This window comes from Brachybacterium tyrofermentans (assembly GCF_014897585.1).
Taxonomy (GTDB): Bacteria; Actinomycetota; Actinomycetes; order Actinomycetales; family Dermabacteraceae; genus Brachybacterium; species Brachybacterium tyrofermentans.
This window is the reverse complement of the sequence record NZ_JABUXW010000005.1, coordinates 1-55,064: the sequence shown is the minus strand read 5'-3', so window position 1 is coordinate 55,064 and position 55,064 is coordinate 1. Positions and strand designations below refer to the sequence as shown.

The window sequence follows — 55,064 nt, the reverse complement described above, 5'->3', positions numbered from 1 at the left end:
CTGCCGACGCTGCCTGCGCGGGAACCAGCACGTGTGCGAGGAGCGCCAGGAGGTGGGGATCCGCGGCCATCGTCACGGGGCCCTCGCCGAGCAGCTCACCGTGCCCGCCACCTCGCTGCACGCTCTGCCCGACGCCATCGACCCTGCTGCCGGTGCGATGGTGGAGCCGGGAGGAAACGCCCTGCGCGCCGTGCAGGGGGCGGACCTCTCCCCCGGCGACCGCGTGCTGATCATGGGCCCGGGCACGATCGGCCTGCTGTGCGCACTCTTCGCCCGCGCCGCCGGCGCCGAGGTGCATGTGCTGGGCCTGCCCGGACCGGATCTGGAGTTCGCCCGCAGCCTGGGCCTGGCGAATGCCTGGACCCAGGACACTCTTCCGGATCTGCCCCTGGATGCGGTCATCGACGCCGCGATCTCCTCGGAGCTGCCCGCCTGGGCCCTGTCCCGGGTGGAGCCGGGAGGTCGCGTGGTCTTCATCGGGATCGCCGGGGAGCCGAGCCGCCTGGACAGCCGCGACCTCGTGCTCGGGGACGTCACGGCGGTCGGCGTGCTGAGCGCCTCCCCGGCCCTCGGGGAGACCATCGCGCTCTACGCCGCCGGCACCGTGGATCCGCGCCCGCTGATCGCCGCGACGATCTCGCTCGACGGGGTGGCGGGCGTGCTCGCCGGGAACCGCCCGAAGAGAGCGGGCACGAGCACCGAATCCTGGACGGCCGCGAGTGGCGGCGGCGCTGGCGTCGGCCCGAAGATCCACATCGACCCGCGGCTGCGTGGCGACCTGGGCTGAGGCGAGCGCGGGCCCGGCGCCCCGGCCTACGGGCCCCGCGTCCCGATCTCCAAGCCCACGGCCGTCCAGGGTCGCCGATTACCCCGAAGTGCCTGCCCGGTTACCTGAAAGTGCCTACTTCCCCGCAGAGAGTGACTCTCCTACGGTGAGTGGGGAGCCGATCCCGGCCCCAGCCCACAGGAAGGCACCTCATGTCTCACATCACCGTCATCGGCGGCACCGGCTATGCCGGCTCGGCCATCGTCACCGAGGCCGCAGCACGCGGCCACCAGGTCACCGCTCTGAGCCGCTCGTTCCCTGAGCACCCCACCCCGCAGGTGACCTATGTCCAGGGCGACGCCGCCGCCGAGGCGACGCTGGCCTCCGCCATGGAGGGGCCGACGTGGTGGTCGACGCGCTCGCCCCGCGCGGCCAGCAGGCCGGCACCTGGCGCGCCGCCCACGGCACCATCGCGCGCGTGGCCGATGCCGCGGGCGTGCGCCTGGTCATCGTCGGCGGGGCCTCCTCGCTGCGTCCGGCGCGCGGGGCGGATCGCTTCGTCAGCGACCTCAGCGGCATCCCCGAGGAGCTCCATGACGAGATCCGGGACGGGGCGGCGTTCCTCCTCGAGGACCTCCCCGCCACCCCCGCGACGCTGGACTGGCTCTTCGTGAGCCCCGCGCTCCGCTTCGGGGCACGGATGCCCGGCGAGCAGCTGGGCCGTTATCGCCTCGGCGACGACGTCGCGGTCCAGAGCGACGGGGGCGCGATCTCCGCCGCGGACTACGCCCTCGGTCTCGTCGACCTCATCGAGTCCGGCGACCACCACCGGGAGCACGTCAACCTCGGCCACTGAGCACACGACCCGGCTCGGTGAGGAGGTCGCTCGGGCCGGGCACGGGGCTCGCACGGGCCGGGCACGGGGCGTGCTCAGCCCTTGCTGACCCCGAGCGAGATCGGCCGGCTGGACGGGTCGGCCTCGAGCCAGCGGGCGAGTTCCGGGGGATGCACCGTGTGCTCGCCGAGGCGGTCCAGCGGCAGCCACGCCGTGCCGGCCTGTCCCGGATCGGGCGCGGTGCCCTCCCCCGGCTCCTCGCCCTCGGCGAGTCCGCACCAGTAGGCGACGTTGACCTGGTGGAACGGCGGGATCGGGGCTCCATCGACCATGCGGTTCTCCGTCATGGTCTCGAACAGGCACGCCACCTGGTGCACCTCGACGAGCGCTCCGATCTCCTCACGGCACTCCCGGATCATCGCGGCCACCTGATCCTCGCCGTGCTCCTGGCCGCCACCGGGCAGCGCGAAGACGTGGCTGCCGTCGGGGTCGATGTAGCAGTTCATCAGCACATGTCCGTCGCGGACGATCAGTGCCTTCACTCCCAGTCGCGGTGACCTCATGCCTCGCGCTCCTTGCTGTCGTCGGTGGTGGTGTCGTCGGCCGCACCCACATCGGCCGCGTTCCCGTCGGCCGACTCGCCCGGGCCGACGGCACCCCCGGACAGGTGCGTCATGGTGCGCTCGCGCAGCTCGTCCTCGTCGGCCGCACCCAGCAGGTCCTGGACCGCCGCCTCGTCGCGCAGCAGCCCCATCAGGCTCTGGAGCGCCGCGAGGTGCGCGCGGGCATCGGTGAGCAGGGGCATCGCCACCAGGCGGGCGTCGACCGTGCCGCCGGTCCCGCCCATCTCCCCGAAGGCCACGGGGCGGGCGAGGGTCGCGATCGCCAGACCGGGCACGAGCACGTGCTCGGGATCGGCGTGCGGGATCGCGGTGGGGATCGGCGTGGGCAGACCCGTCGGGTACTGCTGCTCGCGGGTGCGCAGCGCCTCGGGGAAGTCCACGGTAACGGCGCCGGCATCGAGCAGGCGGCCAGCGAGCGAGCGCAGCACGTCCTCCGCGTCGGAGACGTCCAGCTGGGCCACGACCACCGTGAGCCCCAGGGGCACCGGTGGCTCGCCGTCCGCGCCGGGCGCGGCATCGTGCGGTCGTGGATCTGAGCTCATGCAGCCTCCCTCATCGGTGACCTGATTCTGGCACCTGTTCCACGGTGCCATGCGTACGCTGGTCATAGTCGTTCCCGGGAGCATCGTGCCACGACCTTGCCCCGCCCCGATCCGGCAGCATCCCTCCGGGTCCTGCCGGGCCCGCCCGGGTCCGCAGCGCAGGTCCGGATCGATGTCGGCCTGATCCCCCAGGAGGAGACCCCATGCCCGCACCTCGCGACACCTCCGTGATCGTGCGGGCCGCTCGGCTGTACTACGAGCAGGGCCGCTCGCAGACCGAGGTCGCCGCCGAGCTGGAGCTCTCCCGTTCCAACGTCTCCCGGATCCTCACCCAGGCCCGCGACCGCGGGATCGTCGAGATCACCATCCACGATCCCGACGGTCCGCCGCGCCGCGACGAGGCCCTCGAGGTCGCCCTGCGCTCGGCGTTCTCCCTGCGCGAGGTCCATGTGGTCTCCGCGCCGCGCACCCCGGGGATCGTCGCGGTGGCCCGCGAGGGCGCCGCCGTGATCAGCGAGCGGGCCGCGCAGGTGAGCAGCATCGGCATCTCCTGGGGCCAGACCGTCCAGAGCGTCGTCACCGAGCTGGAGGCCCAGCATCTGCGGCCGACGCCGCGCGTGCTCCCCCTGGTCGGCGGGCACAGCTCCCTGGACCAGTTCGACTCCGGCGAGTCCGTGGTGCGCGTGCTCGCCTCCCGGCTCGGAGCCCGCGCCGAGACGCTCTACGCACCTGCCGTGCTCGAATCGGCGACGACGGTGAGCACCCTGCGGGCCGAATCCAGCATCGGCTCGGTGCTCGAGGCCGCCGCCCAGGTGGAGCTCGCCGTGGTGGGCATCGGCTCGCTGGGGGTGCACTCCTCCCCGAAGGTGCTGGACCTGATGGCGCTCAGCGACGCCGAGCGCGCCGCCTTCGAGGCGCAGGACCCGGTGGGCGACGTGTGCGGGCGGTTCATCGACGCGCACGGGATCCCGCTCGGGGCGCCAACCGACCAGCGGGTGCTCGCGGTGACCTTCTCCGAGCTGCTGCGGATCCCCGAGGTGCTGGGCGTCGCCGCCGGCGTCGAGCGGGCGCCCGGCGTGCTCGGCGTGCTGCGCAGCGGCGTCATCGACACCGCCGTGTTCGACACCGACTTGGCCCGCGAGCTCCTCGCCCGCGCCTGAGCGCCAACCGGCCCGTGGACAGACGACAGAAAGCAGCGCGGATGACCCAGAACGCCAACGCAGCACGTTTGCCGGCCGACGTCCTCGACTGGGTCTCATCGCAGATGGGTGACGTCGTCGATGCCCTCGACACCTCGTGGCCACGAGAGACCTCGCGAGTTTGGTGTGTCACCTCGAGCACAGGGCGGGCGTACGTGAAGATCTCCCCCAGCGCTTCCGATTTCACGCAGGAAATCGGTGGCTATTCCTATGCAAAGCGTGCCCTGCCCGAGCCCGAGAGACCCCGGCTGCTCAGCACTCATGACGGCCTCAAGGCACTTCTCAGCTCGCTTCAGCCCGGAGTCGTCATGAGGGGGTTGCCCCTCGAACCAGCTGAGGAGCTGAGTGCCCACACGGAGGCGGGGCGCCTGCTTCGACGCTGGCACGACCATTCCGGCGCCGCACCCGTGGAAGATCGCGATGTCGCCCGCAAACGGGTCACGGAGCTGGCGGACGAGGCTCGGGCATGCCGGCCGAGCATGTCCGAACTCCTCGACCCGTTCCAAGTCAGCCTCCTCACGGCTGCGGCGAACGAACTGCCTGAACTGGCTGAGCGCAATGCCTCCGTCACCTGTCACGGAGACTTCTCCACCCGCAACTGGCTCTGGGACCGCTCCTCGATGCGTCTAGGAGTCATCGACTTCGAGAGAACTGGTCCCGGCTACATCGTCGAGGACATGGTGTGGCTGTACGGCGCCCTCTGGCTCACCCGACCGAGCCTTCGAAGGGCCTTCTTCGATGGATACGGCAGGGCACTGTCTGGGCACGAGGAACGGCTCCTCCAACTCCTCACGGTCCGGCTAGGGGTCTCGTACTGGCACACGGGGCTCACCACCGGCCGCGATGAATTGGTCGAACGTGGTCGCCTCGGCATGGATCTGTTGTCGAAGCACCTCGATCCGGAGGACCGAGTATGACGTCGCGAGTGCTGGTGATCAGCGGCGCGAGCGGCACCGGGAAGAGCACCCTGGCAGAGGCCCTGCTGGAGTTCACGACCGCAGGGTGGATCGGCGTCGAGGCCGACCTCTCTGCCCCTCAGGCCGCCACTTCCGTGGACTTCAGTGATCGCGAGGTGCAGCAACGTTATGCCGAAACGCTTCTGAACTCCGTGCTCGCCTGGCCGGCTGCGGGTTACGACACGATCATCGACGGGTTGCTCCCCTACCCCGTGAGCTCCCACCACCGGGACGTCCTCGATCGGTTGGGCAGCTACGACCTGAAGATTCTCGCCGTGACCGCCTCCGAAACAGCCATCCGGCACCGCATCGAACGACGTGGACGTGGCGACATCGAGTGGTCACTCCAACAGCTGAAGGACATCCATGACGGGGTGCGCGCAGACTTCACGCTCGACACGACGTCGATCAACCTTCACGACACCGCCCCCTTGCACGAGGTGCTCACCTGGATGAATTCACCCCACTCAAGCTCCTGACCCTCGGCTCTGAGGCCGCGCTTTCGCTGGCCGACGACTGTCCGGAAGCGGGACTGTGCGGGCTCCGGCGAGGACCGCCGACGATCAGACCCTGCCGGTGAGGATCGCTTCGAAGTGGGCGGTGAGCTCGGGGTCGACCGGCAGCTCGACGTCATCGAGATGGGTGATCGGGGCGGCGAGACGGGTCGAGGAGAGCAGCCAGGCACCGTCGGAGGTGGCGACGTCCTCGACGCTCATGAGCTGCTCGCGCGCCTCATGGCCCTCCTTCTGCAGCGCCTCGAACAGCGAGCCCACACAGGTTCCGGGGAGCACACCGGCGCTCACGGGAGTGGTGAGGTAGGCGTCGCCGCGTCGCACCAGCAGCGTGGACGTCGGCCCCTCGAGCACGTACCCGTCGGTCGCGACGAACAGGGCGTCCTGCGCCCCGCGGCTCTTCGCCTCGCGCACGGCCGCCATGTTCACCGCGTAGCTGAGGGTCTTCGCGCCCTGCAGCAGCCACGGGCTCTCCTCGAAGACGGTCGTCGCCAGGCCGCGGTCCAGGGTCGCCACGCGGATCCCGGCGCGGTACGGCGCCCAGTCGTCGGAGACATGGGCGTCGATCCAGCAGGTGGGGACGCCGTTGCCCTCGATGCCGCGGGTGTACATGACGCGGATGGTCAGCTCGGGGACGTCGGCGTGGGCCTCGATCGACGCGTCGACCGCGGCCGCGATGGCCTCCTGGTCCGGCGCGGGCAGCCCCAGCAGGGAGGCGCTGCGGGCCAGCCGCGCGAGGTGGGGGCCGACGTTGATCGGCGTGCCGTCGAAGGCACCGATGGTCTCGAAGATGCCGTCGCCGCGGGTGACCACCAGGTCGGTGATCGACAGCTGCGGCGCGGTGGCGTCGGCGATGTGGAACGGGGCGCTACCGTCGGCCGGAGCCCCTGCCGCGCCGGGGACGAGGACGAGAACCGGTGCGGGGGTGTCCGTGCTGGACGAGGTCATGGCGCTGCTCCTGGTCAGGGCGCCTCAGGATCGAGGCGGTCGGACTTCCAGGGTAGACCTGTCCGTGTCCTCCGCGAGGCCCCGTCCCGGAGCCTCTGCGGCGAACCGTCCATCGCGCACCCGGAGCATCTGGTCGTCGGCGAGCACCCAGGGCGCGCGCCGCCCCGACGGGCCGACGGGCGCCCGCCCTCTCGCCGCCCGTACAGTGTCCCCTCGTGACCGGAACCGCCCCGAACGCCTCCCCTTCGCCGCACGTCGACGCCTCCGGCGACAGCGCTCCTCGCGCCGTCCATCGGCCCGCTCCCCTGTGGGCCGTCCCCGCCGCTGTGGTCTGCGGGATGATGGGCGCGATCCAGTCCCGCATCAACTCCGACCTGGCCTCCGAGCTGGACGACGGGTTCGCCGCCGCCCTCATCTCCTTCGGCACCGGGCTCGTGATCCTGCTGCTGCTCCTCGCGGTCATGCCGTGGCTGCGCCGGACCACCGGCCGGTTCTGGCGGGAGCTGCGCAGCGGCGCCTTCCCCTGGTACCTCGCGATCGGCGGTCTCGGCGGCGCGGTCTACGTGCTGGGGCAGTCGTTCTCGGTCGCGCTGCTCGGGGTGGCGCTGTTCATCGTCTGCGTGGTCGCCGGGCAGACTGTCACCGGGCTGGTCGTGGATCGGGTGGGCCTCGGTCCCGGAGGCATCCGCCACCTGACCCCGCTGCGGGTGATCGGGGCGAGCCTCATGGTGGTCTCGGTGGTGCTCGCGATGTCCGGCGGGTTCAGCTCCCAGGCACCGTGGTTCCTGCTCGCGCTGCCGATGGTCGCCGGCGTGGCGATGGGGCTGCAGCAGGCGATCAACGGCCGCGTCACCCAGCACAGCGGCCATTTCCTGGTCGCCACGCTCGGCAACTTCGTGGTGGGCACTGCGGCGCTGGCCGTGGTGGCGCTCGTGCACCTGCTGATCGCAGGGCCGCCCGCGGCGCTGCCGACGAACCCGCTGCTCTACCTCGGCGGGCCGATCGGCATCGTGTTCATCGCGATGGCCGCCTATCTCGCGGGCCCGCTCGGGGTGCTGACCCTCGCGATGACGACCATCGCCGGCCAGATCGTGGGCTCGGTGGTGATCGACGCCGTCGCCGCACCCGGGCACCTCACCGTCACGACCGTCGCCGGCGCCGCTCTGACCCTGCTCGCCGCGCTGATCACGGCCTCCAGCCGCCGACGGGGCTGACGTTCCGGTCGGGGTCTGAAGCCCCGGCCTGGCAGCCAGGCTGTCACCGCCCGACGATCCGTGCGTTCCGTGCGTTTGCGACGCGGATAACGCAAGGAATGCACGGCTCGATGCCCAGCGGCAAGATCGGGTGAGGTCGGGAACTGGCCTCCAGCTCAGCTCGTCGGCGCAGGCCGTCGGGCACGCCGAGCGGCCATCACGTTCGACACCGTGATCAGGACGCCTGCGACGGCGAGTGCCCCGCCCAGCACAGGGCTCCGGGGGATGTGCACCGCACCGAGATCTACCTGGCCGAGGCTGAGCGCCAGCCCCGCCAGGCCGATCGCCAGCCCGATGATGATGCCCTGCACCGCGCGCCAGAGTCGTTGACGACGAGTCACCCAGGCCATGGTCGAACTCCTTCCTTCGTGTGGCCGATCCATCCGTGCGTTCCGTGCGTTTGCGACGCGGTTAACGCAAGGAATGCACGGCTCGATCGGGGCCCGACCGGAGCCGGAGTCAGATCGGGGGTCGGCCCGACGGGAGACAGGGTCAGCTGGTGTGGAGGGTGATGAGGCGGCCGTGCTCGCGCCAGGCGACGCGGAGGTCCAGCGGATCGCCGGGCACCTCCGCGTCGATTAGGTCCACATGGGCCCCCAGAGGGGCATCGCGCAGGTCGGCCACCAGGAGCGCACCCTCGGGCAGTCCGCTGATCTCGGAGGCAGCGGGATCCTGCAGGGGCACGGAGACACCCTCGCCGGTGACGTCCTTGACGGCAGGGCCCTCCGCCGCTGCGTGAGCCGTCCCGTCGGCCTCGTCCTCCTCCTCGTCCTCCCCGACGAGCGCGGTGAAGAGGTACAGGTCGATGAGCTCCTGGGCGGCCTCCGTGCGGGCCACGCCCTTGGGGTCGGACTCGTCGCCGCGCAGCGCCAGGGCGTTCAGCGTGGCGTCGAGGGCGTCGGCGAAGCGCTCCAGGTAGGCGATGAGATCGGGGGCGGCCAGGCGCAGGGCCAGGTCCTCCCCGATGCCGTAGACGACGCCCGGGGCACCGTCGTCGTCGATTGTGAGGACCACGGCCGCCTCGGGCGTCTCGTACAGCGGGTAGAAGGTGGTGGCCGCCCCCAGCAGCGTGTACGGGCCCACGTCGGTGCGGTCCTCGATCACCAGGTTCAGCACCGGGATGCCGCGCAGCTCGATGCCGCTGAGCTCGTCGAGGATCTGCTCGAGGGCGGGCGGCGGATCTGCGGCGATCTCCTCCTCGTTCACGGCGAGGCCCGGAACGAGGGTGACGTCCTGTTCATGGGTGCGGGCCAGCGAGGAGATCCGGTCCAGGACAGGGCGTGCCGTCAGCAGCGGAATCGCGGGGGCCTCGGTGGGCCAGGGCAGGGAGGAGGGCATCGGAGTACTCACCCCGTCATCGTGGCACAGCGCGCCGAGCGCGGACCCTCGTCGGGCGCCGATCCGCGCTGGGCGTACCTCCGACGGCCGGCAGCACACAGTCAGCCGCCGCCCCGCAGCAATGTTCCACGGCCGCCGACGGACGTGCTCAGCCGGCCAGACGTCGGGCCGCGCCGCCGGGTCTGGCCAGGGAGGTCGCGGCCCGGGCACGCTCGGGATGCTCCGCCCGGTAGGCGTCGAGCCAGCGGACGGCGAAGTCCTGCGCGTCGTTAGTCGGGACCAGCGCCCAGACGCTGCCCCCGAAGCCGGCTCCGAAGGCGCTCGCGGCCTGCGCTCCGAGCCCGCGGGCGAGGCGCTGCAGCGACACGGTCTCGGGAACCTGGTTGCGCAGTCCGTCCTCGGCGCCGGCCTGGGATTCGTCGACCAGGCGCCCGAACTCGGCGAGGTCGCCGTCCTCGAGCGCGACCGACGCGGCGGGGATGATCCGCTCGGACTCGGTGAGGAACTGTTCGAAGCGGCCGGCGAGGTAGTCGTCGTCGGCGACGAGTGCGCGCAGACGCTGCGCGGTGGCGGGCCCGCTGGCCACGGCGTCGGCGAGCGAGGCGTCGGCGCGGCCGGTGTCCTCACGCCAGCGGCGCAGGATCTCGGCGACGGCGAGGGAGACGCGGTTGTAGTGGTCCCGGGCGGAGCCGGTCTTCTCGGCCTCGACGCCGCTCACGGCGACCACGAAGGTCAGCTCGGGGCCGAGGTCGATGGTGCGTTCGTGGCGCACGGGGCAGAAGGAGTACTGGACCAGGGCGTCCCGCTGGCCGCACAGCATCGCGGTGTGGTCCCCGCTGCCACCGAAGGTGCCGACGCCGCGGTCGCCGGCGAGGGTGCCGAAGCTCTGCCCGTTCTCAATGGTCCCGAAGTACTCGCCGAGCTGCTCGGTGGTGGTGATCTCGCGGGTGAAGGCGGGGTCCGCGGCGATCCCGGAGAGGTCGATCAGGGCGAGCGCCAGGCCGACGACGAGCGCCGAGGAGCTGGACATCCCGGCCGCGAGCGGCAGGGTGGAGGTCACGGTGACGTCCGCTCCGCGGAGCTGACCGGGGAAGTTCTTCTCGAGCCGATCGGCGACGGTGCGCACGTAGCCGCCCCAGTGCCCGTCGGCCTGGACCTCGCGCTGAGCGGCGGAGCGTGCGTCTTCGCCGAGGTCGATGCGCACGGGACCGTCGGCGCCCTCAGAGCGCACCTCCAGCACGCGGTCCTCGCGCGGGGTCGCGGTGATCGTGTGGCCCACGTCGACCGCGGCGAGCAGGGAGCGCCCGCCGGCGTAGTCGGTGTGCTTGCCGAGCACCTCGATGCGGCCGGGCACGAACCAGCGTGCCGCGGCCCCGGATGCATCGGCGGAGGAGTCGTCGAGGGGCTCGGTCCGGATCCCTGCGGTGAGCGCGGCGAGCACGTCGCTCACAGGCGCACCTCGATCCCGGCGAGAGCGCCCTGCACGGCGGCGACATCGCCGCGCGAGGACATGTCCAGCACGCCCACGGCGGCGGGGACCACGGTGAACGCCTCGCCCTCGGCGACCAGCAGGCGCACGGCGTCGATGACCTCGAGCTCCCCGCGCGCGGAGGGTTCGATGCGGGCGCAGGCGTCGAAGATCGCGGGGGTGAACAGCCAGGCGTTCATCGAGACGGGGGCCTGCTCGCCGTAGGCGGCGAGGGTGGCCTCGTCGGGCTTCTCGACGATGTCACGCAGAGCGCCGGTCTCATCGGTGGCGACGAGAGCGAAGGAACGGATGCGGTCCGAGGGGATGTTCGACCCGGTCACGAGCGCTTCGCGGTCGAAGCCGACGAGGGCGCTGCCGGGGGCTGCGGCGAGCGCGGCCAGGGCCTCGCGCGGGTAGTAGTTGTCGGAGTTCAGCACGATGACGCGCTCGGAGCCGGCGAAGTCGCGGGCCGCGGCGACGGCGTCCCCGGTGCCCAGAGGTTCGGTCTGCACGGCGGTGGTCACGGTGACGCGGCCGCCGCTGCTGGCGGCGGCGTACTCGCGCAGGACGTCATGCTCCGGGCCGATGACCAGGCAGATCTCGGTGACGCCCACGTCGGCGAGCACGGAGATGACGTAGTCGAGGAAGGGGCGGCCGACGTCGATCAGGGCCTTGACGCCGCTCGCGGCCACAGCGGCCTGCTTCTCGTCGAGCTGGGCGGCGTCGTCAGCCTTGCGCATGCGCGTGCCGAGCCCGCGGGCAAGGATCACGGCCCGGGTGACGGCGCTGTTCGCGGCGCTGTCCGTGGCGTTGTTCGCGGCGGAGGGGTCGGCGGGGTTCGAAGAGCTCAGATCAGTCACATGAGGAGTCTACGGGGAGGGACACACGGAGGCCGGAACGTTTCACAGAGTGCCGAGAAGACTGCCGCGAGGCAGGTTCGCACCCGTCCTCCCCACCGCGTCAGTGTCCACATCCGCGGGCGGGCGCCCCTGCCCGGGCGTGTGGTGGTGGTCGACTGGATCCATGTCATCGACTCCCCTCGACGAGGCCGAGGAGTACCTGCGCCTCCTGGCCGCGACCCTGACCGATCCGGCCGACGGCGAATGCCTCCAGTGCTACGTCTTCCGGATGCTCGCCTTCGGGTGCACCGGGTCGCGCTGGACCCGGCGCTACCGCGATCTGCGAGCCCCGAACGCCACAGCGCTGCTGCGGAGGCTGCGCTCCAAGGGCGCAGGCTGCGATTGCGGACTGTTCATGAACGCCTTCGATCTGCGCTCCGAGTTCCTGGTGGTGCCCATCGCGTTCGACCCCGACGGGACTGCGCTGAGATGCGACCCCGAGTATCCCGACCCGATGCCCACCTGCCATGGGGTGCGCCGAGGCTCGACCCAGCCGTGCACGCTCTGGCTCGCGCGGTACCGCTATCGGTACGGGTGGTGGTGACCGTGCTGGCCAGGAGCTCGCCTGATGACCGGGCCCGTCCTCGAAACGACCGTGGATGCCGACGTGCCCGCGACGGCACGGCCGATCGCTCTATCGCCGATCACGTCGCGGCCAGAACCTCCTCGACGGCGAGTGCCGCCGCGTCGAGCTGCGCGGCGGACACCTCGGCTCCGAGGGTGAACCGCACCGCTGTCTGGGCGACCTCCCGCGAGATGCCGAGGGCGGTGAGCACGTGGGAGGGCTCATCGCTGCCGGCCGCGCAGGCAGAACCGCTCGAGGCGACCACGCCGCGCTCCTCGAGGTCCAGCAGCACCGATTCGCCGCTGAGCCCAGGAACGCAGAAGGAGGCATGGGCGGGCAGTCGCGCGGAGCGCCCATCGGGCCCGGTCTCCGCCGCGGGAGGTCCGGTCAGCAGCACCCCCTCGCGGGCGGTGAGCACCCGGGCGAGGAAGGCGTCCCGCAGCGGGCCGATCCGCGCGACCTTCTGCGCCCGCTCTGCCTCGGACAGCTCCAGGGCGACGGCGAGTGCGACGGCGAAGGCCACGTTCTCGGTGCCGGAGCGCCGGCCGTTCTCCTGCCCGCCGCCGTGGACGAGCGGCTCCAGCGGCAGGCGTCCCCGGATCGCTGCGACGCCGATGCCCTTGGGGGCGCCGAGCTTGTGCCCGGAGATCGTCAGCGCGTCCGCGCCGAGGTCGCGGAGGTCGACCCAGCCAGCGGCCTGCACCGCATCGGTGTGCAGGAGCGCCCCGGTCTCGTGGGCCGCAGCGGCGAGAGCGGGGATGTCGGCGATCGCGCCGATCTCGTTGTTCGCCAGGGCGAGGGAGACCAGGGTGGTGTCCGCGCGCAGCACGGCACGCAGGGCCTCGGGGGTGACGATCCCGTCGGCCCCGACGTCCACGAAGGAGACCTCGAAGCCGTGCACCCGCTGCAGGAAGCTGATGCTCTCGAGCACCGCCTCATGTTCGGTGGGCGCGGTGACCAGGTGTTTCCCGCGAGGTGTGGCGAGGGCGAGCCCCCTGATGGCGAGGTTCGCGGCCTCGGTGCCGCTGGCGGTGAACACGATGTCGCTGCGCCGGGCGCCGAGCACGGCGGCGACCCGTCGGCGCGCGTCCTCGAGCCCCCGTGCGGCGGCCTCCCCCACGGTGTGGTGGCTGGACGGGTTGCCGAAGGTGCCGGTGAGGTACGGCCAGGCGGCTTCGAGGGCCTCGCGGCGCACCGGGGTCGTGGCGGCGGTGTCGAGATAGAGCATGTCCGGATCCTCCTGTCGGGCGTGGGGTCGAGCGATACGCCGGGATCAGTTCGCGGCGGCCAGCGTGCTGTCCAGACCGAGGTCGAGGTTCCGCACCGAGTGGGTGAGCGCGCCGGAGGAGATGACGTCCACGCCGGTGCGGGCGATGTCGGCGACGGTGTCGAGGGTGACGGTGCCGCTGGCCTCGACGATCGCGCGACCGGCCACGATCTCCACCCCGCGGGCGAGGTCCGCGAGGGAGAAGTTGTCGAGCATGATGATGTCGACGCCGCCGGCGATCACGGGCTCGATCTGGTCGATCCTGTCCACCTCGACCTCGAGCCGGGTGGTGTGGCCGAGCTGGGCGCGGGCGTGGCGGATCGACTCGGTGAGGTCCAGGCCCTGCTGCTGCAGGATCGCGAGGTGGTTGTCCTTCGCCATCACGGCATCCGAGAGCGAGAACCGGTGGTTCACTCCCCCGCCGCTGCGCACCGCGTGGCGTTCGATCGCACGCAGGCCGGGCGTGGTCTTGCGAGTGTCGGTGATGCGCACCCCGGTGCCTTCTACAGCGTCGACGAACTTCCTCGTCAGCGTGGCGATCCCGGTCATGCGCTGGGTGAAGTTCAAGGCGATGCGCTCGGCCTGCACGACCGCACGCGCCGGGCCGACGACGGTCGCGAGCACGTCGCCGGCGGCGAAGCGCTCACCGTCCGCCACGTGCCCGGTCACCTCGACGGCGGTGTCGGTGAGGCGGAAGGCGGCGGCGAACACGTCGATCCCGGAGAGCACGCCGGCCTCACGGGCGGTGAGCTGCGCGGTCGCGGTGGCATCGGCGGGGAGGAACACCTGGCCGGTGAGGTCTCCCCACGGGGCGTCCTCGAGGAGAGCTGCGGCGACGACGGTATCGATCTGGGTGGTGGTCAGCATGCGAGGGCCTCCTGGGCGGGCTCGGAATCGGCGGAGAGGGCAGAGGTGGGGGCACCGACGAGCTCATGAGCGTCCGTGCGACCACGGGCCTCGGCATGGCCCTGATTATCGGCAGGTCCCTGGGTGGCGAGATGACGGGGATCGTCGAGCCGGTGGTGGGCGCCGACGGACCCCGGCCTGGCCAGGGCGTGCGCGATGAGCAGTCGGGCGAGGTGGAGGAGATTGCGGTCCTCGAGCTCGGCCACCGTGGTGCACGAGGCGGGGTCCGGATCCCCCCAGGAGGCGAGCTGCGCCGCGGCCGCGTCGAGCTGCTCGCCCGTGCGCAGCAGACCGGCATGGCTCCACAGCAGCTCCTGCAGCTCGGCGCGGGTCCACCGTTCCGAAGCCCCGGGACCGGGGGCGGGGCTGGGGCCGGGTCTGGGGTCGGATCCGGCGGGGACAGCCGCATCCACTGGCGCATGGTGCGCAGGCAGCGCTGTATACGGCGAGGCCGCACACCCAGCGCCCCTGGGTGCGATGGGGAGGGCGGTACCCGTGACGGGGAGAGCGGCAGCTGCGACAGGGAGAGCAGCAGCAGCGACAGGGAGAGCAGCGGAGGCCGTGGCGCGGACCTGCTCCACGGCCGTCGCGCCGGCACGGGCTCCGAACACGGCGCCCTCGAGGAGGGAATTCGAGGCGAGGCGGTTAGCCCCGTGCACGCCGGTGCGGGCGCACTCCCCCGCGGCGAGGAGCCCGGGGAGCGTGGTGCGCCCGTCGAGATCGGTGCGGATCCCGCCCATCCAGTAATGGGCGGCCGGGGTCACGGGCACCGGCTCGCTGCCCCAGTCGACTCCGGCTCCGCGCACGGCGGCGTCGATGGTGGGGAACCGTTCCCGGAGCTGATCCGCACCGATGCTGGTCGCATCCAGGAATACGGGCCTGCCGTCCTGGGCGGCCATGACCTGGGCGATCGCGCGGGCCACGACGTCGCGCGGGGCAAGCTCGGCGCGGGGGTCGAGAGCGGGCAGGAAGCGCCGACCGTGCTCGTCGCGCAGCACGGCGCCCTCCCCGCGCACGGCCTCGGAGATGAGGAAGGAGCCGGGGGCTGCGAGCGCGGTGGGGTGGAACTGGTAGAACTCGAGGTCCTCGACCGCGGCGCCGGCCCGCCAGGCGGCGGCGATCCCGTCCCCGGTGGAGACGGCGGGGTTCGTGGTGTGGGAGAAGAGCTGCCCGGCGCCGCCCGTGGCCAGGAGCGTGGCCGGGGCCCGCACCGCGAGCCGGGTCCCGTCGGCCGCCATCAGCTCGGCGCCGACCACACGGCCACCGTCGACCAGCAGATCCACCAGCGTCATGTGCTCGCGCAGGGCGAGGGAACCGCCCGTCGTGCTGCTGGAGCTCTCCGTGGCGCGGTCGTGCACGGCGTCCACCAACACCTCCTCGATCGCCCGGCCGGTGGCATCGCCTCCGGCGCGGAGGATCCGGGGGCGGGAATGGGCCCCCTCGAGGCCCAGCGCATACGGACTCCGGCCCGCCCCGATCCCGGACCCGAGACCGTCAGCAGGCTCGAGATCACCAGCGACGTCGAGGCCACCAGCGGACTCACGGACACCAGCGCGATCGAAAGCGACTCCGCGGTCGATGAGGTGCGCGATCGCGGCCGGGCCCTCGTCGCACAGCACCCGAACTGCCTCCGCATCGCACAGGCCGGCCCCGGCGGCCAGGGTGTCCTGTTCATGCTCGGCGACGGTGTCGGAGGGGTCGACCGCCCCGGCGATGCCGCCCTGGGCGTAACGGGTGGAGCCCTCGGCGAGCTCCGCCTTGGTCACCAGGAGGACGTCCACCGACCGGGCGGCGTGCAGCGCCGCCGTGAGCCCGGCGATCCCGGAGCCGATGACCAGCAGATCGGCGTGCATCAGACCGGCGAGCTGCCGATCCGTGGGCTGCTCGTCGTGCGCGCCCATGCTCAGCGCTCCGAGGTGGTGCGCTCCGAGGTGGCACGCTCGGGAGCAGCCCCGACCGGGGCCGGCTTCGCGGCGAGCATGCGCTCGAGCGCGAGGCGTGCGGGATCGGCGACGTCCTGGCTCACGGAGATCTGGTTGATGACCTCGCCGTCCAGGAGCGATTCGAGGGCCCAGGCGAGGTAGCCGGGGTGGATGCGGTACATCGTCGAGCAGGGGCACACCACGGGATCCAGGCAGAAGATCGTGTGCTGCGGGTGCTGGGCGGCGAGGCGCTGGACCAGGTTGATCTCGGTGCCGATCGCGAAGGTGGTGGGTTCGGTGGCGCCCTCGATGGCCTTGCGGATGTAGTCGGTGGAGCCGGCTTCGTCCGCCGCATCGACCACGGGCATGGGGCATTCGGGGTGCACGATCACGCGCACACCGGGGTGCTCGGCGCGGGCCTTGTCGATCTGGGCGGTGGTGAAACGCTTGTGGACCGAGCAGAAGCCGTGCCACAGCACCACCTTGGCGTCATGGAGGGCCTGCTCGTCGTTCCCGCCCAGCGGCCGGCGCGGGTTCCACATGGGCATCTCGTCCAGGGAGATCCCCATGGCCTTGGCGGTGTTGCGGCCCAGGTGCTGGTCGGGGAAGAACAGCACCCGCTGCCCGCGCTCGAAGGCCCACTCGAGCACGGTCGAGGCGTTCGAGGAGGTGCACACGATGCCGCCGTGGCGGCCCACGAAGCCCTTGATGTCCGCGGAGGAGTTCATGTAGGTCACGGGGATGACCGGCAGGCGGCCGTCGTCGCCGGGCACCTCGCCCCCGTAGACCTCCATCAGCTGCTCCCAGCACTCCTCGACCTGGTCGATGTCCGCCATGTCCGCCATCGAGCAGCCGGCGGCGAGGTTGGGCAGGATCACGGCCTGCTCGGGCCCGGAGAGCAGATCGGCGGTCTCGGCCATGAAGTGCACGCCGCAGAAGATGATCGCCTCGGCGTCGGTGCGGGCCTTCGCGGCGGTCGCGAGCTGGAAGGAGTCGCCCACGTAGTCGGCGTACTGGATGACCTCGTCGCGCTGGTAGAAGTGCCCGAGCACCACTGCACGGTCCCCGAGCTCCGCCTTCGCGGCGCGGATCCGGCGGTCCAGCTCCTCGGTGCTCGCGTCGCGGTACTCCTGCGGGATCTCGCCCTGGCGCGGGGATGCGGCGGGGATCGGATCGGCCATCGAGGCGCCGGGGCCGTAGCCGGGGTCGCGGGCGTCGACGTCCCAGGGGGCGTCGAGCAGCTCGGTGGAGCAGCTGCTGCCGGAGGCCGCGCCGCTGGAGATGTCTCGCAGGGTCAGGTCGACCGACGCGGTGGGGGCCGAGGAAGCGGTGGCTGCCGTGACAGGGGTATCGGTGGTGGTCATGTCGTGCCCTCCGTGGGGTGTGGCCGGTCAGAGACCGGTGAGCGGGCCGTTGTCGGCGAGGTGGATGGACTGGTCGTGCCGGTAGAGGCGGGCGGGGCGATGGCGGCCACCGGTGCGATAGGCATCGGTGGCCACCAGGCGTCCGGAGGACTCCATCTGGCGGCGGAAGTTCGCGGGGTCGAGGGTGCGCTGCAGCACGGCCTCGTGGACTCCGCGCAGCTCGGCGAGGGTGAAGGCCTCCCCGAGGAACGCGGCGGCGATGCGGGAGTACTCGACCTTGTTGCGCAGGCGCCACAGGGCGTACTCGACGATGAGCGAGTGATCGAAGGCGAGCTCGGGGACCTCGTCGGCCACGAACCAGCGCACGTTCACGCCCGCCTCGCCGGCGTCGGCCTCCTCGGGCCGCACGAGCGCCCAGTAGACGACCGAGACGGTGCGCTCGTCGGCCGAATCCGACCGGTCCAGCCCGCCGAAGGCGTAGAGCTGCTCGAGGTACTGCGGGGTGAGCCGGGTGGTCTCGCGCAGGTTCCTCGCGGCCGACGCGGCGAGCCCCTCGTCCGGCGCCAGCGGACCGCCCGGGAGCGCCCAGAGTCCCTGGTGGGGATCTCGGATGCGTCGCACGAGCGGGAGCCACAGGGCCAGCCGACGGGTGGTGGGGTGAGGGCGCAGGGCGAAGATGACCGTCGAGACGGCGAGGTCTGTCCGAGAGCTCATGGGGACGACACCTCCTGTTAAAGTCGCGAGCACCTTTACTGGTGACGAGACATTAGGCTCACCGTGACCAGAAGTGCACGATGTGACGCGATCGTGTGATCGGGGTCACGGAACGGGTGACTTTAACTGTCGCGGCACCACGACCCCGAGCGTCTTCCCGAACCCGACCGTCCATGACAGAATCCGCCCATGGCCAGCGATGACACCACTGCGACCGAATACTCTTCCTCGCGCACCCCGAGGACGCTCCTGATCCTGGCCGCCGTGGTCGTCACCGTTCTCGTGGTCACGGTCTGCGTCATGGCCCTCCGCGCCCCCGCCACCGCCGCGGAGAGCTGGACGGCAAGCCCCGGGAAGCGGACTGCGGCGAGCATGTCCCTCAGCCCCTGCGCCCCGCCGCCCGAGCACTCGGGGGCCGAGCTCGTCGGCGAACAGCGCGGCCTCGCCACCCTGAGCGTCCGCACGGACGAGAACAGCGACACCCTCGCCTGCCTGGCCACACAGATCGACGACGAATGGACGGCGATCACCGTCACCACTCCCTATGACGCCGCCGCCACGATCCCGGCGGACGGTGCGATGGTGCGCAGCGACGCGCTGCTGCAGACGGATCCGACCTCGGTGGATGCCCCGGAGACCCCGTCGCAGCATGTCGTCGCCGGGGAGGTCGGCGACCTGGTGACCGCCGTGACGCTGCAGACGGCGGCCGGCGACACCGAGGCGACCGTGTCCGGCGGCTGGTTCGCCGCCTGGTGGCCCACGAAGGACGAGTACGAGCTGGACCACCCCGTCACCGCCGTGCTCACCCTGACCGATGGCTCGACCCGCACGACAGAGATGACGGTGCCCCACCAGTGAGCACCCCTCCTCCGAACACGCCAGCTCCGGGCGCACCAGCGCTGGGCACTCCACCGTCGAGCGCGTCGCCCCTGGGCGCCACGCCGAGCGACCCGCCCGGCCCGACCGGCCCGACCGGCCCCCGTCGTCGGGCGCGCCGCCCCCTGCTGATCGTGTCGCTCGTGTTCCTGGCGGCGGCTCTGCTCATCTCGGCTCTCCTCGGTGGTTCCGGTGCCGAGCCGGCCTCGGCATCCTGGTCACCCGCTCCGGAGGTCCAGGACCCCGGATCCCCCGTCCCCCAGGCCTGCGCGGGTACGGGGACCAGGACGGCCATCGAGGAGGTGCTGGTCGCCGAACGGCGCGGCATCACCCTGATGGTGGTCGGGCTCGACAGCGCCGGGGACACGTTCACCTGCCTGGCGATCGGGGAGGACGACCCCTCCACCACGGTCCTCACCAGCGGACCCGGCGAGGAGCGCGCCCAGATCCCGGCCGACGGCCTCGTCCCCGAGGGGATGCTGCTCAGCCAGATCGACCCCGCCGCGCAGGACGACGACGACACCGCTCAGCAGCTCGCCGTGTCCGGAGCCGCCGGGGCCGACGTGGTCGCGGTGACCCTGAGAACCTCGGTCGGCGACGTCGAGGCATCCGTGGACAACGGCGCCTTCTCCGCCTGGTGGCCCACAGCCGACACCTCCGAGCTGGACATACCGATCACGGCTGTGGTCACCTGCGCGGACGGCACCTCGCGGACGCTCACGCTCTCCGCCGACGACATCCCGGCCGACAGCACGGACGACGTCTGATCCCCGGCCGCCGAGGCGCCGCAGACCTCAGGAAGCGAGCCCTCATGACCTCCTCCGCCACGGAGTCCACCCCTCACCAGGCCACGCCCACGAGCACCCGCACGCCGAGACGTGTCGCCTGGGCGTCCATGGTCGGCACCTCGCTCGAGCAGTTCGACTTCTACCTCTTCGCGTACTTCTCCGCGTTCTTCGTCGGCCCGCTGTTCTTCGAACCCCTCGGGGCGGCCGGCGCCTCGCTCGCGTCCTTCAGCACCATCGCCGTCTCCTTCGTGATCCGCCCCGTGGGCGCCCTGGTGTTCGGGCACATGGGCGACCGGCTGGGCCGACGCACCACGCTGCTGTGGACCGTGGGTCTGATGGGCGTGGCGACCGCGCTGATCGGCATGCTGCCCTCCTATGCGCAGGCCGGGTGGCTGGGGGCGATCGGTCTGGTGGTGCTGCGTCTCGTGCAGGGCATCTCGCTGGGCGGCGAATGGGGAGGCTCCGTGCTGCTGGCCACCGAGCACGCCCATCCCCTGAAGCGGGCGTTCTACGCGGCGATCCCGCAGCTGGGCTCGCCCGTCGGCTCGATCCTCTCGGCGGCGGTGTTCATCGTGCTCACGCTGACCCTGCCCGAGCAGGCCATGGCGGACTGGGGCTGGCGGGTGCCGTTCTTCCTCGCGCTGCCGCTGCTGCTGGTCTCGCTGTACCTGCGCCGCGCGATCGACGAGACCCCGGTCTTCGCCCGCCTCGAGCAGACCGGGGACCGGGCCCGCCGACCGGCGCTCGCCATGCTCCGCACCCGCCCGTGGGCGCTGCTGATCGCGATCGGCGCCGCCCAGCTGGGCATCGGCTCCTACGCGCTGATGAACACGTACACGATGAACTACGGCTCGGTGGTGCTCGGCTACCCGTCCCTGCAGCTTCTCAGCGCCGCGACCATCGGCGCGCTCCTGCAGCTGCTCACCATCCCCGTGTTCGGGGCGCTCGCCGCGCGCACCAGCTCCGCGCTGGTGGTGGGTGCCGGCGCCCTGGGCACGGCCCTGATCGCCTTCCCGCTGTACTTCCTGCTGCAGTCGGCGAGCTTCGGCGGACTGGTGACGCTGATGGTGGTGGGCGGGATCCTGCCCACCATGTCGTGGGCGGCGCTCGGCGGCCTGATGAGCGACCTGTTCCCGGGACGCTTCAGCTATTCGGCGCTGTCGCTCGCCTATGCGGTGGCCGCCACGGTGGGCGGTGTGGTCCCGCTGGCCACCTCGGCGCTCGGTCTGTGGACGGCGCAGGCCTGGTGGCATCCCGGGATCGTGCTCGTCGCGCTGTCCGCGGTGACGCTCGTCGCGGCCGTGGCCGCCCGCCGCGAGAGCCGACGGAGACCCTCCGCGCCCACCGTCAAGCAGACGGACGGACGGGCCGACGACTTGTCGAGCTGACGACCGGTCACTCCGGTCGTCGGTGAGGTCCCGCAGGTGCAGGCTCCGCCGACGGGCTCAGTCCGTCGGCATTCGCGGCCTGTGCACGAGCGTCACCAGCACCACGGAGATCATCATCAGCAGCAGCCAGGCCACGAACTTCGTGGGCGGCACCAGTTGCCACTGGGCGGACTGGTGCGGATAGATCCAGGCGCCGGCCCAGGTGCCCACGTTCTCCGCGACCCACAGGAAGAACGCGACGCCCACGAAGGCGACCAGGATCGGCATGCGCCGGCGCGACCCGGTGCGCTGATTGCGGAAGCTCATCACGCAGCGCGCATAGAGCAGCACGACGGCCCCCACCAGCACCCAGCGCACGTCCGGCAGGTAGTGGTGGGTGAAGAAGTTCGCGTAGATCGCGGCGGCCACCAGCGCGGTCGCCCAGATCGGCGGGTACCGGGTGAAGCGCAGGTCGAACAGGCGGAACACGCGCACCATGTAGGAGCCCACGGCGGCGTACATGAACCCCGTGTAGAGCGGCACTCCCCCGATCCGCAGCAGCCCGTCGGTCTCGTACGCCCAGGAGCCCATGTGGGTCTTGAAGATCTCCATGACCGTGCCGACGACATGGAACATCACGATCACCCACAGCTCCCTGCCGCCCTCGAGCCGGAGGGCGAGCATCAGCGCCTGCACCGTGAGGGCGGCGAGCACCAGGGCGTCGCTGCGCACCAGCAGGGCATCGTCGGGGTAGACCAGGCGCGCCAGCACCAGGAGCACGAGCATCGCGGCCCCGAACACACAGGCCCACGCCTGCTTCACCGTGAACACGGCGAACTCCAGAAGCCCCCGACGCCATGGACCGGCGTCGGCCGCGAGCGCCTGCGACCGTCGGGCCGCCCAGGCGTCCAGCCGCTCCTCGAGCGGGGTGAACGCCCGAGCGGGCGCCCTGCTGCGCCGTGCGCTGCCGTCCCCGCTGACTCTCATGTCCCCTCTGACCCCTCCGGCACGACTCATGATCCGGACCCTATGCACGTCAGAACCGGCTTCGGCGGGGGCGGTGGGCAGGATCCGGGGAGGAGTTGTGCGCGTGCCCGGCCCGTTCTGCGTCGCGACACCAGCCCCAGGAGCTTGGGTGGGGACGGAGAGGAAACCTATCCTCACCCGGTGGGCCTCACCGGAGCCGCCCTCGCATCCCTTCTCTCCCCGGAGGCCTCATGACCGTCCTCGACCGCAGCGCGATCATCGCGCCGGCGAGCTTCAACCGCTGGCTCATCCCGCCGGCGGCGCTCGCCATCCATCTGTGCATCGGCCAGGTCTACGCGTTCAGCGTGTTCAAGACCCCGTTCCAGAGCCACTTCGGCGTCGGCGAGGTCGCCGTCGGCTGGATCTTCTCCCTCGCCATCGCCATGCTCGGCATCTCCTCCGCCATCGCCGGCACCTGGGTGGAGCGGGTGGGGCCGCGGATGGCGATGGTCGCCGCCGGCGGCTTCTGGGTGCTCGGCTTCCTCGTCTCGGCGATCGGCATCGCGACCGGTCAGCTGTGGCTGGTGTATCTCGGCTACGGCGTGATCGGCGGCATCGGCCTGGGCATCGGCTACATCGCCCCGGTCTCCACCCTCATGAAGTGGTTCCCCGACCGTCCCGGGCTCTCCACGGGCCTGGCGATCATGGGCTTCGGCGGCGGCGCGCTGATCGCCAGCCCGGCCTCGAACAAGCTGATGGCTCTGTTCGGCGGCGGCGTCGAACCCTCGCACCTGGTCGCGGGGCTCACCCCCACCTTCCTCACGCTCGCCGGCTGCTACCTGCTGGCGATCGCGCTGGGCGCCTATGTGATCCGCCTGCCCCACCCGGACTGGGCGCCGAAGGGCTTCGACCCCCGCAGCGCCACCGCGAAGGCGGCGCAGACGACGGGCTCGGTCTCGGCGAAGCAGGCCATCCGCACCCCGCAGTTCTGGCTGCTGTGGATCGTGCTGTTCACCAACGTCACCGCTGGCATCGGCATCCTCGAGAACGCCGCCCCGATGGTCTCGGACGGTTTCGGCATCGCCGCCGCCGCGGCCGCCGGCTTCGTGGGCCTGCTGTCCCTGGCGAACATGGCCGGGCGCTTCGTGTGGTCCACGACCTCGGACTACCTGGGACGCAAGCTCAACTACGCGCTGTACCTCAGCATCGGCGCCGTCCTGTACGTGGTCATCGCGACCGTCGGCTCCGCGTCGCTCGCGGTCTTCGTGCTCTCGGCGCTCGTGATCATCTCCTTCTACGGCGGCGGCTTCTCCACGGTCCCCGCCTACCTGAGGGACCTGTTCGGCGTGTACCAGGTCGGCGCCATCCACGGCCGGCTGCTCACGGCCTGGGCGGCCGCCGGCATCGCCGGACCGCTGCTGGTCAACAGCATCGTCGAGTCGCAGGCCGCCGCCGGTCACTCCGGCATGGACCTGTACAAGCTCTCGATGTGGCTGATGGCGGGCATCCTCGCCGTCGGCTTCGTCGCGAACCTGCTGATCCGCGCGGTCAAGCCCTCGCACTTCGAGGACGAGGCCGTGGTCGCGCAGAAGAAGGAGGCCGACCGCGCGGGCGCCCATGAGGCGATCAGCGGCAACGGCGGCGCCGAGGCGCACGCGAAGGCCGGGGCGAGTCACACGGCGGCCGCCGGAGTGCTCGCCGTGCTCGTGGTCGCCGCTCTCGCCTACGGCCTGGTCGAGACCGCGATCCGCGCCGTGGCGCTGTTCACCGCCTGATCCCGGGACGCCGAGGGGTCCGCGTCCCGACCAGTCGTTCCGCGCCACGGCTCGTGGTACCCGGCAGGCCCTGCGGCGTGCTTGTATTGCCGGACCTGCCCCGTCACCACCCGGAGGTCACCATGGGACGCGAGATCGGCACCACGGAGTACACCCGTTCCCAGCGCACCCGCTATCGCCAGGAGCTGCGTCGGAACCTCGACCTGTTCGAGACCTTCCTGGACACGGCGGAATTCGTCGACGAAGGAACCGTCGGCGTCGAGCTGGAGATGAACCTCGCCGAGGCCGACGGGATGGCGCCCGCCCTGCTGGTGGACACGATCCTGGAGGATCTGGACGACGAGGACTTCGTCCACGAGATCGGCCGGTTCAACCTCGAGGCGAACCTTCCGGTGTCCCATCCCGCCGGCACCGGGCTGCGCGATCTGGAGACCGAGCTGGGCGAGAAGATGGAGCGCGCCGATGCCGCCGCGCAGCGTCACGGCGCCCGCGTGATCCCGATCGGCCATCTCCCCACCATCACCGAGGAGCTGTTCACGGACGACGAGTGGAGGGCACCGGGCGCGCGCTACGAGGCGCTCGAGAACTCCGTGATGGTGGCCCGCGGCGAGGAGATCAACCTGCGCATCGATGGCGAGGGCCGTGGGCTGGATGCCACCTTCGACTCGATCGCCCCGGAATCCGCCTGCACGTCGATGCAGCTGCACCTCCAGGTCCCGCCCGAGCAGTTCGCCGCCGCATGGAACGCCGCCCAGGCGATCGCCGGCCCGCAGGTGGCCCTCGCCGCGAACTCGCCGTTCCTGCTGGGCAAGCGGCTCTGGCACGAGACCCGCATCCCCACGTTCGTGCAGGCCCTCGACACCCGCCCGCCCGAGCTCGCGACCCAGGGCGTGCGCCCGCGGGTGTGGTTCGGCGAACGCTGGATCACCTCGATGTTCGACCTCTTCGAGGAGAACGTGCGCCTGTTCCCGGCGCTGATCCCGGAGTCGCGGGACATGGCCGAGGAGCCGCTGCTCACCGAGGGCGCCTCCCCGCGCCTGCACGAGCTGATGCTCCACAACGGCACGGTATGGCGCTGGAACCGCCCGATCTACGATCCCGGCACCGACGTCCCCCACCTGCGCCTGGAGAACCGGATCCTGCCGGCGGGGCCGACGGCCGCGGACATGGCCGCCAACGCCGCCTTCTTCTACGGGATCCTCCACTCGCTGGTGCACGAGCGGCGCCCGCTGTGGTCGCGGATGAGCTTCGAGCAGGCCGACGAGTCCTTCCAGCAGTGCGCCCGCTGGGGCCTCGAGGCCCGGGTGCGCTGGCCGAAGGTGGGCCGCGTGCGCGTGGCCGATCTGCTGCGCGAGCAGCTGATCCCGCAGGCCATGGACGGGCTGCGGGAGCTCGGGGCCGATGCGGACGTCGCCGAGCACTACGGGAACCTCCTCATCGAGCGCACCCGCACCGGGCGCAACGGCGCGAGGTGGCAGATCGACACCGTCACCTCCCTCGAGCTGCGCGGCGCGAGCCGCCCCGAGGCGCTCGCGGAGATGACGCGGCTGTACCGGGAGGGCGTGGACTCCGGGAAGCCGGTGCACGACTGGCCGGTGCCGGCGCGCCAGCGTCGCTGAGACCCGGCACTCTGCCGGTCGAACCCTGTCGTTCGACTCCTGAGACGACGGTCTCGTATCGCGGATGCGGTCGTACTCTTCGGAGATGACCACCCCTGCCCCGAACCTCACCTCCTCGGACCGCACGCCGACGCCGACGACGACGAAGGAGGACCGCTCCGCGCGCATCGCGGTGACCGTCTTCCCGGTCCTCATCCTCGCCGCTGCCGTCTTCGCCTTCTTCGTGCCCGCCGCCGGCCAGTCGATCGCGCCGTTCACGAGCATCTTCCTCGGCGTCATCATGTTCGCGATGGGCCTGACCCTCACGATCCCCGACTTCGGGCTCGTGGCGCGCCGCCCCCTGCCGGTGCTGATCGGTGTCGTCGCCCAGTTCGTGATCATGCCGCTGGTGGGCCTGGGCGTCTCGGTGCTCCTGCAGCTCCCGCCGGAGCTCGCCGTCGGCGTGATCCTGGTGGGCTGCGCCCCGGGCGGCACCAGCTCGAACGTCATCACGTACCTCTCCAAGGCCGATACCGCGCTGTCGGTCACGATGACCTCGATCTCCACCCTGCTCGCGCCGATCTTCACCCCGCTGCTCACCCTGTGGCTGGCCGGCTCGTACCTGCCGATCGCCGCCGGTGACATGGCGATGTCGATCGTGAAGATGGTGCTGGTGCCCGTGATCGCCGGCATCGTGATCCGTCTGCTGCTGGGAAGGATCGTGGACCGCATCATGCCTGCTCTGCCCTGGGTCAGCGTCGCGGGCATCTCCCTCGTGGTCGTGGCCGTGGTCAGCGGCTCCACCGAGGCGATCGTCTCCGCCGGCGCCCTGGTGCTGCTCGCCGTGGTGCTGCACAACGGGATCGGCTATCTCGCCGGCTACTGGCTCGCCCGCCTGCTGAGGCAGGGCGAGCGCGCAGCCCGCACCACCTCGATCGAGGTCGGCATGCAGAACTCCGGTCTGGCCGCGACGCTCGCGGCGAGCGCCTTCAGCCCCGCCGCGGCCCTGCCCGGCGCGATCTTCTCGATCTGGCACAACCTCTCCGGCGCCATGTTGGCGATGTACTACCGGCGCAGCTCCGACACGCATCCGGTGGATGCCGCCTGACCTGTGCCACACCACCGTCTCCGGACGGAACGGACGAAGCCCGGCGCTCCGCTGCTGCGGAGCACCGGGCCTCGTCGGTGCTGGGTGGGGTCAGCGGGAACGCGGAGGGCCGTCACCCGGGATCTCCGCACGGGCGCTTCCCGTGCGGGCCGGCAGGCTCCCTCGACCTGTGCCGCCGTCGGCCTCGTCGGCGTCCTCGTATGGATCGCGCATGACGGGGACCTCGTCCACCGCCTCGGGTTCGACCACCACCTCGTCGGTGTCGTACTCCTCGTCGTCTTCGCGACGCTCGTACTCCTCCGGAGGCAGCACCTGCTTCCAGTTCCTGGTGCGCATCTTCGGCAGCTCGCCGGCATCCTCCTGCAGGGCTCTGTACAGCGCATACATCTGGAAGAAGCCCATGATGAAGAACGGCAGGCCGACGAGGATGATCGTCGATTGGAGCGCCTCGAGGCCGTTGGAGCCCGAGAACACCAGCAGCGTCGCGGTGATCAGTCCGATCGCCAGGCCCCAGAAGATGCGCTGGCCCAGCGGGTTGTAGTCCTCGTGGCCGTTGGCCATGGAATCCGTGACCAGTGCGGCGGAGTCCACCGAGGTCACGAAGAAGATGATCACCAGGATGATGGCGACGACGGAGACGAAGAACGCCGCCGGGTAGTGACCGAGGAAGGCGAACAGGGCGCCCGGGATGTCCCCCTGGGTGACCACCGTATCGACCAGGCCGCCCTCACCGTTGAGCTCGATGTTGAAGGCCGAGAAGCCGAAGATCCCGAACCAGACCACCGAGAAGGCGGACGGGACGGCGAGCACACCGGAGACGAACTGGCGGATCGTGCGGCCCTTGGAGATGCGGGCGATGAAGATGCCCACGAACGGCGACCAGGTGATGGTCCACGCCCAGTAGAAGACCGTCCAGGTGTTCTGCCAGCCGGTGTTCGCGAAGGTGTCGTTCCACAGGGCCAGTTCGGGCAGGTTCACGATATAGCTGCCGAAGGACTCGAAGGTGCCCTTGAGCACGAAGAGAGTGGATCCCCCGGCGACCAGCACGAACAGCAGCAGCAGCACGGCGGCGACGATGTTGATGTTCGACAGGACCTTGATGCCCTTGTCGAGTCCGAGAGACACGGAGATCAGGGCAAGACCGCACACCACGGCGATGATGATGAGCTGCCAGCCGGAGGTCTCCGGCATGCCGAACAGCTGGTTGAGCCCCCCGTTGATCTGCAGGGTGCCCAGGCCGATGGAGACGGCGATGCCGAACACGGTGCCGACGATCGCGACGATGTCGATGACCTTGCCGACCGGGCCGTGGATGCCCTCGCCGAGGATCGGCTGGAAGATCGAGCTGACGCGAGGCGGCAGGTTGCGCTTGTGGATGAAGTACGCGAAGCACAGTGCCGGGAGGGTGAAGATCGTCCAGGTGTGCAGCGTGAAGTGGTAGTAGGTGAAGTTCATGGCATCTTTGGCGGCTTCTACGGAGCCGGCCTCGATACCGAGCGAGGCGCCGCGCGGAGGGTCACCGAAATGGCTGATCGGTTCGGCGACGCCCCAGAACATGAGGATCGAGCCGATGCCGGCGGCGAACAGCATGGCGAACCAGGCGGCGCCGGAATGCTCCGGCGGCTCCTCGTCGGGGCCCAGCTTCACGCGGCCGAAGCGGCCCACGGCGATGAAGATCAGGAACGCGAGGAACATCGTCACGCCGAGGATGTAGAACCAGCCGAGGTTCGTCAGCAGCCAGTCCGATGCCACGGACACCGCGGCGTTCAGCGGCTCGGTGAAGGCGATCGTCCCGATCACGAAGGCGATGATGATCGCCGCCGATCCGAAGAAGATCACCGGCGATGTACGCAGGTGCAGCGCGTCATGCAATCGATTCAACATCGTTCTCGACTCCTCGTCGTCGTCACGCGGTGTGGTGCACGGCGTGCACCACACGGCGGCGCGTCATCTCGAGCGGCGGTACGTACGGAGAGTCTCCCACGTCACATACCTGCCGGGGGGCGATTCATTCGGTACGTCGTCCCGTGCCTGCCTGCGTGCGGAGTGAAAGGGTCCGCCCGCCGCTCTGGTCCGGCACCACTCCCCTGCGGGCGGTCGGCCACGTCCGGCTCGCGGGGACACCTCCCCATCGCGCCAGGGCCGCGCCCCCGTGTTGACTGTCCTCGCACCCATGGCAGAGGATCCTGCTCCGCCCCGGACCGAGCCCAGGAGGCCGACGATGCCCGCACCCCAGCACCTTCCGCCGGTTCCGCGCACGGCCCTCTGAGCAGATGCACCCTGCCTACGCCCTCGGACCCCGGATCCGGCGCTTCCGGCCGTCGATCCACCTCTCGCACGCCGTCCCGCTCCTGGGGTGCGGACCATCGCTGGGGATCATCTGCATCGTCAGCGGCCTGCTGATCTCGGACGTGGGGTTCGCGGGATTCGGCGTGCTGCTGCTGGTCGCCTTCCCGCCGATCATCGCGGCGCTGGCGACATTCCACTGGTCCGCCTATCTGGACCTGCACGAGAGGGGACTCGTCGTGGGGCGCTCCGTCATCGGCAGGGTGCGGCCGATGTGGTACTCCGAGATCGACCCCTCCACGATCCGGGTGTTCACCAAGATCGACGAGGTCCGGGGGCCCCACCGGTCCCAGATCCTGGCGAACTGGCACTTCACCGGCGGGGCGGATCTCGCGGTGACCTTCCTGGGCCCGCATCTCGCGACAGAGCTGGGCCCGCAGGCTCGCCGCCCCCAGCCTGGGAAGGGCATCGTGCTGTTCGGCTCGCGGGACGCCGTGGAGATCGCCGAGCAGATCCGAGCGGGGCTCGAGCGCGGAGGCTGCCCGCCTCACCTGGCACGCTGGCCACAGCGCTTCGGGATCGAGCGCGTGGAGGGTCCTCACCACCGGGCCGTACAGCAGATCCCTGGCATGGAGCCCACCTGGAAGCCGCCCTACGATGTCTGAGACCTCCGCCCTCGGCTCGAGGATCCGGCGCTGTCGACCGTCGGTGCATCTCTCGCATGCGCTCCCCTACCTGGGCTGCATCCCCGCCGTCCTCGTACTCATGTCCCTCGGGAGCGTGCTCCTCGGTGACGGCGGAGAGGTCGGGACCCTCCTCCTCGTGGCCGTGGCCTACCTGGTGTTCACCGGGTTCGTGTGCGCGGTGCAGTGGTCCGCCTACCTGGACCTGCACGAGAAGGGTCTCGTCGTGGGCCGCTCCGTCCTGGGCCGGCGCCGACCGATGCGCTACACCGAGCTCGACCCCACCACCCTCAGGGTGTTCTCCGGGATCGACACCGTGCGCGGCGGCCTCCACGCCCCGATCTGGGCGAACTGGCACATCACCGGGGGCGCCGACCTGGCGGTGACCTTCCTGGGGCCGCGCAGGGGCAGGAGACTTCCTCCGGTGCCACGGCCGCCGGCGCCCGGGAACGGCATCGTCCTGTTCGGTGCACGGGATGCCGCGCAGATCGCCGCGGAGATCCGGACGGGTCTGGAACGCGAAGGGTGCCCTCCGCACCTGGCCCGCTGGTCGGAGCAGCTCGGCATCGAGGCCCTGACGGGCACCTCCGCCGATGCCCAGGAGCAGATCCCCGGCATGCGCGCCCACCGGACGTCCTGACGCCGCGCCCTGATCCTGCGCCTGGATCTCGCGTCCTGACCCGTGTCGCGCCCGGCCGAACCGGTGCCCTCACCGGGCAGTTCTCCCCATCGCCGTCCGCTCCACGCCCGCTTACGGTGATTCCACACGCGGCGCAGGAGCTCCGCTTCCGACGACGCACCTCAACGTGCCCCCGACCCGGAGGTCATCAGCATGAACACCCCCTTTGGCATCCCGAGCACACGGCAGAGGACGAGCCGCACGCCCCTGGTCGTCGCCCTCGGCTGTGGCTGCGCGCTCCTCGCGATGCTCGTGCTCGTCGGCGGTGGAACCGGAATCTACTTCCTGGCCCAGGGGCCGGACGATGCGCCGCCGACCTCCACGCAGGAGCCGACCGACGATCCCGCCGAGGATCCGACGGGTGAGCCCACTGATGACCCTACCGATGACCCGACGCTCGAGCCCACCGCGGATCCCGCCGACGGCGCCCTCGTGACGCTGTCGGCCTCGGGCACCGGAGAAGGGACCACGCTCGACGCCGACGGGGAGAAGCTGACCTCGAAGAACGGGAAGTTCGTGGGCACCACCGTCACCATCGAAAACGAGGGAGACGAGACGATCGGCCTGGACCTCGACAACTTCCTCTTCCACGGCGACGACGGCTCGACCTATGAGTTGCGCTACGGGGCCTTCTCCACCAGTGGCCCGCAGATCGCCCCCGGGGAGACGGCCACGGCGGATGTCTACGTCGACGTCAGCGAGGACACCGTGCTGGAGTCCGTGAGCTACTCCGACCCCGTCGGCACCGGCGGCGAAGCCATCGAGCTCCCGCTCACCTGAACCTCGGCCGGGGGAACGGCACGGATCACGAGCGTCGCGAAGACCGCGATCGTCGCGGCCACCGCGAGCACCGTCACCCCGGCCACCAGCGGTTCGCTGCGCAGCAGCTGCGGGATCAGGCGCGTCGGCACCAGAGCCGCGAAGGCGAAGGCTGTGAGGGTGCCGAGGTAGGAACCGACCATGAAGCCGCGATGGGTGGGGACGTTCCCCCGGCGGATCGCGGCGATCGCGAGCACCATGCACAGCAGCGTCCAGAGCGACAGCCCGTGCAGCCAGGAGAAGCCGTCCGGCATGATGCCGAAGCTCGAACCGCACACGACCAGCATCGCCACCACCCAGGTGGTGCCGAGCATCCGGTGGGCCCGGTCGCGCCGCCGTCGCAGGATCTGCAGCGGACCCAGCAGGAGCACGTACAGGGCCGCGAGGGCATGCACGAAGATGACCGATGTGAAGGCGTCCATGGCACGCACGATAGTGTGACTATCCATAGCGGCGCCATCAAGATAGTCACCGGTCGTCGCGCTATCCAGACGTCGCACCATCCAGAACGACGGAAGTGCACGGATGCACGGACGCACCTGTGCGCCGGTGCACGAGAGGGGGCCCGGATGCTGCTGCATGAGCTGTCGGTCGCGAGCGGATGCAGCGCGGCCTCGATCAAGTACTACCGACGCGAGGGGTTGCTGCCCGCCGGCGAGCGCCTCACCGCCACTCGGCAGGAGTACGGGCCGGCTCATCTGGAGCGGCTCCAGCTGATCCAGGTCCTGCGGGAGATCGCCGACGCCCCGATAGCGCGGATCCGCCGTCTCACCCAGCTGCTCGATGATCCGGAGGCGCCCGTGATCCGCGCGCTCGAGGAGGCCCAGGCGATCGCGCTGGGTGCCGCTCCGGGCGCCGCGGAGGCGGAGGGCGACGAGGCCGGGTCGGCGAGGCCGGAGCATCCGTCGGTCGCGACGCTCCTGGACCGGCTGGACTGGCCGGACGTCGACTCGGTGCCGCGCCGCGCGCTGGATGACCTGCTGCACACGCTCGAGGGCTGGGAGATGCCCGCCGATCCGGACACCCTGCAGCGCTATGCGGTGCCGATGGCGGCGATCGCGCGCAGGGAGGTGGACTTCCTCCGCGACGGGGACGGGGGCGGGGACGAGGACGCCCCTCCCCCGTCGGACGACGTCATCGTGCTGCGCGCGGTGGCCGGCACGATCGCGTTCGACCGATTGGTCCAGGTGCTGCGCGCCCTCGGGCACACGTCGCTGAGTGTGCAGGCCAGCGCGACTCCCAGCGAATGACCAGCGCCAACGCAGAGCTTTTTCCGGGAGGGCGTGTGTACTCGTCTCAACGCGTCACCGGAGGAACCGCCGACTGAGGAGGAAGCGGAACTCCAGTATTCCGGGGACGCGGGGGAAAGGGATGGCCCCGGCTCGTGGGGACGAGCCGGGGCACTTTCTCGTCCGGGCCCATCGCCCGACGCACAGGCTCACCGCCCGCACCGCTCAGCGTCGTTCGGCGCCGTCCCGCCCCGCTCAGCGTCGTTCGGCTTCGTTCAGTGCTTCGCAGAGCGACTCAGTGCCGCAGATCGATCCCGAACACACGGCGGATCTGCGCCACGGCGTGCCGGGTGAAGCGACGATCCGAGGGCGTCGAGGCGAAGGGCACCAGCAGACCGGGGTGATCCGGATGCGTCACCCGTCCATGGGTCGACCCGGGGGTGACCACGAAGCCCGCAGACTCCATCCGTCGCAGCAGCTCGCGGCGCGAGGTGGGGTGCCGGGTTCCCTTCCCGCCACGAGCGCTCGGCCCGGCGGCGTCCTCGGCGATGTCGAGTGCCGGCTCGTAGTCGTCGGGGCGCACCGAGAGCGCGTACCGCGCGGAGAAGGCACCGATCACGGCGTTGTCCGCCCGTCGCACCTGCACCACGAGGGGGCCGCGCAGGAAGTGGTCGCTCGCGCCGGCGTCCGCCGTCCAGGCATCCTCCGGATCGGCGACGACCTCCACGATCTGCGCGGTGGTCAGGCCGGCGATGCCCACGGCGCGGATCTCCTCGTCGATGACCCGCAACGGGCGAGGCAGCGGGCGGGGATCCTCGGGGGCGAGGGTATGCACGGCGTCCGGCGGCGGGGCCGCGGGCGACCGGGGCGGGTCGAGGCGCCGGGTCCCACGATGCGGCAGAACGTCGGACGGAGACCCCTGCGGCTCAGATCGCCGAGACTGTCCAGATCGCTCCGCCGGTTCCGAGGGCCCCGAGGATCCGGAGCGGCCAGTGCGGCCTGGGGACGGTTCGGAGACGGGCGGAGAGGAGCGCCGGCCGGTGGCGGTCCAATCGACGGGACGCACCGAACGCGCAGGGTCGGTGCGCCCGCCCAGGAGGCGGGGCGTCGGCGGGCCCGGGGTCGACGAGGCCGACGGGGCCGACGGGGCGGGAGGGGCTGAGGGGGTCGAGGTCTCGGCTCGAGCGGCCTGCTGACGATCCGCGCGGGCCCGAGGGGCCGGCATGCGCTTCTTCGTCGAGCCCATCGCTCCTCCTGTTCCGTCCCCGTCGTTCCGTCAGCCGTCTGCGCGGCTCATTCTCCGGTCATGCCCCGGCCGCGTCCCGGGGTGTCCGCGAACCGCCCTCAGACAGTCCCCGGACCGTCCTCGGGCAGTCCCCGGGCCGTCCGCTGAGTGCCCTCGATGGTGTCACGTGCCAGGGACGTCCAGTACCTTTGCGGCCGTCCGTATCGCTCCATCCGTGAGGTCCTGCGTGTCCAACAGCGCCACCACTCGTCGTCCGTCCCGCGTTCGTCTCGCCGGGGCCCTGTTCGCGATCGCCGCGCTCGCGGCGGGCTGCAGCGATGCCGGGGACCCCGAGCAGGCCGACGCCCCCGCCGCCTCCGAGGCCTCCGATGCGGGCGGCTCCTCCGCCGCCGGCGCGTCCGACGGCGGCACCTCGCAGGAGGGTGCCGCATCCGACGGCGGCGGCGAGGACGCGGTGGTCACGGGCAGCTCCGACGGCGGCGGCAAGTCCTCGGCCGCCGTGCCCCAGGAGCCGTTCGCGGTGACGCCGGCGCCGGACGGCTTCGAGCCGCCGGATCCCTGCTCCGGCGAGGGCGCCTACTTCGCCGAGGTGGGTGGCGGCGCCGCGTCCCCTGATCTCCCGAAGCGCGGCGGCGAGACCCTCGCGATCGAGGCCACGGGCATCTCGGGCGACAGCGCCCAGCTCACCGCGACCCTCGGCGAGGGGAAGCCCCGCCCGATCGAGGACATCACGCTCGGGGAGACGGCCACCCTGGAGGGATGGACCATCTCGGTGACGAGCGTCTGCCAGGAGACCGATCAGGTCGAGTTCGACCTCATCAACTGAGGTCACCGGGCGCTGGGGGCAGTCGGCGCCGAGAGGCCGACCACGGGGACACGGGACGAGCGGACGACAGACGACTGGACAACGGGACAACGGGCTAGGGGCCCGGTCGTCCCGCTCCCTGCGGCACGGCATGATGGGACGATGACCTCCCCGCACCGCTTCGACCTCGACGCCATCGGGGCCGGCCTCCCCGTCGCGGAGGCCCGTGCGGAGCTCGAGGCGGCCGCCCGCACCGGCGCGATGGTGGTCACCGCGCCGCCGGGCACCGGGAAGACGACCCTCGTGCCGCCCCTGGTCGCGAACCTCGCCGAGGGTCTCACCCTGGTCACGCAGCCGCGACGCGTCGCCGTGCGCGCAGCTGCCCGCCGCGTCGCAGGCCTGGAAGGCACCGAGCTGGGCGGACCGGTCGGCTTCACGGTGCGAGGGCAGCGACAGGTGGGCCGCTCGACCCGCCTGGAGATGATCACCCCCGGGGTGCTGCTGCGTCGTCTGCTCGCCGATCCCGCCCTGCCGGGCGTCTCCGCGGTGGTGCTCGACGAGGTCCACGAGCGCTCGCTGGAGACGGACCTGCTGCTGGGGATGCTCGCCGAGGTGCGCCAGCTGCGCGAGGACCTGCTGGTCGGAGCGATGTCCGCGACCCTCGACGCGGGAGCGGTCTCCGCCCTGCTCGACGGCGCACCGATCGTGGACGTGCCCAGCGCGCTCCATCCCCTCGCGGTGGACTACGCCCCCTCCCCCACCCCGCGCCTCGATGCCCGCGGCATCACCCGCGAGTACCTCGACCATCTCGCCCGGACCGCGGCCCGTGCCCAGCGGGAGGCGGGCTGCGACGCCCTGGTGTTCGTGCCCGGGGCCCGCGAGGTCGACGAGGTCGTCGCCCGCCTGCAGGGGCTGGTGGGCGGCGTGGCCGGAGGCCGCGACGGAACCGGCGGCCGCGAGGGAACCAGCAGCCAGGACGTCGAGGTGCTCGCCCTCCACGGCCGTCTCCCCGCCGCCCAGCAGGACCGGGCGACCGGCGGGCGCCGGCCCGGCGAGAGTCCGCGGATCGTGGTGTCGACCTCGATCGCGGAGAGCTCGCTGACCGTGCCGGGCGTGCACCTGGTGGTCGACGCGGGGCTGTCCCGCGAGGTGCGACGGGATCGCGGCCGGGACATGTCGGGCCTGGTCACGGTCAGCGCCTCGCGCGCCGCGGCGGACCAGCGCGCCGGCCGCGCCGCGCGTCAGGGTCCTGGCCGGGCGGTGCGGGTGTTCGCGCCCTCGGATCTCGCCGGGATGCCCGCCCAGTCGGCCCCGGACATCACGAGCGTCGACCTCACCGACGCGGCCCTGTGGCTCGCCTGCTGGGGAACCCCGCGGGGCGAGGGCCTGGCCCTGCTCACACCCCCTCCCCGCGCCGAGATCACCGCCGCCGACCGGACCTTGCGCGCCCTGTCCCTGGTCGACGACGCGGGCCTGCCCACGGAGTCCGGGACCCGCGTGGCGCGCATGCCGATCGGGGTGCGCGAGGCCCGCGCCCTCGTCGACGGCGCCCGCGGACTGCCCGGCCGTGACGGTGCCCGCCGCGCCGCGGAGGTCGTCGCCGCGGTCTCCGACGATCATCGTCCCGTCGGCGCCGATCTGCCCCGTCTGCTGCAGGATCTCCGCGCCGGCCGGGCCCCTGGGACGGAGCGCTGGGCCCGGGAGCGGGACCGCCTGGCCCGCATCGCCCGCGACGCCGTCGGCGGCCAGGCTGTCGGGGCGAGGCGCGTGACCTCCCCGGACGCCGCCGAGCAGGCGGGCGCGATCCTCGCCCTGGCCCGACCCGAGCGCATCGCCCGGCGCACGGCTGACGGCTCCCGCTCGTACCTGCTCGCCTCGGGCACCCGGGCCGCTCTCCCGGAGAACAGCGGACTCCTGGGAGCGGGCTGGCTCGCGGTCTGGGAGGTGCAGCGGGCCGATGGTCGTGCGGCCGACGGCACCGGCGCCGTGATCCGCACGGCCTCCCCGCTGTCCGAGGAGGATGCCTTCCTGGCCGGAGCGGAGCTGCTGGCCGACGAACGCACCGCCGTGCTGGAGAACGGGACCGTGCGGGCGAGGGAGCGGCGCGCGCTCGGGGCGATCGAGCTGGCCTCGACCCCTGTCCGTGCGACGACGCAGGATACCGCGCCGGCGGTGCTCGCCCATGTGCGGTCCCGCGGGCTGGCCGCGCTGTCGGCGAACGACGCGGCACGGTCGCTGCGGGCCCGCCTGGCCCTGGTGCGCCGCGAGCTCGGGGACCCGTGGCCCGCGATGGATGAGGATTCGCTGCTCGCGACCCTGGAGACGTGGCTGGCGCCGCAGCTCTCCGCGCGCACCACCCAGCTGTCCTCCGTCGACGTGACCGGCGGGCTGCGCCACCTGCTGCCCTGGCCCGAGGCCTCCGAACTCGATGCCCTGGTGCCTCAGCGCCTCGCGGTGCCGTCGGGCTCGAGCGCACGCATCGACTATCCGGAGCCAGATGCCGAGGACGGCCGCCCCGTGGTCGCCGTGAAGCTGCAGGAGCTGTTCGGGTTCGCCGAGACCCCGCGCCTGGTGCGAGGCCGGGTGCCGGTGCTGTTCCACCTGCTCTCTCCCGCTCGGCAACCGCTCGCGATCACCGATGACCTGCGATCCTTCTGGGACGGCCCCTACCAGGATGTGCGCAAGCAGATGCGCGGCCGCTACCCCAAGCACCCCTGGCCGGAGGATCCGTGGACCGCGCCGGCCACCTCCCGCACGAAGCGGGCGATGGGGCGCGCATAGGATCCGTCCATGCGCTCACTGTCGACCGTTCCGCGTGCTGCCCAGCATCTCGCCGTCGTGTGCATGGCGATGCTGGCCGTCGGCTGCGGCGGCTTGCGGGGCGAAGAGGTCACCGTGAGCCTCTACTCCGGCTTGGAGAGTCCAACGATCCGCGTGGATCGGGACACCTACTCGAGCATCGTGGAGTGTCTGCAGAAGGCCGACGACGATCCGTCGGCGGCGCCCACGGGCATGGGGATCCCAGCGTTCTTGATCGAGGCCGACGAGGTCAGCTACGTCATCGAGCACTCCCAGACGCTGCGTGACGGCGAGGTTGTCATCATCGGGTGCGAGGACTCCTTCGCCCAGCTCCGCAGCGAGGCAGAGGGTCAGCTCGAGGAACGGGAACTGGGGTACCTCGACGAGGCGAGCTGACTCTCAGCTGGCGGCCGTCCCCTGCGTGGCGGTGATCACCGCGGCCATGTCGTCGATGATCTGCCGGACCGCCGCCGTCGCCGGGCTGTCGACGTGCAGCTCTGTGATCGTGCGGTCGAGCTCCCGCCTGCTCACGCCCGGGATGTCGTTCTTGAGGATGCGGTGTGCGATCTTGAGGGCGCGCAGCATCTCGAGCAGGATCGCGTCCTGCAGACTCCTGCGTGCCGGATCGGTGAGCGCGGCGACCAGTCGGGTACGCAGCTCCTCCTCGGTCGAGGAGTCCTGGGTGGGCCAGCTGGTCAGGAACCAGCCGTCCTTGCGCTCGATCGCGCCGGCGGCGGCCCAGCCCACTCCGATCACCTCGGTGAGGTCCATCCAGCGGTGGCCGATCACGGACTTGATCCGCTTGCCGTCGAGCTCGGTGAGGGCGCCGAGAGCCTGGTCGAGCTCGGCGATGTCGAGGGAGGCGGTGTCGACCACCTCGACGTGCGGGTTCCGACCCTCGTCCAGGGAGACCTTCTCCCGCAGGGTGAGCTCGACGACGGCTGCCGCCGCGAGCGCCTGCTTCCGGAACTGTGTGGAGTCCTGGCGGCCGGCGTCGTTGGTCAGCAGCAGGAAGAGCTCTGCGGGGATCGTCGAGGTCGTCATCGCTCCAGTGTGGCCGCGGGCGCCCTCCGAGTGGCATCCGCCGATCGTCGAGGGCCACCCCACCCTCGGGCAGGGTCCAGGCGGCCCTGGCACCATGGATCCCATGCGCCTGCTCTCCACCCCCTCCCGTCTCTACCGCGTGCTCGCCTTCGCAGAGATGGTCACCTGGACCCTGCTGATCGTGGGCATGCTCCTGAAGTACGTGCTGGACGTGACCGATGTGCTGGTGCGCATCGGCGGCGGTCTGCACGGTTTCACCTTCCTCTGCTATCTCGTGGTGACGGTGCTGGTCGCGATCGATCAGCGCTGGAGGCTGCGGGATGTGGTGCTCGGCATCGGCTCTGCGGTGATCCCGTTCATGACGGTCCCCTTCGAGCGCTCGGCGATGCGCCGCGGTCTGCTCGGCGACTCCTGGCGGCTGCGTGCAGAGCCGGGACGAAACGGGCTGGAGAAGGTCGTCTCCCTCGCGCTGCGCCGCCCGATCCCGGCCGGGCTGATCGCGATCGTCGCGGTAGCGATCGTGTTCTCCGTGCTGCTGTCGCTGGGCCCGCCCACGCAGTGGTTCTCCTGACCCTGAGCAGCCGCTTCTGATCCGGAGCACGCTCGTCTGATCCGGAGTGCCGTCTCCTGATCCGGGGCGCTCTCAGCGTCTCCGGCGCGGCGGGATGATCGGATCGATCCGCACCATCTCGCCGCCGCGCAGGTGGAGCCTGCTGATCTCCACCACCGGGGTGCGGGGCGCCAGGCGCGGCACGCGCGGCTGATCGGGCTCCGGGGGCAGCGCCTCTCCGAAGCACACGCCGCAGTCCTGCACGGCGAGCGCCTGCGACCGCCGCGCCTCCCACATCACCTGGGCCTCCTGCGAGGCTCGGATCCACGGGCCGCCGAGGGGCCTGCAGGGCCCCTCGCCGTCGCGTCCGTGCAGCGGGCACTGCGCGGGCCGGGCCGTGACCAGCAGCTCGATACCCTCCAGGGCCGGCACCCGCGGATCGGAGCCGGTGGGGATCACGTCCAGCCCGGCCGGCCCGATCCGCAGCACCGCCGCCTGGCCGTGCTCCACCGCGATCAGCAGCGCCCGCTCGAGCGCCTGGTCCGGATGCGCGGCCAGCAGATCCTCCCGCACGGCGGCGGCCGGTTCGAACCAGTCACGGCGAGGGCCGACGAGAGCGCCGAGCGCCACCGGCCCGCCCCGGCGACGCAGAGCCCCGGCGACCACGGGCCGACGGAACCAGGTGCGCGTGGGCGGCTGCGGCGACCGCGGACGCCCGTCGACCGGGGCCCCGGCGAGCGCGCCCTCCCGGCTGGGCCGCGCCGGGCCATCCGCCGGCCGCACTCGTACCTCGAAGGGGCTCTCGCGCCCGCTGACATCGGCGACGACCATGCCATCGGGGGCGAGCGTGGGCAGCACGGGCCCGAGCGCCGGCAGCACCAGCCAGGTGTGCTCGAGCTCGAGCGGCGGCCTGGCCTGCAGCGTCGAGCGAACCGTCTCCACCGAGGGCGGGGTCGTGGGCTGCCTCCGCCGGAAGGCGACCTCGTCGGCGGCATCCGCGGCGTGCACAGAGTCGGCAGCGTCCATGGCGTGTGCGGCATCGGCGGCGTGCACTGCGCCGGCAGTGTGTGCGACATCGCCGGCGTCGCGCAGCAGCTGCGGGTCCGCGGACGCGGTGATCGGGCCGACGCCCGGCAGGTCCAGCTCGATCAGCTGGTCGCGCCAGGTGGCGGCAGGGGCAGCGGTCTCGTCCTCATGGTGCATTGATCGGCCTTCCGACGTGGCCCGTCCGGGCCTCCTGACCGGACGAGCGGGTGCTCTCCGGCCGGGTCTTCCTCGACGGGCACCGGGTTCGGTTCCGGTTGCCGCGCGGCCTCTGTCGAAGAAGTGCAGCCGCGTCTCGTGACCCGTCTGCGACAGTAGCGCCGGGTCCCGACAGACGACCCGGCATGCGCACCGCGATCCCTCCGCGCCTCGTAGACTCCGGGGGTGCGCTGCCATCATTTCGAGTCCGGGGAGTGCAGGTCGTGCACCCTCCTGGACCTCCCCCGCCCCCGTCAGCTCGCCGAGGGGCGCGAGCGCGTCGAATCGCTGCTCGCCCCGTATCTCGCGGCTGCCGACCAGCAAATGGAGAGCGCCGCCTGGCAGGAGCCGATCGTCGGCGCGGAGGCCGGCTTCCGCGCCCGCGGGAAGATGGCTGTGGGCGGCACCGCGCAGGAGCCGATTTTGGGCCTGCCCGGTCAGGCGCTCAGCGCGGATCTCTGCGACTGCCCGCTGTACCCCGGCGGGGTCGAGGAGGTCCTCGAGGGGGCGAAGGTGCTGATCCGTCGGGCGCAGGTCCCGCCGTATGACGTGACCCGCCGTCGCGGCGAGATCAAGAACGTCCTGGTCACCACCTCTCCCGATGGAGAGCATCTGCTGCGCCTGGTGCTGCGCAGCGAGAAGCCGCTGGGCCGGATCCGCGAGCACCTGCCCGCCCTGCTGACCGCGCACCCCTCTGTCGTCGCGGTCACAGCGAACATCCACCCCGACCACACCACGAGGGTCGAGGGCGAGCAGGAGATCCACCTCGCCGGCGCCGAGTCGATCGCCGTGCGCACCGGGGACGTCACCCTGTTCTCCCGCCCGCAGTCCTTCCTCCAGACGAACACGGAGGTGGCCGGCGACCTCTACCGGCAGGCCGCGGCCTGGATCGGAGAGATCCTGGACGAGGGTGCCGCTCCTTCGGCCACCGACACCCCTGCCGACGCTCCCGCCGGCGCCTCCGTCGACCTCGGCACGGCGCCCGCCCCGCGGATCTGGGACCTCTACTGCGGCCTGGGCGGCTTCGCCCTGCACATCGCGCGCGCTCTGCCCGCGGCCCGCGTCATCGGGGTCGAGGTCTCGGCGCAGGCGATCGACGGCGCCCGCGAGGCCTCGGCCGCGCAGAGCATCCCCGCGACCTTCCTCGCCGATGACGCGACCGCCTGGGCGATCCGGGAGGCCGCCGGTGAGGCCGGTCCGCCGGACGTCGTGGTCGTGAACCCACCCCGCCGCGGCATCGGCTCCGAGCTGGCCGCCTGGCTCGAGGGCTCGGGCGTGGCCGACGTGATCTATTCCAGCTGCAACCCGGCCACCCTTGCCGCCGACCTCGCGGCGATGCCCTCGCTGCGCATCACCGCCGGACGCTTCGTGGACATGTTCCCCCACACCGAGCACGCCGAGGTCATCGTGCGAGTGCGCCGCACCCCCACGACCTGACACAGTGGTCCACAACCCCGCCGACGAAGGAGCACGCCCCATGACATCCCCCGCCCCGACCCCCGAGTCCCAGCTGACCGAGGTCACCCGTACCGTCACGCCCGCCAAGAACGGGAACACCGTCTCCCTCGCGCAGACCTTCTCCGCGGATCCCGAGGAGCTGTGGTCGGCCCTGACCATCGGCTCCCACCTCGAGGTGTGGTTCGGACGGGCGAGCGGCGAGGCGGTCGAGGGCGGCACCTTCGAGCTGCCCGATATGGAGACCCGCGGCACCGTGCTCACCGCCGACGCCCCGCACCGGCTGCTCCTGACCTGGGAGATCGGTGCGAGCTCCAGCGAGATGGAGCTGCTGGTGACTCCGGTGGAGGACGCCGAGAGCACGACCGCGGATGCGGATGCGGATGCGGATGCGGATGCGGATGCGGATGCGGATGCGGATGCGGCTGAGCCTGCTGCGACGGCCGACGCCGACTCCGGCACCGAGGCCGCGAGCCCCGCAGGCCCGCGCACCCGCTTCGAGCTGCGCCACACGGTCCCGGCCGACGCCCATTGGGCGACCTTCGGGCCCGCCGCGACCGGCTGCGGCTGGGACGGTGCGCTGTACGCGCTGGCCCTGCACCTCCAGGACCCGTCGGTCGATCTGATGGGAGATCTGGGCGCCTTCGCCGGCTCCCCCGAGGGCGCCGAGTTCACGCGCGCCACGGCCGACGCCTGGTACGAGGCGCACGCCGCCTCCGGGTCCGACAAGAAGCCGGCCCGCAAGGCGTCCGTGCGCACCGCCGCTTTCTACCTCGGCGAGGAGCCGGACCTGTCGTGACCAGCACGTCCCGCGCTCCCGGCGCCTCCACTGCGCCGCCCTCCGCCACCCGGCCGTCCGCCACCCAGCCCCCCGCCCCGTCGGCCGTGACCCTGCTGACCCTGGGCGGCACGATCTTCATGACCCAGGGCGCCGACGGCGGCCACGCCGCCCCGGATGCCGACGCCGGCGAGCGCCTGGCCAGCACCCTGATCGACGGGGTGGAGCTCACCGCGCATGAGATCGCGAACGTCTCCTCCTCCGATGTCCGGCCACGTCATCTGGCCGAGGTGCTTCAGCGGGCTCGGCAGGCGGTCGACGGCGGCGCCGACGGGGTGGTTCTCACCCACGGCACCGACACCCTCGAGGAGTCCGCGTTCTTCCTGAACAGGTACTGGGACCGCGAGGCGCCGCTGGTGCTCACCGGGGCGATGCGACCGGCGAGCGCCCTGGGAGCCGACGGCCCCGCCAATCTCCACGATGCCGTGCGCACGGCGTCGAACCCGTCGGCCCGAGGCGCCGGCGTGCTCGTGGTGTTCGACGCGCACGTGCATCTGGCAGACCAGGTCACAAAGGCCTCCTCGCGGTCGGTCTCGGCCTTCGCCTCCGCCCCGTCGGGCCCGCTCGCCCTCGTGGACGGCGCCGAGCTGCGGCTCCTGCAGGCCCTGCCGGAACGCGTCGCACGACTGTCCGCCGTGGCTCCCTCCGCGCACCTGCCGTCGGTCCCCACGCTCATGGCCGGGCTGGACGACGACTTCGAGCTGCTCGACCATCTGCCCTCCGGGTCCGTCACCGGGCTGGTGATCGCCGGGGTCGGGATGGGGCACGTCTCCCCCGCCGCGATGCCCCGCCTGCGCCGACTGCTGGAAGCAGGCGTGCCCGTGGTGGTCGCGACCCGCATCGCCTCCGGCGGCACCTCCACCCACCACTACGCCTATCCGGGCAGCGAGGTCGATCTGCTGGACGCCGGCGCGATCATGGCCGGCCTCCTGCCGCCCGCCAAGGCCCGCCTGCTGCTGCAGGGGCTGCTCGCCGAGGAGGCGCCCGCCGAGGCGATCCGCGCGGAGTTCTCGGCCTACGCGTCCTAGCGCGTTCTCTCAGCGGTTCCCCGCGCGCCCCGCTACTGTCGACGAGTGGATCTTCGCAGCGCAGCAGAACTCGCCATCGGCCTCGCCCGCCAGGCCGGCGACTTCGCCGTCGCCGAGCACGACAGCGCCCAGGTCGAGGCCAAGGGCGCCGGCTCGGACCTCGTCACCCATGTTGATCGCGAGGCGGAGCGGCGGATCGTCGCCGTGCTGCGCGAGCACTACCCCGAGCACGCGATCCTCGGCGAGGAGGAGGGCGAGCAGGGCGCCGGGTCCGGAGCACGCTACGGCTGGCTGATCGATCCGCTGGACGGCACCAACAACTACGTCCTCGGCCTGGACGTGTTCGGCGTGTGCATCACCCTGTGCGAGGGCGAGGAGCCGGTGATGGCGGTGGTGCACGACTCCCCGCGCCGCCGCACCTGCTGGGCGATCGCCGGGCAGGGCGCCTGGCTCTCCCACGGCGAGGCCGACGAGCCGCGCCGCCTGGACCTCGGCGCCGCCGATCCCCTGGACCGCACCACGATCGCCTTCACCCAGGGGTACGACACCGGGCACGACGACGCGCGGCGCAACGTCCTGTTCGCCGTCCTCGAACGCGGCACGAAGCGGGTGCTGCGCAGCTGGGCGCCGTCCTCGGACTGGGGACTGCTGGCCACCGGCCATCTCGGCGCGATGGTCGCCTATCGCAACGAGATCTGGGACCGCGTGGGTGGCACCCTGATCGCCGTCGAGTCCGGCGGTGAGCTGCGCACCGACCCCACCGGGGAGCTGATCGTGGTCGGGAAGCCGCAGACCGTGCGCGAGCTCGACGCCCTCCTCGGGGTCACCGTGCCAAGGACAGAGCCGGCTCGCGCAGGATCTCGCTGACCGCGGCGCCGTCGGCCTCGGGGAACTGCAGGCCCAGCAGGTGGGCGAAGGTCGCCGCCTCATCCGGGACGGTGCAGCGGGAGAACTTCCCGCCCTCGACGATGTCGGGCCCGACCATGGCGAACACAGCCTGGATGTCCTGCTCGGGCAGATGTCCGTGCTGACTGAGGAGGAAGGTGTAGTCGTCGTCGAAGCGCCCGTAGAGCGAGCGGCCCTCCCAGAGGTTCTGGAAGTTGGTGCCGCTGGTGCCCTCGAGGACGCCGAGGAAGGGACCTGAGTAGCCGTAGTCCTCGCGCATGTCCGCCAGCGGGTGGAAAGCGGCGATCGGGATCTCCGGATCCGCGACCCAGCGGTCCACGAGGTCGAGCACCCTGTCCTGTGCGCTCTCCTCGGCCTCGGGGTTCAGGTGGAGCTGGCCGGTGAGCCCGCAGCCGTGCACCCAGGCGTCCCAGGAGGCGACCTCGCCCGAGTCGTCCAGCCGCACGAGCCCCTCCTGGACCAGCAGGTTGTTGGCCCGCAGGCAGCGTCCCACCTCGACATGCCCGTGGTCGGAGACGATCGCGACGTTGGCGTCCTCTGCGACCCCGGACTCCTCGAGCGCATCGAGGATCTCCCCGATCCAGCCGTCGACCCGTTCGAAGGCCTCGCGCACCTCCGGGGTGAAGCGGCCCGTGGTGTGGCGCGCGGAGTCCACATCCACCAGGTGCACGAACAGCACGTCGGGCGCGTCGGTGCGGATCATGTCCACGGCCACCGCAGTGTTGAACTGGCCGAAGCGATGCTTCGAGTCCCAGCCGATCTCGGCGGCGTGGGCGTCCACGTAGGCGCGGCCCCGCTCGGAGGCGGCGTCACGGAGCACGGCGAGGGTCGCCTCGAGACCCGCCGGGTCCCAGATCTCCGGGACCGCGATGTCGATGGACGGGGACCAGCCGGTGACCGGCCAGCCGACGGTCGCCGAGGTGAGTCCCTGCGCGGCCGCGAGGTCGAAGATCGTCGGCGCCGCGATCGCGCGGGCGTCCCAGAACCAGTCGGGGCGGCGCGACCCGGGCTGCACGAGCTCGTTGGCGTAGATCCCGTGCCCGGCGGCGGTGCGGGCGGTGGTCTGCGAGGTGTGGTTGGGGTAGGTCACCGTCGGGTAGATCGCCTCGGCGCTCCCCCAGCTGCCGGCGAGCACCCGGGAGAAGTTCGGCAGCGTGCGGGCGAAGGGGACATCGACCACGCTCATGGCGTCCACCGAGATCACCACGAGCCGACGGGAATCGCGCGGGCTCCCGGCGGGCGGGGTGGAGGAGGTATCGGCGGTGGGGACGGTCCTGGTCACGAGGAGCTCCTGGTGGCGGGGGCGGTGGAAGCACTGCCACGCTAGGCGCGAGCGGCCACCCGCCGGCGGCGCGGAGGTGAACCGCGCGGGAATTCGGCCGACGTTCCCGTTCATCGCCCGCCCGTCCCGGCGAGACCCGCTCAGCGGCTCGACGGCCCAACGTCTGCCGGCGCGGTCACGCCCCGTGGACGAGGCAGAACGGATGCCCGGCCGGATCGACGTACACCCGGAAGCTGCCCGAGCCCGAGGGCTGGTGCTCGTGCACAGCGGCGCCGAGGGTGAGGACCCGGGGCTCTGCCGCCTCGATGTCCGGCACCGCGAAGTCGAGGTGGAACTGCTGGGGGTGGGTGCCGCCGGGCCAGGTGGGCCGCTGGTAGTCGTCGATCTTCTGGAAGGCGAGGGTGGCCTCGCCGTCGGGGTTCTCGGGGGTGAGGCCGCCGCGCGGCGGGGAGAGCGTGGCCCAGTCGGCGTCCGATCCCTCCTCCAGGCGCCAGCGCAGCAGCTTCGCGTAGAACGTCGCGAGCTCCATCGCATCGGGACAGTCCAGCACGATCAGGTCGAGCTTCGGGGTGATGGGTTCCTGCTCCAGGTTCTCCATGGGGCCACCGTAGGAGCTGACGCACTCCGAGGGAAGGGCCCGGCACCCGCGCCCCGTACGCTCCCAGCGCAGTTCCCGATTCCCCATGGTCCGTGCACCGGTGACAGACTGACCGCAGTCCAACCAGCGTTCGAGAGGTGTCTCCATGACCGTTCCTGCCGATCCGACCCCTGCCCTGCAGGAGTACGCCCACCCCGAGAAGCTCGTGACCACGCAGTGGCTCGCCGACAACCTCGGCACCGACGGGCTGGTCGTCGTCGAATCCGACGAGGACGTGCTGCTCTACGAGACGGGACACATCCCCGGTGCTGTGAAGGTCGACTGGCACCTGGATCTCAACGACCAGGTGACCCGTGACTACGTCGACGGCGAGGGCTTCGCGAAGCTCATGGACGCCTCCGGGATCACGCGCGAGACCACCGTCGTGGTCTACGGCGACAAGTCGAACTGGTGGGCCGCCTACGCCCTGTGGGTCTTCGAGCTCTTCGGTCACGCCGACGTGCGCCTGCTCGACGGCGGCCGCGCCGCCTGGCAGGCCGAGGGCCGCGAGATGACGACGTCGGCCGACGGCGCCCCGGCGGCCACCACCGGCTACCCGGTCGTCCAGCGGGACGACGCCCCGATCCGGGCCTACCGCGAGGACGTCCTGGACTTCCTGGGCGGGCAGCTGATCGACGTGCGCTCCCCGCAGGAGTTCTCCGGCGAGCGCACCCACATGCCCGACTATCCGCAGGAGGGCACCGTGCGCGGCGGGCACATCCCGTCGGCCCGTTCGGTGCCGTGGGCCCGCGCGGCCGCCGAGGACGGCCGCTTCAGGTCGCGCCCCGAGCTCGAGGCGATCTACCGCGAGGAGCTCGGCTTCGACACCGCAGCCCCTGTGATCGCGTACTGCCGCATCGGCGAGCGCTCCGCGCACACCTGGTTCGTGCTCCGCTACCTGCTGGGCTTCGAGGACGTGCGCAACTACGACGGCTCCTGGACCGAGTGGGGCAATGCCGTGCGCCTCCCCATCACCGTCGGCACCGAGCCCGGGGAGGTCCCTGCCCGATGAGCACCGGATCGACCCCCGCCGACGGCGCCGAGCTGCCGGCGGCCTTCGCCGAGATCGCCGACGACTTCCATGCCCTGACCGGCCGGGATCGTCTGCAGCTGCTGCTGGAGTTCGCCAACGATCTGCCGGAGCTGCCGCCGCGCTACGCCGAGCACCCCGAGCTGCTCGAACCGGTCCCGGAGTGCCAGTCGCCGATCTTCCTGGTGACCGAGGTGGAGGGCTCCGGTCGCGAGGCGACCGCCCGACTGTTTTTCTCCGCCCCGCCGGAGGCCCCGACCACGCGCGGTTTCGCCTCGATCCTCGCGGAGGCCCTCGACGGTCGCACGGTGGGCGAGGTGCTCGACACCCCGGACACCGTGACCGGCGCGCTGGGTCTCGCCGAGGTGGTGAGCCTGCTGCGGCTGAACGGCATGGCGGGCATGCTCGCCCGCATCAAGCGGCAGCTGCGCCTGAAGGCCGGCCTCTGACCTGCTGAGACGATCTCCGCTGCGGCGCCGGACCCCACTCTGGGACCGGCGCCGCAGTGCGTTGACTGCCGGGACCGCGCCGGGGCGTGGCCGGCGCTCCGGGGGCCTCTCTCGATCTCATGGATCGCGGGCGAGCCCGCTCTCTCTTGCCACGCGATACATAACGATATATCGTGATAGCACTTCGACAGGAAGGGGGTCGCACCATGCGACGCCATCACGACCACCATCACCCCCGTTTCGGGGAGAACATCGACCGCGCCGACCGCCGGCGCCATGACGGGCCCTATGGCGCCGAGAATCCCGCCGAGGGCGGGCCCGAGCGCCGTGGGCGTGGGCGGGGAGGTCGCGGCCGACGAGGCCCCGACGACCCCGACCGCGGCAGGTCCGACGCCGAGGGCTTCGACCCGGACGGGTTCCGACCCGAAGGCTTCGGGGGCGGCGGCCCGAGGGGCTTCGGCCCCCGCGGATTCGGACCCGGCGGGTTCGGTCCCGGCGGGTTCGGTCCCGGCGGGTTCGGTCCCGGCGGGCGCGACCCCGAAGGGTTCGGCCCCGATCGCCGCGGCGGTCCGGGCCGACGCGGGGGCGGCCCGGATCGCCGCGGCCGCGGGCCTCACCGTGCTCCCCGTGGGGACGTGCGCACCGCGGTGCTCCTGCTCCTCGCCGAGGAGCCGATGCACGGCTACCAGCTGATGCAGACCATCACCGAGCGCACCGGAAGCCGCTGGCGCCCGAGCCCCGGCGCCATCTACCCCACCCTCTCCCAGCTGGAGGACGAGGGTCTCGTCGCCACGGAGAAGAGCGGCGGACGCAAGCTCGCGAGCCTCACCGAAGCCGGACGGACCCATGTCGAGGAGAACTCCTCGTCCTGGACCGATCCATTCCCGGCGGCCGCGCATTCGGTGGACGACGAGGTCATCGACCTGCGCGAGCTCGGCCATGGCCTGATGGGCGCTCTGCGGGAGGTCGCCCGGACCGGGACGGACTCGCAGGTCCGCGAGGCCGCCACGCTCCTCGAGGAGGCCCGCCGCTGCCTCTACACGATCCTCGCCGGCCCGTCGGCCGCCTCGCAGTCGACGCAGACGGATCCGCCCGCCGGACCGGAAGCCGGTCCAGATGCCGCAGAAGGCGGGGCAGCCGGGGAAACCGGGACTGCCAGGGGCGCGTCGGCCGATGAGTCGCCGTCGGCGCAGTCGTGACGCACGGGGCCGCAGGAGCGGGACGGTCCGGATCGTGACGGCTCGGGCCGTGAGGGTCCGGACCGCCGACGCTCAGCGCTTCGGGGGACCCTTGGGCGTCGGGCCGCGGCCCTCGCCCTGGCCGTACTTCCAGTAGGCCTTCTCCGCGCCGGTGCGCAGCATGCCGAAGGCGGTCCGTCCCGCCTCGGATTGGGCGAAGTCGAAGGCGGCCTGGGCTCGCTGCGCGAAGCTGCGCCGCTCCTCCTCCGTGGCGTCCTCGTCCCCCGGCCCACCTCTCGGCGACGCGAAGCCCTCGACGTCGGGCCCCTCGAACCCCGCGGCAGGGCCCTTCCCGTTCTCGATCAGTTCGTGCCGGTCCAGCGCCACCTTCAGCTCGAGCGGAACCCGCACCTGTCGCACGAGCGTGCCCCGCACATCGTCACGGAGCAGCTCGGCCCGCTCGGCGAAGAAGGCGTCGAGATCCTGCTCCTCCGGGTCGAGCTCGAAGGCCTTCCCCAGCAGGAAGGACGCAAGATCCGCGGCGACCTCCGGGGAGAGACCGTACTGGTCGGAGGACGTCGGCGCACGACGCAGCTCCATCGCGTCATCCCGCTCGAGCGGGCTCGGCGCGAAGTCCAGCGCGAGCAGCAGGTCCTCGACGAAGGCGTGGAAACTGGCCTCGCCCGGCACATCGGCCCGCCGCAGCTCGATCCTCCCCCGCTCCTCGGGCAGTCGCACCTGGGTGACCCCTTCGCGCGCGAACTCGTCCTGCGCCGCGCGGCGCACGAGCCGACGCGCCGCCCGGACCAGATGACCGGAATCTGCGGTGCGCGGCAGGTCAGGGATCACCGCGCGGGCATCGGCGAGGAGGCGGGAGTGGGCCGAGGAGGTGTCAGTTCGCTGACGCACCGCCTCCGGTACGGCCGAGAGCCGTTCACGGATCGAGTCGATCGGCTTCATGGGCGCACCTCCGGTGGGGTCAGGATCGTACCCATCGTACGGAGGTGGCCCCGCCCGAGCACCACGAGCAGAACAACCAGGCGGTAGACCGACACGGAACAACCCCCTTCCCTTTCCCGTTGAAGGGGACGACGATCGGTGGACGATCACCGCACCCGACCTGAAGGAGAAGACGACATGGCTGACCTCGCCTATACCGTTCCCGGACTCGGAGCCGACGATTCCCTGCGCCTCGTGGAGTCCCTGCAGGACCGGCTCCACGCGATGAACGACCTGCACCTCACGCTCAAGCACGCGCACTGGAACGTCACCGGGCCTCGTTTCATCGCCGTCCACGAGATGCTCGACCCGCAGGTCGAGGAGGTGCGCGGCTTCACCGACGACCTCGCGGAGCGGATCGCCCAGCTGGGCGCCTCCCCCGTCGGCACCCCGGGCCGCCTCGTCGCCGAGCGCGGCTGGACGGACTACACCCTCGGCAAGGCCGACACCCAGGATCACCTGCGCGCCCTGGACGAGGTCTACACCGGGATCATCGCGTCGAACCGGAAGGCGATCACCCTGGCCGGCGAGCTGGATCCGCTCACGGAGGACATCCTCATCGAGCAGACCCGAGGCCTGGAGAAGTTCCAGTGGTTCATGCGGGCGCACCTCGAGGGCTCGCAGAGCTGACCCCCGCCCGGCTGGTGCTCCGCCTCCGGCCGGGCCACCGCCCGCGCCTGCTCCCCAGCGCTGCCGATCACGGCGCAGAACACACCGGGGGTCACGGCGCGGGCATCGGCGCGGGGCTCCTGACCTGCCGAGTACGGTGAAGGCCCGACCCCGAGGAGGACCCGGCATGCCGATCGCCGACCCGAGCGCCGACGAGCTCACCGTGCTGCAGGATGAAGCCGTCCAGTTCACCCGTGAGCTCATCCGGATCGACACCACCAACTTCGGGGGCAACGATCCCGCGACCTGGGGCGTGGGCGAGACCGAAGCCGCGGACTACGTCGTGGCGAAGCTGCGCGAGGTGGGCCTGGAGCCGGAAGTGCACGAATCCGCGCCCGGCCGCCCCAGTGTCTTCGTGCGCATGGCCGGCGAGGACCGCGATCGTGGCGGGCTCATCATCCACGGGCATCTCGACGTCGTGCCGGCCCGCGCGGAGGACTGGTCCGTGGATCCCTTCGGCGCGGAGATCCACGACGGCATGATCTACGGTCGCGGCGCCGTGGACATGAAGGACATGGTCGGCATGATCCTCGCGCTGGCGCGGCATCTCGCCCGCACGGGCCAGGTTCCGCCCCGCGACCTGCTGTTCGTGTTCTTCGCCGACGAGGAGAACGGCGGCGTCTGGGGCAGCGGCTGGATGGTGGAGCATCGACCGGAGCTGTTCGCAGGTATGTCCGAGGCGATCAGCGAGGTGGGCGGCTACTCCATCACGCTCCCCGAGAGGGGCACCGGCGAGAACGTGCGCGCGTACCTCGTGCAGACCGCCGAGAAGGGCCTGGCCTGGGGGCGGCTGCGCGCCATCGGCCGAGCGGGGCACGGCTCCGTCCCCAACGAGGAGAACGCCATCGTGCGCCTGGCCCGTGCCATCGCCGCGATCGACGAGCACGTGTTCCCGCTGGAGTTCATCGCGAGCGTGAAGGACCTCTTCGACGGGGTCACCGAGATCACCGGCGTGGGCTGGGACGAGCAGGACATCCAGGCGTTCCTCCCGCTGCTGGGCGGGGCGCGCCAGTTCGTCTCCGGGACCCTGGGCGACTCCGTCAACATGACGATGCTCAGCGCCGGGTACAAGGGCAACGTCATCCCGCAGACAGCCGAGGCGACCTTCGATGCCCGCTTCCTCCCCGGCCATCAGGACGAGCTGCTCGCCCTGCTCGAGGAGCTGGCAGGCGAGGACGTCGAGGTGGTCATCGACCACATCGGCAATTCTGTGGACTCCCCCCGTGACTCGGCGCTGATGAGCGTCATGACGCAGTCGATCCAGGCGGAGGATCCGGGCGCCGAGGTGCTGCCGTACTGCCTGAGCGGCGGCACGGACAACAAGGCTCTGTATCGGGAGCTCGGCATCACCGGGTACGGCTTCGCACCGCTCCAGCTGCCCGAGGACCTGGACTTCGCGCCGCTCTTCCATGGGGTCGACGAACGAGTACCCGTGGACGCGGTGCGTTTCGGCGCCCGGGTGCTGCTGCGCCTGGCGCGGGACTGCTGAGCTCAGTCCTCGGTATCGAGGCTGTCGGCGAAGAGGTCGGCGTCGACCAGATCCTCCGGGATCGGGTCCTCGGGGAGCAGGCCCGTGTACCAGCTGGGCAGGAGCCGCAGCAGGGCGACCGTCAGATGGAAGCTGTCCACCTCCTTGCCGGCGCGCGCGTCCTCCTCGGACTCGACGAGCCACTGGGCGAGCACGTCCAGGGAGCCACCGGCGAAGTACCGTGCCGTCTGCTGCAGCGGCAGATACGCGGGCACTGTGTCGCCCAGCTGCTCCAGGGCGACGACGTGGAGGTCGGAGAGGGTCGTCACCAGGATCAGGTAGGTGCGGTGGGAGAACTTCCATTCCAGACCGCCCCGGAGGAACGCCTGATGCCGATCGACATAGGCCACCATCGTCGCTGCGGCTGACTGCACCAGCTCCTGGATGCTGCGACCCTCGGCCGCCAGCTTCGTGGCGCGCTCGAGCTGGAGGTCGAACATCGTCCCGAGTATCGCTGCCATCAGATCATCGAGACCGGAGAAATGGCTGTAGAACGCGGCGCGGCTGACTCCGGCGCGCTGCGCCAGGGCGTTGACCGTGACCTCGCCATCCGTGGCGCTGAGGTCTCTGGCCGCGGCGAAGATCGCCGCGCGTGTGCGTGCAGGCCGCGGATCCGGTGCACGACCTTCTGTGCTGGGCATGAACAGATGGTAACACTCGTGAATGGGCAGCCACCCACCGGCTCTGCACTGTGGACCGACCGACGTCTGTCACAGTCCCCGCGACCTGCCCGCCACAGGCTCCCGTGCTGCGCTGATCGCGCGGTGACCACCGAAGATGCCGACGCGCCGCGCTCGGGACGTCGCGCCACCCCTGACGGAACATGCAGAACGCTACACGGCTCGCCCCGGCGTCGCGCGACTATTCTGCGCATCTGTTCGGTTTCTCTCCGGTAACCCGACGGACGGGCGCTCGATGCGTGCACACCTCTGCACGGGATCGCCCGTTCGCGGGTCACAAGGAGGGCCATCCCGGCGATACGCTGGTGGTCGCACCGTCCAGAAAGGCACCCACGATGCCAGAACGTCTTGTCAGGATCGCGAGCACGAGCGGGCTCCATGCCCGCCCCGCCGCGATCTTCTCCCAGGCCGCGAGCGAGCAGCCGGTCGCCGTCACCATCGAGAAGTCCGGTGGCGCACCTGTCCGAGCCTCGAGCATCCTCATGATCCTGACGCTGAACGCGGACCACGGCGAGGAGGTCATCCTGCGCGCCGAGGGTGATGGCGCCGACGCCGCACTCGATGCTCTGGCCGCACTGCTCGAGAGAAACCTCGACGAGGACTTCTGAGGCGACGCGGAGCACTCGACCAGTAGTGAGCGGGCGGGACCATCTGGCCGCTGCCGTGAGCTCGTCGGCCGACTGCTTTCTCCGTCAGCGCTCAACGCTCAACGCTCAACGCTCAGCACTCAGCACTCAGCACTCAGCACTCAGCACTCAGGCGATGCTCACGAAACCCGCGGGATGATCCGCAGGGAGGCGAAGCCGATCGTGGCGAGCACTGCGGCGACGGCGCCCATGAGCATCGCTGCAGGCGGTCCCTGCTGATCGACCAGGACCCTTCCACCACGGAACCGCTCATGATCGCGATCTGGAAGGCGGTCACCTGGAGACCCACGGCTGATTCGACGCGACGCGGCTCGATCGCCGAGACCCACAGCTGCGTGGTCACGGGCACCATGCTGAACCCGAAGCCCCACATCACGACCGCAATGGCAAGCAGCGCGCTCCCCTGCGTCCCCGCCAGGGCGGCGAGGGCGATCGCAAGGATCGCCGGCCCGGCCGTTGCGGCCCAGCGCAGCCAGCGGGACAGATAGCCGGCGGCGAGATTGCCCGCCAGGCCCCCGAGGCCCCAGCCCAGAAGCAGCACCGCGACCATCGAGGCGTCGATCGCCTCGATCGCCACACGGATGTAGGGATAGGCCACGAAGTTCGCGAAGGCGGCCACGAAGATCACGACGACCCCCGCGACCAGCCGACGGTTCCCCAGCACCGCGCGCATCATGGCGAGCCCGGCACCCTGCTGAGCAGGGACGGGGGGAAGCAGACGCCACAGCACGGCGCCGGCCATCAGCGTCAGCACCGCGGCTGCTCCGAAGACAGCTCGCCACCCGATGATGTCGCCGAGCACGGAGGACACCGGCACTCCGATGACGGTGGCCATGCTGGTGCCGACCGCCACCGTCGTGGACACGAGTGCTGGGCGTCCGGTCACCTGCACCCCGACGGACAGGGCGAAGGACCAGAATCCGGAGATCGCCACACCCAGGAGAAGTCGCGAGACCAGCACGATCCCGAAGCTCGGGGAGATCGCCACCACGATGTTGGAGATGACCGCCAGCAGCAGCAGCAGCACCAGGAGCACCGTGCGCCGGTCGGCACGCGGCAGCACGGAGGCGATGGTGGGCGCCGTCACGGCCCCCGCGAGCGCTGTCGCCGCGAGGGTCAGGCCTGCGCGCCCCTCGGTCACCCCGAGGTCGCGGGCCATCCCCGGCAGCACGCCGGCGGGCAGGAACTCTGCGCTCACGAGCGCGGCAGTCCCGGCGGACAGCGCGAGCGCGATCACCACCGGGTTGTGCCGTGGCGCTGCAGGTCTATTCGAAGCAGGTGTACTGGAAGCAGGTGACTCCACTGCGGGGATGCCCGCAGCTGGGGTGTCCGCTCCAGGGGTGGGGGCGTCACAGGTCTCCGGCGGGCAGCTCGACATGTCTCAAGCATGGTGCAGGATCCACGATGGCGGCAGTCCTGACCACCAGTGAATCCGTCACATCACCACGCCACCGACGCACCATGCTCAGCTGCACCTCGACACTGCGGTCCATCCGGCACACCGTGCGCTACGAGATCCTGCACCCGGCATCATCCTGAGCCAGTACTGGGACTGCGCTGGGTACCTACCTGATCTCCACATCAGCGGTCACGCTCTCCACGCAATCTCGGCATCAGCAGTCACGCTATCCACGCACCGATGCACGGCTTCCCAACGAGAGCAGCCTGCTGCCGGCACTCGCTCCGGGCCGCTGCGAACGCCCTGGTTTCGGGCACAAAAAAAGGGAGTGGGAGGAACGAAACCCACACGGGTCTCAAGCTCACTCCCACTCCCACAAAGATGTCCGGCGGCGACCTACTC

At 71.5% G+C, this 55,064-nt stretch carries 54 protein-coding genes, 1 pseudogene and 1 riboswitch (1 of these 56 running past the window's edge); of the genes and pseudogenes, 32 read left to right on the top strand and 23 right to left on the bottom strand.

Features of this window, described 5'->3' with window-relative positions; genetic code table 11:
* The 3 genes and pseudogenes from INT49_RS04815 to INT49_RS21525 form a co-directional block, all read left to right on the top strand.
* On the top strand, positions 1 to 787 hold the 3' portion of the coding sequence (locus INT49_RS04815; RefSeq protein ID WP_193116587.1) for a zinc-dependent alcohol dehydrogenase. Its footprint begins 287 nt before the window's first position; 787 of the gene's 1,074 nt are visible here — the last part of the coding sequence; its start codon lies beyond the left edge, outside the window; its stop codon occupies positions 785 to 787.
* Between the two features lie 191 nt (positions 788 to 978).
* Positions 979 to 1,104 (top strand): annotated as a pseudogene (locus tag INT49_RS21530) (NmrA family NAD(P)-binding protein); the annotation flags it as partial.
* A 65-nt stretch (positions 1,105 to 1,169) separates the two neighbouring features.
* Positions 1,170 to 1,622, top strand: a complete 453-nt coding sequence (locus tag INT49_RS21525; protein ID WP_319021523.1) for an NAD(P)-dependent oxidoreductase — start codon at positions 1,170 to 1,172, stop codon at positions 1,620 to 1,622.
* A 74-nt stretch (positions 1,623 to 1,696) separates the two neighbouring features.
* Here INT49_RS21525 and INT49_RS04805 read toward each other — a convergent pair whose 3' ends face one another.
* Entirely contained in the window at positions 1,697 to 2,164 is a 468-nt protein-coding gene (locus tag INT49_RS04805) for an NUDIX domain-containing protein (RefSeq protein ID WP_193116586.1), read from the bottom strand.
* A complete protein-coding gene (locus tag INT49_RS04800; protein WP_193116585.1) occupies positions 2,161 to 2,766 on the bottom strand; it encodes a PTS sugar transporter subunit IIA in 606 nt (201 codons plus the stop codon). Before INT49_RS04800 ends, INT49_RS04805 begins: the two co-directional genes overlap by 4 nt.
* A 203-nt stretch (positions 2,767 to 2,969) precedes the next feature.
* Here INT49_RS04800 and INT49_RS04795 point away from each other — a divergent pair, with 203 nt between their 5' ends.
* The 3 genes from INT49_RS04795 to INT49_RS04785 are packed head-to-tail and all read left to right on the top strand — an operon-like array spanning position 2,970 to position 5,400.
* Complete coding sequence (locus INT49_RS04795; protein WP_193116584.1) at positions 2,970 to 3,926, top strand: sugar-binding transcriptional regulator; 957 nt, start codon at positions 2,970 to 2,972, stop codon at positions 3,924 to 3,926.
* A 41-nt stretch (positions 3,927 to 3,967) separates the two neighbouring features.
* Positions 3,968 to 4,882 (top strand): aminoglycoside phosphotransferase family protein, encoded by a 915-nt coding sequence (locus INT49_RS04790; protein ID WP_193116583.1) that lies wholly within the window; start codon positions 3,968 to 3,970, stop codon positions 4,880 to 4,882.
* The gene (locus tag INT49_RS04785; protein WP_193116582.1) at positions 4,879 to 5,400 is read left to right on the top strand and encodes an AAA family ATPase; all 522 of its coding nucleotides are present in this window, start codon (positions 4,879 to 4,881) and stop codon (positions 5,398 to 5,400) included. Before INT49_RS04790 ends, INT49_RS04785 begins: the two co-directional genes overlap by 4 nt.
* An 84-nt stretch (positions 5,401 to 5,484) precedes the next feature.
* Here INT49_RS04785 and INT49_RS04780 read toward each other — a convergent pair whose 3' ends face one another.
* Entirely contained in the window at positions 5,485 to 6,381 is an 897-nt protein-coding gene (locus INT49_RS04780; RefSeq protein WP_193116581.1) for an aminodeoxychorismate lyase, read from the bottom strand.
* 215 nt (positions 6,382 to 6,596) lie between these two features.
* On the opposite strand from INT49_RS04780, the gene INT49_RS04775 reads away from it, so the two are divergent.
* Complete coding sequence (locus INT49_RS04775; RefSeq protein WP_319021513.1) at positions 6,597 to 7,595, top strand: DMT family transporter; 999 nt, start codon at positions 6,597 to 6,599, stop codon at positions 7,593 to 7,595.
* A 155-nt stretch (positions 7,596 to 7,750) separates the two neighbouring features.
* Here INT49_RS04775 and INT49_RS04770 read toward each other — a convergent pair whose 3' ends face one another.
* The 4 genes from INT49_RS04770 to INT49_RS04755 all read right to left on the bottom strand — a co-directional run bounded on the left by INT49_RS04770 (position 7,751) and on the right by INT49_RS04755 (position 11,300).
* Positions 7,751 to 7,984, bottom strand: coding sequence for a hypothetical protein (locus tag INT49_RS04770; protein ID WP_193116580.1), 234 nt, complete (start codon positions 7,982 to 7,984; stop codon positions 7,751 to 7,753).
* A gap of 142 nt (positions 7,985 to 8,126) precedes the next feature.
* On the bottom strand, positions 8,127 to 8,984 hold the full coding sequence (locus tag INT49_RS04765) for a hypothetical protein (protein WP_319021512.1): 858 nt from the start codon (positions 8,982 to 8,984) through the stop codon (positions 8,127 to 8,129).
* Positions 8,985 to 9,120: 136 nt separating this feature from the next.
* Entirely contained in the window at positions 9,121 to 10,422 is a 1,302-nt protein-coding gene (locus INT49_RS21520; RefSeq protein WP_319021511.1) for a GHMP family kinase ATP-binding protein, read from the bottom strand.
* On the bottom strand, positions 10,419 to 11,300 hold the full coding sequence (locus INT49_RS04755; protein WP_319021510.1) for a nucleotidyltransferase family protein: 882 nt from the start codon (positions 11,298 to 11,300) through the stop codon (positions 10,419 to 10,421). The genes INT49_RS21520 and INT49_RS04755 overlap by 4 nt, the downstream gene beginning before the upstream one ends.
* Positions 11,301 to 11,463: 163 nt before the next feature.
* On the opposite strand from INT49_RS04755, the gene INT49_RS04750 reads away from it, so the two are divergent.
* Positions 11,464 to 11,883 carry a DUF2695 domain-containing protein gene (locus INT49_RS04750; protein ID WP_193116579.1) on the top strand — a complete coding sequence of 140 codons (420 nt, stop codon included), beginning with the start codon at positions 11,464 to 11,466 and terminating at the stop codon, positions 11,881 to 11,883.
* Between the two features lie 100 nt (positions 11,884 to 11,983).
* Here INT49_RS04750 and INT49_RS04745 read toward each other — a convergent pair whose 3' ends face one another.
* The 5 genes from INT49_RS04745 to INT49_RS04725 are packed head-to-tail and all read right to left on the bottom strand — an operon-like array spanning position 11,984 to position 18,077.
* Positions 11,984 to 13,132, bottom strand: coding sequence for a cysteine desulfurase family protein (locus INT49_RS04745; protein WP_193116578.1), 1,149 nt, complete (start codon positions 13,130 to 13,132; stop codon positions 11,984 to 11,986).
* Positions 13,133 to 13,177: 45 nt separating this feature from the next.
* Positions 13,178 to 14,038 carry a carboxylating nicotinate-nucleotide diphosphorylase gene (gene nadC / locus INT49_RS04740; protein WP_193116577.1) on the bottom strand — a complete coding sequence of 287 codons (861 nt, stop codon included), beginning with the start codon at positions 14,036 to 14,038 and terminating at the stop codon, positions 13,178 to 13,180.
* A complete protein-coding gene (gene nadB / locus INT49_RS04735; protein WP_226849751.1) occupies positions 14,032 to 15,978 on the bottom strand; it encodes an L-aspartate oxidase in 1,947 nt (648 codons plus the stop codon). The genes nadC and nadB overlap by 7 nt, the downstream gene beginning before the upstream one ends.
* Positions 15,979 to 15,980: 2 nt before the next feature.
* Positions 15,981 to 17,363 carry a quinolinate synthase NadA gene (nadA, locus tag INT49_RS04730; RefSeq protein ID WP_193116576.1) on the bottom strand — a complete coding sequence of 461 codons (1,383 nt, stop codon included), beginning with the start codon at positions 17,361 to 17,363 and terminating at the stop codon, positions 15,981 to 15,983.
* Positions 17,364 to 17,390: 27 nt separating this feature from the next.
* Positions 17,391 to 18,077 (bottom strand): NUDIX hydrolase, encoded by a 687-nt coding sequence (locus INT49_RS04725; protein WP_193116575.1) that lies wholly within the window; start codon positions 18,075 to 18,077, stop codon positions 17,391 to 17,393.
* A 189-nt stretch (positions 18,078 to 18,266) separates the two neighbouring features.
* Here INT49_RS04725 and INT49_RS04720 point away from each other — a divergent pair, with 189 nt between their 5' ends.
* From INT49_RS04720 to INT49_RS04710, 3 genes are read left to right on the top strand one after another with little or no spacing between them, the layout of a single operon-like run.
* Entirely contained in the window at positions 18,267 to 18,935 is a 669-nt protein-coding gene (locus INT49_RS04720) for a hypothetical protein (protein ID WP_193116574.1), read from the top strand.
* Positions 18,932 to 19,720 carry a hypothetical protein gene (locus tag INT49_RS04715; RefSeq protein WP_193116573.1) on the top strand — a complete coding sequence of 263 codons (789 nt, stop codon included), beginning with the start codon at positions 18,932 to 18,934 and terminating at the stop codon, positions 19,718 to 19,720. Before INT49_RS04720 ends, INT49_RS04715 begins: the two co-directional genes overlap by 4 nt.
* 44 nt (positions 19,721 to 19,764) lie before the next feature.
* Complete coding sequence (locus INT49_RS04710; RefSeq protein ID WP_226849750.1) at positions 19,765 to 21,129, top strand: MFS transporter; 1,365 nt, start codon at positions 19,765 to 19,767, stop codon at positions 21,127 to 21,129.
* Between the two features lie 57 nt (positions 21,130 to 21,186).
* On the opposite strand, the gene INT49_RS04705 is transcribed toward INT49_RS04710, so the two are convergent.
* Positions 21,187 to 22,095, bottom strand: a complete 909-nt coding sequence (locus INT49_RS04705; RefSeq protein WP_193116572.1) for a DUF817 domain-containing protein — start codon at positions 22,093 to 22,095, stop codon at positions 21,187 to 21,189.
* Positions 22,096 to 22,325: 230 nt separating this feature from the next.
* Here INT49_RS04705 and INT49_RS04700 point away from each other — a divergent pair, with 230 nt between their 5' ends.
* The 3 genes from INT49_RS04700 (at position 22,326) to INT49_RS04690 (ending at position 26,555) form a co-directional block, all read left to right on the top strand.
* Positions 22,326 to 23,849, top strand: a complete 1,524-nt coding sequence (locus INT49_RS04700) for an OFA family MFS transporter (RefSeq protein ID WP_193116571.1) — start codon at positions 22,326 to 22,328, stop codon at positions 23,847 to 23,849.
* A gap of 122 nt (positions 23,850 to 23,971) precedes the next feature.
* Complete coding sequence (locus INT49_RS04695; protein ID WP_193116570.1) at positions 23,972 to 25,468, top strand: glutamate--cysteine ligase; 1,497 nt, start codon at positions 23,972 to 23,974, stop codon at positions 25,466 to 25,468.
* 85 nt (positions 25,469 to 25,553) lie between these two features.
* A complete protein-coding gene (locus INT49_RS04690) occupies positions 25,554 to 26,555 on the top strand; it encodes a bile acid:sodium symporter family protein (protein ID WP_193116569.1) in 1,002 nt (333 codons plus the stop codon).
* 90 nt (positions 26,556 to 26,645) lie between these two features.
* Here the strand turns inward: INT49_RS04690 and INT49_RS04685 are convergent, their stop codons facing one another.
* A complete protein-coding gene (locus INT49_RS04685) occupies positions 26,646 to 28,439 on the bottom strand; it encodes a BCCT family transporter (protein ID WP_193116568.1) in 1,794 nt (597 codons plus the stop codon).
* Positions 28,440 to 28,828: 389 nt separating this feature from the next.
* Between INT49_RS04685 and INT49_RS04680 the strand changes: the two genes are divergently transcribed.
* From INT49_RS04680 to INT49_RS04670, 3 genes are all read left to right on the top strand, one after another.
* On the top strand, positions 28,829 to 29,506 hold the full coding sequence (locus INT49_RS04680) for a hypothetical protein (RefSeq protein ID WP_193116567.1): 678 nt from the start codon (positions 28,829 to 28,831) through the stop codon (positions 29,504 to 29,506).
* Positions 29,499 to 30,164 (top strand): hypothetical protein, encoded by a 666-nt coding sequence (locus INT49_RS04675; RefSeq protein WP_193116566.1) that lies wholly within the window; start codon positions 29,499 to 29,501, stop codon positions 30,162 to 30,164. The genes INT49_RS04680 and INT49_RS04675 overlap by 8 nt, the downstream gene beginning before the upstream one ends.
* Before the next feature lie 192 nt (positions 30,165 to 30,356).
* On the top strand, positions 30,357 to 30,983 hold the full coding sequence (locus INT49_RS04670) for a DUF4352 domain-containing protein (RefSeq protein ID WP_193116565.1): 627 nt from the start codon (positions 30,357 to 30,359) through the stop codon (positions 30,981 to 30,983).
* On the opposite strand, the gene INT49_RS04665 is transcribed toward INT49_RS04670, so the two are convergent.
* Positions 30,929 to 31,444 (bottom strand): DUF2306 domain-containing protein, encoded by a 516-nt coding sequence (locus INT49_RS04665; RefSeq protein WP_193116564.1) that lies wholly within the window; start codon positions 31,442 to 31,444, stop codon positions 30,929 to 30,931. The genes INT49_RS04670 and INT49_RS04665 overlap by 55 nt on opposite strands.
* Positions 31,445 to 31,591: 147 nt before the next feature.
* Here INT49_RS04665 and INT49_RS04660 point away from each other — a divergent pair, with 147 nt between their 5' ends.
* The gene (locus INT49_RS04660; RefSeq protein ID WP_193116563.1) at positions 31,592 to 32,272 is read left to right on the top strand and encodes a MerR family transcriptional regulator; all 681 of its coding nucleotides are present in this window, start codon (positions 31,592 to 31,594) and stop codon (positions 32,270 to 32,272) included.
* Positions 32,273 to 32,546: 274 nt separating this feature from the next.
* Here the strand turns inward: INT49_RS04660 and INT49_RS04655 are convergent, their stop codons facing one another.
* Positions 32,547 to 33,086: a type II toxin-antitoxin system HicA family toxin gene (locus INT49_RS04655; protein ID WP_226849749.1), complete on the bottom strand. Its 540-nt coding sequence runs from the start codon at positions 33,084 to 33,086 to the stop codon at positions 32,547 to 32,549.
* Positions 33,087 to 33,723: 637 nt separating this feature from the next.
* On the opposite strand from INT49_RS04655, the gene INT49_RS04650 reads away from it, so the two are divergent.
* From INT49_RS04650 to INT49_RS04640, 3 genes are all read left to right on the top strand, one after another.
* A complete protein-coding gene (locus INT49_RS04650; RefSeq protein WP_193116562.1) occupies positions 33,724 to 34,323 on the top strand; it encodes a hypothetical protein in 600 nt (199 codons plus the stop codon).
* Between the two features lie 141 nt (positions 34,324 to 34,464).
* Positions 34,465 to 37,083, top strand: coding sequence for an ATP-dependent helicase HrpB (hrpB, locus tag INT49_RS04645; RefSeq protein ID WP_193116561.1), 2,619 nt, complete (start codon positions 34,465 to 34,467; stop codon positions 37,081 to 37,083).
* 9 nt (positions 37,084 to 37,092) lie between these two features.
* Positions 37,093 to 37,497, top strand: a complete 405-nt coding sequence (locus INT49_RS04640) for a hypothetical protein (RefSeq protein WP_193116560.1) — start codon at positions 37,093 to 37,095, stop codon at positions 37,495 to 37,497.
* A gap of 3 nt (positions 37,498 to 37,500) precedes the next feature.
* Here INT49_RS04640 and INT49_RS04635 read toward each other — a convergent pair whose 3' ends face one another.
* Positions 37,501 to 38,145 (bottom strand): GOLPH3/VPS74 family protein, encoded by a 645-nt coding sequence (locus tag INT49_RS04635; protein WP_193116559.1) that lies wholly within the window; start codon positions 38,143 to 38,145, stop codon positions 37,501 to 37,503.
* Between the two features lie 103 nt (positions 38,146 to 38,248).
* Between INT49_RS04635 and INT49_RS04630 the strand changes: the two genes are divergently transcribed.
* Positions 38,249 to 38,716, top strand: coding sequence for a DUF3817 domain-containing protein (locus INT49_RS04630; RefSeq protein ID WP_193116558.1), 468 nt, complete (start codon positions 38,249 to 38,251; stop codon positions 38,714 to 38,716).
* A 72-nt stretch (positions 38,717 to 38,788) separates the two neighbouring features.
* Here INT49_RS04630 and INT49_RS04625 read toward each other — a convergent pair whose 3' ends face one another.
* Positions 38,789 to 39,898, bottom strand: a complete 1,110-nt coding sequence (locus INT49_RS04625; RefSeq protein ID WP_193116557.1) for a hypothetical protein — start codon at positions 39,896 to 39,898, stop codon at positions 38,789 to 38,791.
* A 27-nt stretch (positions 39,899 to 39,925) separates the two neighbouring features.
* Positions 39,926 to 40,042: riboswitch (SAM riboswitch) on the bottom strand.
* A gap of 81 nt (positions 40,043 to 40,123) precedes the next feature.
* Here INT49_RS04625 and INT49_RS04620 point away from each other — a divergent pair.
* Genes INT49_RS04620 through INT49_RS04600 form a run of 4 tightly spaced genes read left to right on the top strand, consistent with a single transcriptional unit; the run spans position 40,124 to position 44,125 of the window.
* Positions 40,124 to 41,374 (top strand): methyltransferase domain-containing protein, encoded by a 1,251-nt coding sequence (locus tag INT49_RS04620; RefSeq protein ID WP_193116556.1) that lies wholly within the window; start codon positions 40,124 to 40,126, stop codon positions 41,372 to 41,374.
* A gap of 40 nt (positions 41,375 to 41,414) precedes the next feature.
* Positions 41,415 to 42,191: an SRPBCC domain-containing protein gene (locus tag INT49_RS21010; RefSeq protein ID WP_226849748.1), complete on the top strand. Its 777-nt coding sequence runs from the start codon at positions 41,415 to 41,417 to the stop codon at positions 42,189 to 42,191.
* Entirely contained in the window at positions 42,188 to 43,258 is a 1,071-nt protein-coding gene (locus INT49_RS04605; RefSeq protein ID WP_193116555.1) for an asparaginase, read from the top strand. Before INT49_RS21010 ends, INT49_RS04605 begins: the two co-directional genes overlap by 4 nt.
* A gap of 45 nt (positions 43,259 to 43,303) precedes the next feature.
* Positions 43,304 to 44,125, top strand: coding sequence for an inositol monophosphatase family protein (locus INT49_RS04600; protein ID WP_193116554.1), 822 nt, complete (start codon positions 43,304 to 43,306; stop codon positions 44,123 to 44,125).
* Here the strand turns inward: INT49_RS04600 and INT49_RS04595 are convergent.
* Together INT49_RS04595 and INT49_RS04590 are read right to left on the bottom strand one after the other, a co-directional pair.
* On the bottom strand, positions 44,082 to 45,446 hold the full coding sequence (locus INT49_RS04595) for an alkaline phosphatase family protein (RefSeq protein ID WP_193116553.1): 1,365 nt from the start codon (positions 45,444 to 45,446) through the stop codon (positions 44,082 to 44,084). The genes INT49_RS04600 and INT49_RS04595 overlap by 44 nt on opposite strands.
* A gap of 175 nt (positions 45,447 to 45,621) precedes the next feature.
* Positions 45,622 to 46,044 carry a VOC family protein gene (locus INT49_RS04590; protein WP_193116552.1) on the bottom strand — a complete coding sequence of 141 codons (423 nt, stop codon included), beginning with the start codon at positions 46,042 to 46,044 and terminating at the stop codon, positions 45,622 to 45,624.
* A gap of 145 nt (positions 46,045 to 46,189) precedes the next feature.
* On the opposite strand from INT49_RS04590, the gene INT49_RS04585 reads away from it, so the two are divergent.
* The 3 genes from INT49_RS04585 (at position 46,190) to INT49_RS04575 (ending at position 48,761) form a co-directional block, all read left to right on the top strand.
* Positions 46,190 to 47,095 carry a sulfurtransferase gene (locus tag INT49_RS04585; protein WP_193116551.1) on the top strand — a complete coding sequence of 302 codons (906 nt, stop codon included), beginning with the start codon at positions 46,190 to 46,192 and terminating at the stop codon, positions 47,093 to 47,095.
* Positions 47,092 to 47,562 carry a SufE family protein gene (locus INT49_RS04580; protein WP_193116550.1) on the top strand — a complete coding sequence of 157 codons (471 nt, stop codon included), beginning with the start codon at positions 47,092 to 47,094 and terminating at the stop codon, positions 47,560 to 47,562. Before INT49_RS04585 ends, INT49_RS04580 begins: the two co-directional genes overlap by 4 nt.
* A 206-nt stretch (positions 47,563 to 47,768) precedes the next feature.
* Positions 47,769 to 48,761 carry a PadR family transcriptional regulator gene (locus INT49_RS04575; protein WP_193116549.1) on the top strand — a complete coding sequence of 331 codons (993 nt, stop codon included), beginning with the start codon at positions 47,769 to 47,771 and terminating at the stop codon, positions 48,759 to 48,761.
* 72 nt (positions 48,762 to 48,833) lie between these two features.
* Here the strand turns inward: INT49_RS04575 and INT49_RS04570 are convergent, their stop codons facing one another.
* Positions 48,834 to 49,700, bottom strand: a complete 867-nt coding sequence (locus INT49_RS04570; RefSeq protein WP_193116548.1) for a hypothetical protein — start codon at positions 49,698 to 49,700, stop codon at positions 48,834 to 48,836.
* A 177-nt stretch (positions 49,701 to 49,877) separates the two neighbouring features.
* On the opposite strand from INT49_RS04570, the gene dps reads away from it, so the two are divergent.
* Together dps and INT49_RS04560 are read left to right on the top strand one after the other, a co-directional pair.
* On the top strand, positions 49,878 to 50,369 hold the full coding sequence (gene dps / locus INT49_RS04565) for a DNA starvation/stationary phase protection protein Dps (protein ID WP_193116547.1): 492 nt from the start codon (positions 49,878 to 49,880) through the stop codon (positions 50,367 to 50,369).
* A 166-nt stretch (positions 50,370 to 50,535) separates the two neighbouring features.
* A complete protein-coding gene (locus INT49_RS04560) occupies positions 50,536 to 51,897 on the top strand; it encodes a M20/M25/M40 family metallo-hydrolase (RefSeq protein WP_193116546.1) in 1,362 nt (453 codons plus the stop codon).
* Between the two features lie 2 nt (positions 51,898 to 51,899).
* Here INT49_RS04560 and INT49_RS04555 read toward each other — a convergent pair whose 3' ends face one another.
* Entirely contained in the window at positions 51,900 to 52,577 is a 678-nt protein-coding gene (locus INT49_RS04555; protein ID WP_193116545.1) for a TetR/AcrR family transcriptional regulator, read from the bottom strand.
* A 374-nt stretch (positions 52,578 to 52,951) separates the two neighbouring features.
* Between INT49_RS04555 and INT49_RS04550 the strand changes: the two genes are divergently transcribed.
* Positions 52,952 to 53,224, top strand: coding sequence for an HPr family phosphocarrier protein (locus INT49_RS04550; protein WP_193116544.1), 273 nt, complete (start codon positions 52,952 to 52,954; stop codon positions 53,222 to 53,224).
* Between the two features lie 133 nt (positions 53,225 to 53,357).
* On the opposite strand, the gene INT49_RS04545 is transcribed toward INT49_RS04550, so the two are convergent.
* The gene (locus INT49_RS04545) at positions 53,358 to 54,500 is read right to left on the bottom strand and encodes an MFS transporter (RefSeq protein ID WP_193116543.1); all 1,143 of its coding nucleotides are present in this window, start codon (positions 54,498 to 54,500) and stop codon (positions 53,358 to 53,360) included.
* Positions 54,501 to 55,064: the final 564 nt, after the last annotated feature.

Bases quoted from the DNA above. Each gene is read 5' to 3' on its own strand.
- INT49_RS04805 (WP_193116586.1), bottom strand. From the start codon at position 2,164: ATGAGGTCACCGCGACTGGGAGTGAAGGCACTGATCGTCCGCGACGGA.
- INT49_RS04800 (WP_193116585.1), bottom strand. From the start codon at position 2,766: ATGAGCTCAGATCCACGACCGCACGATGCCGCGCCCGGCGCGGACGGC.
- INT49_RS04795 (WP_193116584.1), top strand. From the start codon at position 2,970: ATGCCCGCACCTCGCGACACCTCCGTGATCGTGCGGGCCGCTCGGCTG.
- INT49_RS04790 (WP_193116583.1), top strand. From the start codon at position 3,968: ATGACCCAGAACGCCAACGCAGCACGTTTGCCGGCCGACGTCCTCGAC.
- INT49_RS04785 (WP_193116582.1), top strand. From the start codon at position 4,879: ATGACGTCGCGAGTGCTGGTGATCAGCGGCGCGAGCGGCACCGGGAAG.
- INT49_RS04780 (WP_193116581.1), bottom strand. From the start codon at position 6,381: ATGACCTCGTCCAGCACGGACACCCCCGCACCGGTTCTCGTCCTCGTC.
- INT49_RS04770 (WP_193116580.1), bottom strand. From the start codon at position 7,984: ATGGCCTGGGTGACTCGTCGTCAACGACTCTGGCGCGCGGTGCAGGGC.
- INT49_RS04750 (WP_193116579.1), top strand. From the start codon at position 11,464: ATGTCATCGACTCCCCTCGACGAGGCCGAGGAGTACCTGCGCCTCCTG.
- INT49_RS04745 (WP_193116578.1), bottom strand. From the start codon at position 13,132: ATGCTCTATCTCGACACCGCCGCCACGACCCCGGTGCGCCGCGAGGCC.
- nadC (WP_193116577.1), bottom strand. From the start codon at position 14,038: ATGCTGACCACCACCCAGATCGATACCGTCGTCGCCGCAGCTCTCCTC.
- nadB (WP_226849751.1), bottom strand. From the start codon at position 15,978: ATGGGCGCGCACGACGAGCAGCCCACGGATCGGCAGCTCGCCGGTCTG.
- nadA (WP_193116576.1), bottom strand. From the start codon at position 17,363: ATGACCACCACCGATACCCCTGTCACGGCAGCCACCGCTTCCTCGGCC.
- INT49_RS04725 (WP_193116575.1), bottom strand. From the start codon at position 18,077: ATGAGCTCTCGGACAGACCTCGCCGTCTCGACGGTCATCTTCGCCCTG.
- INT49_RS04720 (WP_193116574.1), top strand. From the start codon at position 18,267: ATGGCCAGCGATGACACCACTGCGACCGAATACTCTTCCTCGCGCACC.
- INT49_RS04710 (WP_226849750.1), top strand. From the start codon at position 19,765: ATGACCTCCTCCGCCACGGAGTCCACCCCTCACCAGGCCACGCCCACG.
- INT49_RS04705 (WP_193116572.1), bottom strand. From the start codon at position 22,095: ATGAGAGTCAGCGGGGACGGCAGCGCACGGCGCAGCAGGGCGCCCGCT.
- INT49_RS04700 (WP_193116571.1), top strand. From the start codon at position 22,326: ATGACCGTCCTCGACCGCAGCGCGATCATCGCGCCGGCGAGCTTCAAC.
- INT49_RS04695 (WP_193116570.1), top strand. From the start codon at position 23,972: ATGGGACGCGAGATCGGCACCACGGAGTACACCCGTTCCCAGCGCACC.
- INT49_RS04690 (WP_193116569.1), top strand. From the start codon at position 25,554: ATGACCACCCCTGCCCCGAACCTCACCTCCTCGGACCGCACGCCGACG.
- INT49_RS04685 (WP_193116568.1), bottom strand. From the start codon at position 28,439: ATGTTGAATCGATTGCATGACGCGCTGCACCTGCGTACATCGCCGGTG.
- INT49_RS04680 (WP_193116567.1), top strand. From the start codon at position 28,829: ATGCACCCTGCCTACGCCCTCGGACCCCGGATCCGGCGCTTCCGGCCG.
- INT49_RS04675 (WP_193116566.1), top strand. From the start codon at position 29,499: ATGTCTGAGACCTCCGCCCTCGGCTCGAGGATCCGGCGCTGTCGACCG.
- INT49_RS04670 (WP_193116565.1), top strand. From the start codon at position 30,357: ATGAACACCCCCTTTGGCATCCCGAGCACACGGCAGAGGACGAGCCGC.
- INT49_RS04665 (WP_193116564.1), bottom strand. From the start codon at position 31,444: ATGGACGCCTTCACATCGGTCATCTTCGTGCATGCCCTCGCGGCCCTG.
- INT49_RS04660 (WP_193116563.1), top strand. From the start codon at position 31,592: ATGCTGCTGCATGAGCTGTCGGTCGCGAGCGGATGCAGCGCGGCCTCG.
- hrpB (WP_193116561.1), top strand. From the start codon at position 34,465: ATGACCTCCCCGCACCGCTTCGACCTCGACGCCATCGGGGCCGGCCTC.
- INT49_RS04640 (WP_193116560.1), top strand. From the start codon at position 37,093: ATGCGCTCACTGTCGACCGTTCCGCGTGCTGCCCAGCATCTCGCCGTC.
- INT49_RS04635 (WP_193116559.1), bottom strand. From the start codon at position 38,145: ATGACGACCTCGACGATCCCCGCAGAGCTCTTCCTGCTGCTGACCAAC.
- INT49_RS04630 (WP_193116558.1), top strand. From the start codon at position 38,249: ATGCGCCTGCTCTCCACCCCCTCCCGTCTCTACCGCGTGCTCGCCTTC.
- INT49_RS04625 (WP_193116557.1), bottom strand. From the start codon at position 39,898: ATGCACCATGAGGACGAGACCGCTGCCCCTGCCGCCACCTGGCGCGAC.
- INT49_RS21010 (WP_226849748.1), top strand. From the start codon at position 41,415: ATGACATCCCCCGCCCCGACCCCCGAGTCCCAGCTGACCGAGGTCACC.
- INT49_RS04590 (WP_193116552.1), bottom strand. From the start codon at position 46,044: ATGGAGAACCTGGAGCAGGAACCCATCACCCCGAAGCTCGACCTGATC.
- INT49_RS04585 (WP_193116551.1), top strand. From the start codon at position 46,190: ATGACCGTTCCTGCCGATCCGACCCCTGCCCTGCAGGAGTACGCCCAC.
- INT49_RS04580 (WP_193116550.1), top strand. From the start codon at position 47,092: ATGAGCACCGGATCGACCCCCGCCGACGGCGCCGAGCTGCCGGCGGCC.
- INT49_RS04575 (WP_193116549.1), top strand. From the start codon at position 47,769: ATGCGACGCCATCACGACCACCATCACCCCCGTTTCGGGGAGAACATC.
- INT49_RS04570 (WP_193116548.1), bottom strand. From the start codon at position 49,700: ATGAAGCCGATCGACTCGATCCGTGAACGGCTCTCGGCCGTACCGGAG.
- dps (WP_193116547.1), top strand. From the start codon at position 49,878: ATGGCTGACCTCGCCTATACCGTTCCCGGACTCGGAGCCGACGATTCC.
- INT49_RS04560 (WP_193116546.1), top strand. From the start codon at position 50,536: ATGCCGATCGCCGACCCGAGCGCCGACGAGCTCACCGTGCTGCAGGAT.
- INT49_RS04555 (WP_193116545.1), bottom strand. From the start codon at position 52,577: ATGCCCAGCACAGAAGGTCGTGCACCGGATCCGCGGCCTGCACGCACA.
- INT49_RS04550 (WP_193116544.1), top strand. From the start codon at position 52,952: ATGCCAGAACGTCTTGTCAGGATCGCGAGCACGAGCGGGCTCCATGCC.